This is a genomic window from Pseudoalteromonas ostreae (assembly GCF_018069805.1).
In the GTDB taxonomy this organism is placed as follows: Bacteria; Pseudomonadota; Gammaproteobacteria; order Enterobacterales; family Alteromonadaceae; genus Pseudoalteromonas; species Pseudoalteromonas ostreae.
The window spans coordinates 1-57,671 of record NZ_JAGPYN010000002.1 but is presented as its reverse complement, the minus strand read 5'-3'; the positions used below and the strand labels follow the sequence as shown (position 1 = coordinate 57,671).

Here is a 57,671-nt window from a genome sequence, read left to right as displayed (position 1 = left end):
CATGGCCATTAATGCCATATAGCCACCGTAACTGTGACCATAAATACCAATGCGTTGTGGGTCAACATAATCAAGAGTGCGTAAAAACTCGACGCCTTTGATTTGATCAGCCACTTCAACCACACCTAAATGTTTGTAAATGGCATCTTCAAACTTTTTACCACGATTATACGAACCACGGTTATCTAATTGGAACACTACATAACCTTGCTGTGCCATATATTGGAAATATAAGTTTTTGCTGCGCCAACTATTGGTTACGCGTTGTGCGTGTGGGCCGCCATAGACATTGACAAGAACAGGGTGTTTTTTACCATCATTTACCGTTGCAGGTTTAAATAAACGATAGTGCATCACTTGACCATCATCAGCAGCCAAAGTGCCATATTCAGGCTCAGCTAGATCAGTAAGATAAGGGGTTAGAGGATGGTTTTCATCAAGTTTATTTTGCTCTAACCAAGTAACAAATTCACCGTTTACTTTACGCAGTGCCGCTGAGTTTGGTTTGTTGACTGATGAACTGTTATCAATAAAAGTTTTACTGTCTTTTGCCATTACCACATTGTGATAAGCACCTTGCTCAGTGATACGTTTAATATCGCCCTTTTTAAACAGTGGAACACTGTATAGCTGGCTTTCTAAAGGCGTGTCTTTGCGTCCGGCAAAGTAGACAATGCCTTTTTTCTCATCAATACCTTTTAAGCTATCAACCACCCAATCACCATCGGTGATCTGACGCACTAACTTCCCATTGGTACGATATAGATATAAATGCTTAAAGCCATTGCGCTCAGAAGCCCACACAAAATGTTTTTTGTCTTTCAAAAACTGTAGATCAAAATGTAAGTTTATCCAGCTATCACTAGTTTCTGTTAAGGCAACTTTTTGCTCAGTTGTTTCGCTGTTATAAAAGCGCAATTCTAAGTTGTGCTGTGAGCGGTTTTGCCACTGATATGATAGGGTTTTGTCATCTTCTAACCATTTTGCACGGGTAATGTAAATGTCTTCGTCTTTACCTAAATCTACCCAATCAGTTTTTTGATTGTCGAGCTTAACCACAGCAAGTTGAATTTTTACATTATTAGTGCCAGTAAATGGGTAGCGTTGGTTAAACAGTTTCACTTCATCAGCGTAAATTTCATTGCGGATAGCTTCTTTAACTGGGCTTTCGTCAATGCGAGTGAAGGCTATTTTTGATTCATCACCAGACCACCAGTAACCTGTCATTCGGCCCATTTCTTCTTGCGCGACAAACTCCGCCATGGCGTTTTTGATCACACCGCCGCCATCTTTACTCAGCTGAACTTCTTTACCTGATTTAAGATTTAGCGCATAAAGATTTTGTTCACGGACAAACGAGACAAAGTTTCCTTTTGGTGAAAAGCGTGCGTCGGTTTCAAACGCCTCAGTATCGGTCAGTTTACGGCTTATCCCTGCTCCTAGCTCGTAATAATAGAGGTCACCATTAAGTGGAAATAACAAGGCGTTACCGTCTTTAGACCATTTGTATTCTAAAATACCTTTACCAAAAATACGTTGGCGTTCACGGCGTGCTTTTTCTTCATCTGAGAGGTTTTCAGGGCCTGAAAAAAGTTTCGCAGAATCGACTAAAATACGATTTTTGTTATCTTTTAAATTATACTCCCACAAATCATAACGGTTGTAATCGTCGCTTTTACCTTGCAGGTAGGTAACTCGGCTGCCGTCTGGTGAAAACTGAAGCTGTACAGGTGCTTTACCCGCTAAACTTGGATCATCAAAAATACGTTCTAAAGTAAGAGGCTTAGCTTGTACTGTGATGGCTGTTGCCACCAAAGGTAGCACCCATGAGAGGTATTTAATTTTTTTTAACACGTGTTTACCTTCGCTCGAATAAAAACTGCAACGATGGTAAAGCCAAGCGTGGGCAACTGCAACTAAATGCTATAAAGTAGCGAAAATGTAATGCACTTAATTTGTAAGGAATAAAAATGACCGTTGAATTCTCTTTAGCCCCAGAACTTGCACGTGATTGTATTGAACTGGCCGATTGGCCATTATGCAAAGTGTTACTTATGAATGATAGTCAATACCCGTGGTTTATTTTAGTACCTCGTAAAGCGAATTTAAAAGAGAGTATTGATCTAAGCGAGCCAGAACAGATATTGCTAATGCAAGAGTCAGCGAAGTTAAGTAGGCTACTCAAAGAGGTATTTAATCCAGATAAACTTAATGTCGCAGCGCTTGGTAACATGGTTCCACAATTACACATTCACCATATTGTCCGCTATAAAAGTGATGTCGCGTGGCCTGCGCCAGTATGGGGCCAGTATCCCGTAGTGCCTTACAGTGAAGATCAATTGGCACGTTTAAAAGCACATTTTTAATACTGTTCATTATATTTTATATTCAGTATATAGGGTTGCAAACTAACAAATGAAAGCTTTTGTATTGTTTATCTTGTTAAGTGTATTTTCGCATCACAGTGCTGCAAAAACACTTTACTTTGTGGGCACCACCTTTCCGTCGGTACTTGAAAAAAATGAACAAGGTCAAATAGAAGGCTTAGGCGCCGACATCGCTGGTGAAATTTGCCTGCGCTTAGGTTGCCACATTAAAATTGATATTTTACCATTTAAACGTGCGCTAAAAATGGTTGAACTTGGTAAGGCAGATGCATTTATAGGCCCTTATAAATCGACAATTAGAGAGCAATATATGGTTTATAGTGAAGCTGCTTTCTATCAAGACCCGCTGGTTTTTTATGTCAAAAATAGTAATGAATTTCAGTGGCATAATAACTTAGAGACATTAAAGAAGTTATCGGTAGGGTTAACCCGAGGTTGGAACTATGGTGATGATTTTGAGCAATATAAAAGTCAGTTAGAAATTTCTGAAGTGGGTACTGTTGAAGCTAGTTTTTTGCAGTTAATTCATGACCGTGTTGATATTATAGTGACTCATCCAAGAGCCGCGCAGCCCGTTATTAAGCAGTTGAAATTAGTCAATCAAGTTAGACTGTTACAGCCACCATTAATTGTTAATGAGGGCTATTTTGGTTTTTCAAAAAAACGCAATTTAAATGAGTTTATTACCTCATTCAATAAAGAACTAAATAATATGATTGCTAATGGTGAAGTAAAAAAAATGAGTGAAAAATATGGTTTAGCATTCCCGTAATAGTAATATTGAATTAAAAAAGGCGTTTTAGGTGAGCCCCTAAAACGCCTTTTTAGTATTAATTATATTATTTTAAACCTAACTCTTTCTTACCTTGTTTAAAGGTGACATCTACAGGAATATTTGCTTGGCTTAGTTTTTCTAAATCTTTAGCAAGTTCCACTTTGATATCACCATGTGTGGCAATCAGTTGATCGACTTTCTCATAATCACCATCACCTTGTAAGGTTAAGATTAAACCAGATAACTTGGCCATTGCTTGGCCCATTTTTTCCATATTTACGCTGTAAAGGCCTTGCTCATTTTTAGAGAATGCGCCTTCTTCTGCGAAAAAGTTAAAGCGGATCATATTTGCTTTACCATGGGCACTTGATGCGCCAAAACGCACTGAGCGGAAAATACCGGCCATAAAAGTGATGTAGTAATCTTCAAGTGTTCCTTCAGTGATCTCACCTTTTTTGAGTAACTGCTCAACCATGTACAAGCCTAAGATATCGGCTTTGCCTTCTTCTAAAGCACTGGCATGCTCTTGTAAAGACTGACGAACCGTACCTTTACCTGTGATAGTATTTTTGATCCCTAAACCATGAGCGACTTCGTGGAACATGGTATTGGCAAAAAATGCATCGAAAGTAATGTGTTTACGCTGCTCAGGAACAATTAATTGCTCAGCGATTGGCACCAATATTTTATCAAACTTAGCGCGCATAGCATTTTTCAGTTGTAAACGGCGAGTGCCTTTTTCGAGTTGCACTTGTTCGTCATTTGGTAAGTTAATAGCAATGGTTTTACTACCTGCATTAGAATGACCTGCATAATAAACAACATCATATGCATTTAAGTCCGCATCAGAACCTGGTACTTCTTGTTTGTATTTGGCATCTACAGGGAGACCTTTTTGTAGCTCTGGTAAAAATGCAGCAAATTTTGCAAGACGCTCTGACCAGGCTAAATCTTTCACTAATACATATGATTCAAAGGCTGCGCGAGAGCCGAACAATTGATCTTCATAGGTTTCGATTGGCCCAATAACGATATCGATCGGGTTGTTCTTCATGTCCATCCAAGCAAAGTCTGATGCTTGATAATCATCGTTTTGTAGTGCATCTGCACGTAAGTTCAGGTAACTAGCAAACTCTTTATCATCGGCAAGCTTGCTTGCTTCACGTAATAAGTTAGCTGCTTTTTCAAGCGATTGAGCATATTCAACCGAATAGGCAACGCTATACAGCTTGCCTTTTTCATCACGTTTAATTACTGAATACAGGCCATTTTTATCTGCTACATCAGCTTTGTTTAGCTCTTCTTTCGTAAGTTCGGCTGGATAAAATTGAGCCCCAGCTGTTTTATCTTCATAGCCTGATAAAAATACTTGATCGCCATTTAATCTATCCCATGGCCCATAGTTAATATCTGCAAATTTTTGTACTTTAGGATCATTGATTTTGGCTAAAAATGTCGTTTTATCTTCACCAAATGCTTGGCGCCAGAATAGATCATCCATAATTTTAGACGCATCAATAAGTTTGGCTATTAACCCTTTTTGGTTGTCGCTTAAATGTGATAAATCAGTGGTTAAACTAAAGTCAGTATAGATATCAAGACGATTAGTATCAGCGTTAATAAGTTGTGGGCCACTATCTTGTAGTTGTTTTGTAAGGGCTGTAGCGTCAGTTGATGCTTTAGGTGAGCTGGCTTGATCTGAACATGCACTAAGAAAAACGGCACCGGTAAGAATAAGTGCTTGGCTGATTTTATTGAGAGTCATTATATTGCCTGTTAAAAAGTAAGTTTAATTATAAGTACCCTTGATAGGGTTTTTCGCTTCCTTGTTATGCCTGCATTAAAGCAAATATTATGCGTAAATAGCAAGTTTCCTATGTTGTGATGGCCTTAGCGAAAGGATATAAATTGTAGTCAAAAAATAAACTAATATAATTTCTGTAATTTTCTTAACTTTAGCGGTAACTTAGACAATACTGTATTTATAAAAAATAAACATTCCATGGTTTGGATATATTAACAAATCAATACAAAAGGATGGCACATTTATGTCAACAGAAAACGCACTACTGACCATTTTGGTTGATCGTATTAATAATGACACGTTAGTTTTACCAACCTTGCCCGAGGTTGCGGTTCGTGTACGTCAAGCTGCCGATAATCCAGATGTAAACTTAGCGAAAATGGCTGATGTGATCTCTCATGATCCGGCATTAGCAGCACGGATGATAAAAGTCGCAAATAGTGCTTTTATGGGGCGAACAGTTAAAGTTTCTAATATAAATCAAGCGGTAACGCGCATTGGTCTGCGTCAAATCAAAAATATCGCAACAGCAATGGCGATGGAACAACTATTTGTTTCAAATAATGAGCTGATCAAAGGTTATATGGATAAGGCATGGCAGAAGACCTTAAAAGTAGCATGTCACTCAATTACTGTGATGGAGTTTTTCCTTAAGAAAAACAAGCAGACCTCATTGAATCGTGACACCATTACACTCGCATCATTGGTTTATAACATTGGTGTATTACCTATTTTGACTGAAGCAGAACGTCACCCTGAAGTGTTTGCCAATCCAAGCTTTTTAGCGCATGCGATCCAAAAGCTTAGCGGTAAAGTAGGGGGGGCTATCATGCGCGCTTGGGAGTTTACCGATGAATTTATTGAAGTAGCGGAAAGCTGGGCCAATCCTAACTATCGTCCGGAACATATTAGCTATGTTGATTTCATCCGTATTGGCGCGATTATGGAAGGTATTTTACAAGTCTCAGATAAGTCTGCGGCATTACAAACTTATATTGATAAGGGTGTGATCCCATCACTAGATATTTTCTCAAGTGATGAATACAACGATATGCTAGATGATGTGAAATCAGTATTTAATTAAGCTAAGTCGTTAGTTAAAAAAAGCGCCAATAGGGCGCTTTTTTAGTATTTAAAACTCAGTCAGGATTTAGGCTAAATCTTCAATGTCACCCAAACCAGCCGTGAGCTCTTCTAGCATTAGCTTAATTTCTTCAGAAGCGAGAATAAAGTCAGCATCAAGTTTGACTAACATGTCTTCTTTAGGGATGTCGGCATTTTCTTCTTTTAATGTTTCAGAGTAGCTTAAGCGCTTAATAGAGCCATCATTTTGCAGCATGAACTTCAGGCGCTCTTGCCAATCTAGTGCAAGTTTCGTTACGCGTTTACCGCTTTCAAGGTGCGATTTAACTTCATCACAGGCTAAATCATGGCCTTTAAGCTTAACTTGAGCTCCGCTATCATCTGCTTCTTCAAGCTCTGCGTCAGAGCCTATAGCAAAGCCTTCAGGTGTACTGAAGTTAGTTAACCAGTCTGTTAAAAACACATCTAAGTCATAGTTTGCAAATGCAGGAACTACCGGCAATGTACCCAATGATTTGCGAAGTAGTGCCAGTAACTCTTCTGCTTTATTAAAACTACCACTGTTAACGACTACCCAGCCATTTTCTTGGTCAATGAAGGCAAACTGTAAACTCGACTTTTTAAAGGCTTGCGGTAATAAGCTATGGAGGATATTTTCTTTGAGCTCGTCTTTTTCTTTTTTCTTAACAGGGCGATTTTCTTCGGCTTCGATAAGTTCTATTTTTTCAGCAACCATATCGTTGATAACGGATGCAGGAAGTACTTTTTCTTCACGTTTAGCACAAACCAAAATACTCTTTTGAGAGAAATGAGAAAAGGTATCACCATGTTTACCAAAGGCTTTGCTCCAGCCAAATGTACTTAAATCTTGACTACCGCAAGGGCGAAATAAATCTTGCTCTAAGGCTTTCTCAAAATCTTCTTGGGTGTACGACACGTCTTGCTTAAAGCGGTAACAAATAAGGTTACTAAACCACATAGGGAGATTGATCCATTCGGTAAATTTGCCCAATCATAACAATAAAAAGCTGATGCGCAAATGACTGATTGGCCAAACGATTAGCAATTAAGCAAGTGTTTGGCAAACAGTATCGCGCGCTAGCTATTAAATATAGACAAAGGTTTTGGCATGTCTTTAGGGAAACTAATATGATAGTGCAAGCCGTTCCCTGGTGAGCTTGTTGCATCGATTTCGCCGCTTAAGGTTTGCTTGACCAAATTGAAAGTGATATGGGTACCCAGACCACTGCCGCCTTGATCGCGTTTAGTGGTAAAAAATGGGTCAAACAGTTTTTCAAGTTGCTGTTCGGTAACGCCATTACCATTATCTTTAAAGTCGATAATCACTTGGTCATCTTCATCTTTAATCGCAATGTCTATAATTCCATTGCTGACACCATCGAACCCGTGGATCAATGAATTCATAATCAAGTTGGTAAATACTTGACTGATAGCACCGGCAGGTAGATTTAAGGTTAAGTCTACTGGACAATCTAAATTAATATGATGACTGGTATTTTTTATCTTTGGGTGTAATGAGCGAATGATTTCACCAAGGTATTCTTTTAAGTTGATAGTGCGCACCGCTTCACTAGCTTGATCAACCGCAATTTGTTTAAAGCTGGCAACTAGCTCTGAGGCACGGTCTAGGTTAGTAGTTAATAAGCTGGTACTTTGTTTGGCATCATTGATAAACTCTTCAAGTGCTTTAGGCGAGAGTGTTTTTTCTTTGTAAGCGTTTTCAATTTGTATTAAACGCTCTTGCAAAAAGGAGGTGGCAGTAACCCCAATACCGACTGGGGTATTGATATCGTGGGTAATACCGGCAACTAAACCACCCAAAGCGGCCATTTTTTCTGAGCTGACCAAACGTTCTTGCGCCATATTGAGCTCGTCAACATAGCGTTGCATTTCGGTTTGTTTAGTCAGTAGTTCTTGTTCAGTATGGCGACGCAAATCCACTTCTTCGGTGAGCGTTAGTTTTTGTTTTTCCAACTCGTATTTTTGTTGCTGCAAGTCCATCATGGCTTGACTTAAATTTGATGTTTTACGTGCCACTTCTTGCTCAAGTTGCAAGTTTTGCTGATCGAGTTTTTCGTTACTGATTATTAATGCTCTTTGGGTTTGTTCAAGTTCTTCACGGTATTGCACAACTTTATTTATTAGCTTATTAAATGACTCCTCCATTACTTTTAATTCGTTGTGCTCAGTTGTTTCAATTTCGATATGTTGACCTTCGAGGTCATCTAATTGAAGCTCTTCAATTTGCTCTGTTAGTTGTGCTAGAGGTTCAGTGAGTAGTTTTCTAAATGCCATTAAGAATAAGATGATTAAAAATGTAGTTTTGATCATCGCATTACCAATTAAAAAATAAATGGAGATCATAATGCGACTAAATACCACTTCTCGGCTCGAAAATAGCGTGACATCACCTACTTGGGTGGCGCGGCCAGAAAATTCAAAGATCAATGGAAAGGTATAACCGAATAAGCCAGATGGAGTATCTTCGATAATGGCTTCTTCTTGTACTAATTGTTGGCTGTATAGCTCGCGAATATCGAGAGAGCGACCTAGTTGTGAGATAATTTCGCCGCTATCATCACGTACAATGATGCCTTCAATCATTGGAATTGCTAATAAGCCTTCTGCTGTGGTGATGGTTTGTTTGGTGTTTAGCTCCCAAATAGCACGGGTTAAACTACGGCTAAATGTTTTTTGTAAAGTCGTCAGTTCGTCACGTATATAATCTTTCGTGTTTACATATTCTGCAATAACTTGCCCGCACGTGACTACAAAAGTTAATAAAAAGTAGACGGATAACACGCTGGTAAGTAGCTTTTTTGATAGGCTTTTTTGTAGCATAGGTGGCCTATAGCTCCTTTATTTTTTTCATAAAGCTTAATTAATACCCTAGCAACGAGTACACTCAGTACTAAAGTTAGCTAATAAATGTTTAAAAATAAATAAAATAATCTTATTTACTAGTACAAATATTATTAATTTTTCTTTTTTAGCAAAAACTTAAGCTTATCGCTGTTAATGTTTTGTGCTGGTTATCTCGGCCGATACTCAACTTGAAATGAAACAAGGTGTCGCTAAGTTAGGATCTATAGCCTTCGTTGATAATCTGATAGATAAAACGAGATTAAATGAAATGCTGCATAAATTTGGCATTCATTAGATTTCTTTATAATCAAAAGGCATAATTTATCTTTTTATTTGGGGTTGACAGAATAGCCCTGTTTAAGGCAGTCTAAGGGCCATGAAAACAAATAATCACGTATTGACCATTATTATTACAACCACCATTCTTACTGGATAGTGGCATAGGTCGGTGCAACAAATTTAAAGGCCTGTGTTCACAACGAACACAGGCCTTTTTTCGTTTTATGGGATGAGGAAACATAAAAAATGCGAGTATTAAAATTTGGTGGGTCGTCACTTGCTGACTTTGCCTGCTTACAACAGGTAGCGCAGTTAGTTAAAGCACAATTAAAAGACGAAATGTTATTGGTGCTATCAGCCCCTGGCGGCATGACTGATTCATTGGTTACACTGGCAAGTGCTGCTGAACAAGGACTTGATTATGATACACAGTGGCACGCATTAATTGAGCGCTGTCAAAGCTTAAAAGCAGCCGTTGAAGCTGAATATGGTAGTGTTCAAAACTGGCCTGATTTAAACGAACTGCAAAATAAGCTAGCGGGTGTCAAACTCATCCAATGTTGTCCAGATCAAGTGCGTGCTTATGTTATTAGTTTTGGTGAGCGCATCAGTGTATCACTGATGCAGTGTTTATTAAGCTCACATAACGCCCACTACCTCGAAGCAACTGATTGCATTGCATCAACTAATGGTCATATTGATGCCGAAGCTGATCTAGTGATGAGTAAAATTCGTTTTCAAACGGCTTTAAAAGCTAATCCTGCGACTATTTATATTATGCCTGGCTTTACAGCTAGCAACGAGCAAGGCCAGCTAACTACACTGGGACGTAATGGCTCAGATTATTCAGCCGCAATTGCCGCAGCGTGTTTAGAAGCGCAAGTATGTCAAATTTGGACTGACGTTGATGGTGTTTACAGTGCTGATCCGCGTTATATCAAAAAAGCCACTAAGGTTGATTTTTTATCATATAAAGAAGCAATGGAGCTTTCTTACTTTGGCGCTAAAGTTCTCCATCCTAAAACAATTCTACCGTGCGCTAAAGCTGGCGTGCCGTGTGAAATTAAAAATACCCATAATCCGGATGCACAAGGATCACTGATCAGTAATGATAATGTGTCATCGGAGCCGGTAAAAGCGTTATCTAGTTTACAAAATCTTGCGATGCTAACGGTTTCAGGGCCAGGTATGAAAGGCAAAGTAGGCATGGCATCAAAAGTTTTTAATGCTCTTGCTCACGATAATGTTTCGATTGTACTGATCACTCAATCGTCATGTGAATTTAGTATCAGCTTCTGTGTCCATGAATCAGATTTGCCATTGGCTCTTGAGGCATTGCAAACTGCGTTTGAACTTGAGTCACAGGCGGGACTAATTGAACCTGTGCAAGTGCAGCGTAATTTAGCAATCGTTACTTTAGTGGGTGATAATATGCGCGCTCATAAAGGCTTAGCTGCTAAATTTTTCGCATCACTCGCTCAAGCACAAGTTAACATTGTTGCTATTGCTCAGGATTCAACTGAAAGTGCAATTTCAGCAGTGATTGACGGCGAGCTGTGTAATGATGCTGTAAAAGTGTGTCACGAAAACTTCTTCACTCATATCCCATCAATTGATGTATTTTTATTAGGCTGTGGTTTAGTTGGCCAAGAACTTATTAAGCAGTTAGAGCGTCAGCAAGCATGGCTTGAAAAACGTAATATCAAACTAAACTTGTATGGTGTTGCTAATTCACGTCAATTGCATCTTGATAGAGAAGGAATTGCGTTTGACGATTGGCAGCAAAAGTTGGCTGCATCAGAGCAACCGTTTGACCTCAAACAGGTTGAACAATTTGTTAGGCAAAATCATTTAATCAATCCAGTACTGGTTGATTGTACGTCTTCAGATGCTTTAGCGGCTCAGTATGTAGGCTTTTTGAATGCTGGTTTCCACGTTGTGGCTGCAAATAAAAAAGCCAATACAAGTTCATATGCTTATTACCAAGATTTAATTACAGCAACGCAAAAAAATAACCGTAAGTTTTTATACGAAACAAATGTCGGTGCAGGCCTTCCGGTTATCGATAACTTACAGTCACTGTTTGGTGCTGGTGATGAGTTAATTGAATTTAGCGGAATTTTATCCGGTTCATTGTCATATATGTTTGGCGCATTGCAAGATGGTTTATCACTGTCTGAGGCAACCATTAAAGCAAAAGAGAGTGGTTTTACTGAGCCAGATCCACGTGATGATTTATCGGGCACTGATGTCGCGCGTAAGTTATTAATTATTGCCCGAGAAGCCGGTATGAAATTAGAGTTGAGCGATATCGAAGTTGAATCAGTGCTTCCTTCGGGTTTTGCCCAAGGTGATAACGTTGACGAATTTATGGCTAAATTGCCAAGTTTAGATGCCGCCTTTAACGACCGCATTCAAAGCGCGGCTAGCGAAGGGAAAGTGTTGCGTTATGTGGGGACGATTAAAGCTGGTCACTGTAAAGTTGGCATTGAAGCGGTAGATGCAACACATGCGCTGTCAGTTATTCGTGATGGTGAAAATGCTTTAGCAATATTGAGTGCATACTATCAACCACGTCCATTTGTTATTCGTGGTTATGGTGCGGGCTCAGCAGTGACTGCGGCCGGTGTGTTTGCTGACATCTTAAAAACGTTATCGCGCTAGGAGAGTATAATGATTGAAGTATATGCTCCAGCCTCGATAGGTAATTTTGCTGTTGGTTTTGATGCGTTAGGTGCTGCGCTTGCCCCTATTGATGGCACGTTATTAGGTGATGTCGTTACGGTAACTGCTAGTAAGAGCGACGAGTTTATATGCTCAGGCGATTACGCTCATAAACTTCCCAGCGATGCCAGTGAAAATTTAGCGTATCAGTGTTTAGTGCATTTTCGTGAACATGTTGCACCCACAATGGCGAGCGTTAAACTGGAATTAAAAAAGAACTTACCAATTGGCTCTGGTCTTGGTTCAAGTGCTTGCTCTGTGGTAGCAGCCTTTGCTGCGCTAAATCTGTTTGCAGGTACAGAGCTGAGCCAAATGCAGTTAATCGAGCTAATGGCTGACTTTGAAGCAATTGCTAGTGGAGGTCGCCATTATGACAATATCACTCCCTGTTACTTGGGGGGATTACAGCTTACTGGTGATTTAATTCCAAATAAATCAATTGCCTTACCGGTTGATGAAAGTTGGTACTATGTGGCGGCGTTTCCTGGTTTCTCACTGAATACCGCTAAAGCGCGTTCAGTATTACCAAAACAGCTAAGTATGCATGCGAGCGTTGAGTTTGCGCAGCGTTTATCAGCGTTTAGTGCCCTATTGTTAACTAACCGATTTGATGAAGCACTCGCTATTATGAGTGATGAAATAGCGGAGCCGCATCGCGCATCACTGATTAATGGCTTTAGTGAAGCTAAAGCGACGTTGCCAGAGTTTGGTGCTGAGATTGTCAGTATCTCAGGTGCTGGCCCTACATTATTTACCGTGTGCAAAACACTTACTGCGGCGCAGCAATGCGCACAATGGCTTGAACAAAACTATATTAATGAGCAAGGCTTCTGCCACATTTGTAAACTCGATAACGCCGGCACGCGTCAGCTATAAGAATTTAAGGAACTAATAATGCAACTACATAATTTAAAAGATGATTCTCAAAAAGTGTCGTTTGTTGAAGCGGTTAAAACAGGTTTAGGACGTAATCAAGGTGTATTTTTCCCTGAATCACTCGTGCCTTTAGCTGATGTTGATAGTTTACTCGATATGGACTTTGTTACTCGCAGCAGTAAGATTTTATCGCATCTGATTGGTGATGAATTACCTGCTGATACGGTTACGCAAATGGTGCAAAATGCCTTTAACTTCCCCGTTAAATTGGTTGAAGTTGAAAAGAATATTTATTGTTTAGAGTTGTTTCATGGTCCAACGCTTGCGTTTAAAGACTTTGGCGGCCGCTTTATGGCTGAGTGCTTAGCACAATTTAGCCAAGGTGAAAAAACCACAATACTCACCGCAACCTCAGGGGACACTGGCGCAGCTGTTGCACATGCATTTTATAACAAGTCGAATATTGATGTGGTTATCCTGTATCCAAAAGGTAAAATCTCATTAGCACAGCAAAAATTGTTTACTACTTTGGGTGATAATATCCATTGCTACGCTGTAGATGGTAGCTTTGATGATTGCCAAGCGATGGTTAAAAGTGCCTTTCTAGATGATGAAGTTAAATCTCGCTTAGGTTTAAACTCAGCTAACTCTATTAATATCAGTCGCCTTGTTGCACAAGTCTGTTATTACTTTGAAGCAATAGCACAATTACCAAAAGAGCAGCGGGCCACTGCGCATATATCAGTTCCCAGTGGTAATTTTGGTAATGTATGTGCGGCAATGATCGGTGCAGTAATTGGTTTACCTGTGGGCAAATTGAGCGCTACAACTAATCAAAATGACACTGTACCGCGCTTTATCCTTGATAAAAACTGGGCGCCTAATGCCACAATAGAGTCTTTGTCTAATGCCATGGATGTGAGTAAACCTAATAATTGGCCTCGTGTGCAAACCATGCTTGATAACAAATGGTTTAGTTATGATGATTTTTATTCAACTAGTGTTGATGAAAATGATACCCAAGCAGTGATGAAAAAAATTCATCAAACAGGCTATGTCACTGAACCACATACTGCGATTGCATATCAGGGCCTAAAATCTGACTTAGTAACTGATTCTGCGGGTATTTTTCTGGCAACAGCGCATCCGGCTAAGTTTAAAGAAAGTGTTGAAGAGATTTTAAATATTGAACTTGAAATGCCAAAACCATTAGCTGATGCATTAGCTAAACCATGCTTAGCCGAGGATATCGCAGATGATTACGATATCCTGCGTGAAATATTATTAGCTAAACTAGGTTAGTTTTTACCCGCTGAGTCAAACTAAAAATCAACGGCATATGTGAAAACAATGCCGTTTTTTCTTGTTTAAAATTGTATTTAATAGCAGTAACGTAAAATTAAACGATTGAACGTGAACGACGGTTTAGTACCCGCAAACAAAAAATTAAAATGGCTATAAGACAGATCATAACCCCTGCAAGCATAACTAATTCATTCGCCATCCAATGGGTTAAGAGTAATCCGCACATAAATAGAATAAATGGTTTAAGTTCATAATAATAAAAGTATTTATTAACTTTTATGCGATTTACTTTATGATCCTTACGCCGTGAATTGGAGCGTAATTGCCACATGTTGGCACCATTGAAGAATAAAAAAATACCAATGGTTGTTGGTAAAACCGTGTTGGAGAGTAAAACGCAAAGTCCGCCAATAACGACATAAAAATAAGGAATTGATTCGTAGATAGGTATAACTAGCATAATAAATTATATGATCATCCATGATTACATTGGAATCATAATAGTGTAAACAAGCGTGAATGCAATAACTTGAAGTATAAATAATGCAAATGTTATTTACTTTTATTCATTAATATTTATTATGCTTCAATAAAAAAATATCATTACAAAAACACTGTGAATTAAATTCAATCCCTGTTTAAATATGTTCATCTTTACACCATAGGCAAATTGACGTTTTCAGCGTATAATTCAGCCTTCAAAAATACCCATACACGTTGCCCTAGGAGCCCCCATGTTAGAACGTAGCATGAATATTTCGGATTTCGATCCAGAGTTATTTGAAGCAATCACTAAAGAGACTGCTCGCCAAGAAGAACACATCGAGCTTATCGCATCTGAGAACTACTGTAGCCCACGCGTACTAGAAGCGCAGGGTTCACAGCTAACAAACAAATATGCTGAAGGTTATCCGGGCAAACGTTACTACGGTGGTTGTGAGCACGTTGACGTGGTTGAACAACTAGCGATTGACCGTGCCAATGAATTGTTTGGTTCAGATTATGCAAACGTTCAGCCTCACGCAGGTTCACAAGCAAATGCTGCTGTGTTCTTAGCTTTATTAGATGCTGGCGATACAGTGTTAGGTATGAGCTTAGCTCATGGTGGTCACTTAACGCATGGTTCACATGTAAGCTTCTCTGGTAAGCTTTATAACGCAATCCAATACGGACTTGACGAAGCGACTGGCGAAATTGATTACGCACAAGTTGAAACGCTTGCACTTGAGCACAAACCAAAAATGATCATCGGTGGTTTCTCTGCATACTCAGGTATTGTTGATTGGGCTAAACTCCGTGAAATCGCTGACAAAGTAGGCGCTTACCTGTTTATTGATATGGCTCACGTTGCAGGTCTTATTGCTGCTGGCATCTACCCAAGCCCAGTACCTCATGCGCACGTTGTTACTACAACGACTCATAAAACATTAGCAGGCCCTCGTGGCGGTTTGATTATTTCTGCTTGTGGCGACGAAGCTATCTATAAAAAGCTTAACAGCGCAGTATTCCCAGGTGGCCAAGGTGGTCCTTTATGCCACATTATTGCTGCCAAAGCAGTGGCATTTAAAGAAGCATTGCAACCTGAGTTTAAAGTATACCAAACACAAGTTGTGAAAAATGCCCAAGCTATGGTTGCAGTAATGCAAGAGCGCGGCTATAAAATCGTTTCTGATAAAACAGAAAATCACTTGTTCTTACTTGATCTAATTGATAAAGACATCACTGGTAAAGACGCAGATGCGGCTTTAGGTAATGCTAATATCACGGTAAATAAAAACTCAGTACCAAATGACCCTCGCTCACCGTTTGTAACGTCTGGTTTACGTATTGGTTCACCGGCAATTACTCGTCGTGGTTTTAAAGAAGCAGAGTCTAAAGAGCTTGCTGGTTGGATCTGTGACGTACTAGACAACATCAACGATGAGTCAGTACAAGCACAAGTAAAAGAGAAAGTTAAAGCAATCTGTAAAAAATTACCTGTTTACGCTTAATTGAGTTACAAACAGTAATTTAGATCACAATAGCTTAGTTTTTTGCTATTATAAAGGCCGCCTAAAAGCGGCCTTTTTTGTTTTTAACGGAAGCTGATACCTATGCATTGTCCATTTTGCACCGCAAAAGATACCAAAGTGATTGACTCGCGTTTAGTGGGAGGTGGCCACCAGGTAAGGCGACGCCGTGAATGCAATGAATGTCATGAACGCTTTACTACCTTTGAAGGCGCAGAACTTGTAATGCCTCGGGTGATCAAACAAGACGGTAGCCGTGAACCTTTCAATGAAGATAAACTCCTTAATGGTCTGCACCGCGCATTAGAAAAACGCCCTGTCAGTACCGAGCAAGTTGATGAAGTGGTTAATATTATTAAATCGCAATTACGTGCCACTGGCGAGCGTGAGATTTCCAGTCACCTGATTGGCGAGTGTATTATGGAAGCGCTGAAAAACCTCGATAAAGTCGCTTACGTCAGATTTGCATCGGTATACCGTTCATTCGAAGATATTCGCGAATTTGGTGAAGAAATTGCCCGTTTAGGAGAGTGATATGAACCAATATCAGTTTAGCGAACAAGACTTCTCTTATATGACCCGAGCGATTGAGCTTGCCAAACAAGGACGCTTTACTACCACCCCAAACCCAAATGTTGGCTGTGTATTAGTAAAAAATGACGTGATTGTGGGCGAGGGGTTTCATCAAATAGCTGGCCAAGGCCATGCCGAAGTGAATGCATTAGCGATGGCGGGCAGTCAAGCCTTTGGCGCAACTGCTTATGTCACGCTTGAACCTTGTAGCCATTTTGGTCGTACACCGCCGTGTGCCGAAGGTTTAAAAGCTGCTGGCGTGGTAAAAGTAATTGCTGCTATGGTTGATCCAAACCCGCAGGTGGGCGGAAAAGGTTTAGCTATTTTAGCGGACGCGGGCATTGAGGTTGCGTCAGGTTTGTTAGAACAACAAGCAAGGCTGTTAAACCGTGGCTTTTTAAAGCGCATGGAGCAAGGTATGCCATTTATTACCTGCAAAATGGCCGCAAGCCTTGATGGTAAAACGGCACTTAAAAACGGTCAAAGTAAGTGGATAACTGGCCCTAAGGCTCGCCAAGATGTGCAACTACAGCGCGCACAAAGCTGCGCTATTTTAAGCGGCGCGGACACAGTATTAGTTGATAATGCAAAACTCAATGTTCGTGTTGATGAGCTACCAGAGCCGTTACCAACACAATTACCTGTACGCCAACCTGTACGTATTATTATTGATTCACAAAATCGTTTAACACCTGAGCTAGCATTATTTAGCATTACCAGTGAAGTAATTATTCTTACCACTGAACTTGATAAATCACAGCAATGGCCTCATTACGTAAGCCATATTGTTGTACCAGAAAAAAATAATAAAGTTGATTTAGTGGCTGCCATGAAACTATTAGCGCAGCAACAGTTTAATCATATTTGGTTAGAGGCGGGGGCAACCTTAGCGGGCCAAATGACTGAATGTAATTTAATTGATGAATATATTGTTTATCTGGCGCCGAAGTTGTTAGGGAATGACGGCAAATGCTTACTAAACTTTACAGAGCTGACAAGTATGCAGGACGTTGTTAATTTATCAATTAATGAGTGTGTGTGTATCGGTGACGATATTCGTATCACGGCGACACCACGCAAAGCCTCATCTAAACCAAATAATTAAAGAGTAACCACTATGTTTACTGGGATCATCGAAGCGACGGGCACTATTAGCGAGTTACATCAAAAGCAAGGCGATTTAGCTATCCGCATTAAAAGTAATAACCTTGATATGGCCGATGTAAATTTAGGCGATAGCATTGCAACTAACGGGGTTTGCTTAACGGTTGTGGCCAAGCACAGTGATGGCTTTAGCGCTGATTTATCAAATGAGACGATCAGTTTAACGGGATTTGCTCACTATAAACAAGGGCAAACAGTAAACCTTGAAAAAGCCATGCAGCCAGTATCTCGTTTAGGTGGTCACTTAGTTTCAGGGCATGTCGATGGCATCGCTACTATTACCGCAATTACGCCTAATGCGCGTGCCGTTGAGTACTGGTTAAGCACCGATGCACAACTTATGAAATATATTCCTTATAAAGGCTCGGTATGCATTGATGGTATTAGCCTAACAGTAAATGCAGTAGCAGATAATAAATTTAAACTGACAATTGTGCCGCACACTAGTGAGCAAACAACTATTGCTGATTTTAAAGTAGGCACGCAAGTGAACTTAGAAGTAGATCAAATCGCGCGTTATTTAGAGCGTTTGATCAAAGGGACAGAGCAGCCAGCTAGTTCAGATATTTCGATGAGTTTACTCGCCCAAGCCGGTTTTATTAAATAAACGCACTCCACAACTTACACGAGCAGATTATGAATTTACACAGCGCACAAGAAATTATTGATGACATTAAAGCCGGTAAAATGGTTATTTTAATGGATGATGAAGATAGGGAAAATGAAGGCGATTTAATTATCGCAGCCGAGCACATTAGTGCAGAAGCGATCAATTTTATGGCCACTCATGGTCGAGGCTTAATTTGCCTAACCATGACTCAAGAGCGCTGTGAGCAACTTGATTTACCATTAATGGTAAAAAACAATGGTGCGGCATTTTCAACTAACTTTACGATGTCCATTGAAGCATCGAAAGGTGTGACTACGGGGATTTCGGCCGCAGATCGCGCTCGCACTGTGCAAGCTGCGATAGCCAAAGGTGCAGTACCAAGTGATATCGTTCAGCCTGGGCATATATTTCCTATCATGGCACAACCAGGTGGCGTATTAACGCGTGCCGGTCACACTGAAGCTGGTTGTGATTTAGCCCGCTTAGCCGGTTTAGAGCCTTCATCAGTCATTGTGGAAATTCTGAATGCCGATGGCACCATGGCGCGCCGTCCTGATTTAGAAGTATTTGCTGAGCAACATAATATCAAAATTGGTACAATTGCTGATTTAATTGAATACCGTAATATGAACGAAACCACCATTGAGCAAGTGGCAAAGTGTAAGTTGCCAACCGTACATGGTGAGTTTGATTTAGTTACTTATAAAGATACCATCGACGGCCAGCTGCATTATGCGCTGTTAAATGGTGAGGTTAAAACGAATGAGCCAACCTTAGTACGGGTTCATTTAAAAAGTACCTTTAATGATATTTTGTTATCTGATCGTAATGCCGATAGAAGCTGGGGCTTGTCAGATGCGATGGCTTATATTGCAAAGCATCAAGGTGTGTTAGTTATTCTTGGTAAGCAAGAATGCACCGAAGAACTAGAAGCGACAGTCAAAGCGTTTGCGGCAGAAGATGCAGGTGAGACGGTAGCGCATCGTAAATTCCAAGGTACTTCACGTACAGTGGGCGTAGGATCACAAATTTTAGCTGACTTGGGCATTGAAAAAATGCGTTTGATGAGCTTGCCTAAAAAGTACCATGCGTTATCGGGCTTTCACCTAGAAGTGATTGACTACGTTGAGCCGCAATAAGCACAACGCTTAAACTAGGCTATTTTTTTATTTATATGGTATGATGCGCAGCAATTTTTGCGCAATCGCAACCGCTTGAACTTATTTTTTAGGGTTATCGAATGAAAATTATTGAAGGTAATAAATACGCTCCTGGCAAAAAATTCGCTATTGTTATTTCTCGTTTTAATGACTTTATAGGTAGCAGCCTTTTAGCGGGTGCTGTTGATGAATTGAAACGTACTGGTGGTGTATCTGATGATGATATTACTGTAGTTTATGTACCTGGTGCGGTCGAGTTACCTTTAGCGGCAAAACGCGTTGCAGCAAAAAAAGAGTATGATGCAATCATCGCTTTAGGCGTAGTGATCAGAGGTGGTACACCACATTTTGATCTTGTCGCGGGCGAATCAAATAAAGGCTTAGCGCAAGTGTCGCTTGAGTACGATATCCCAGTTGCATTTGGCGTATTAACCACAGAAAGCATTGAGCAAGCGATTGAACGCGCGGGCACTAAAATGGGCAACAAAGGCGGCGAAGCTGCTTTGGGCGCACTTGAAATGGTTAATGTGTTAGATAAAATTTAAGTTTAAGGAATTTTTGTGAAACCAGCAGCAAGACGTAAAGCACGTATCTTAGCACTTCAAGCCGTTTATTCTTGGCAATTAAGCGGCAATGCAATTGCCGATATAGAACAACAAATGTTGATCGAAAATGATGTGACTAAAATTGATGTTGAATACTTTAAAGATCTTTCACGTGGTGTTGCTATAAATCATAAGCAACTAGACGAAGCCGTATCGCCACACTTAACTCGTCCATTTGATGAGCTAGATATGGTTGAAAAAGCGATTTTACGTTTAAGCAGCTATGAGCTGAAATTCCGTGAAGATGTACCTTATAAAGTTGCTATCAACGAAGGTATTGAGCTTGCTAAAATATTTGGCGCTGAAGACAGCCATAAATTTGTTAATGGTGTACTTGATAAAGCGGTAAAGCATTTACGTAAGTAATGCGACCGTAAAAGGAGAGCCGGCATAGGCCGGCTTTTTTGTGTATGAAGGAATTTGAATTAATAAATCGCTATTTTAAAGGTCGTGGCATAACCCGTCGCGATGTTAATTTAGGGATTGGCGACGATTGTGCATTGGTTACTGTTCCCGAAAATTGTCAGTTAGCGATTACCACCGATACATTGGTCGCAGGCGTACACTTTTTTGATGACATTGAACCGCGTGCATTAGGGCATCGTGCTCTTGCTGTAAACTTAAGTGATTTAGCTGCTATGGGGGCTGAGCCTACGTGGGTTTCGGTTGCCTTAACGTTGCCAAATATTGATGTTGAGTGGCTAGAAGAATTCACCGAAGGCATGCATGAAATCGCAGAATATTTTAATGTGCAAATTATTGGTGGCGATACCACGCAAGGGCCGTTAACTATCACTATTTGTGCGAAAGGTACGGTGCCTGCAGGTAAAGCTCTGCGCCGTAGCGGTGCGAAAGTAGGTGACTGGGTTTATGTCACTGGGCCGCTTGGCGATGCCGGACTTGCGATTGAAGCACGTAAGCAAGATATTAAGATTGATCCAGAGCACTTAAGGTACGTTAATCAACGATTTGATTACCCAACTCCGCGTGTTGCTGCGGGGCAAGTATTACGCGGTTTAGCATCATCAGCGATTGATATATCAGATGGTCTATTGGCAGATCTTGGGCATATTCTAGCTCTGTCGCAAGTTAGCGCGTGTATTGATGTGAATAAAATACCAACCTCGGATGCATTGCGTGCTACTTTAGAACGAGATCAACAACTGCCGTTTATCCTTAATTATGGCGATGACTATGAGTTGTTATTTACGGTAACTGATAGCCATAAAAATATGCTGGAAATGAAATTGCGCCAGTATGGTGTTGATGCAGCCTGCATTGGACAAATAAAAAGTGGTGAAGGCGAAGTTGAGCTGATGCTCGATGGCGAAAAATTAGCATATGATGATGCTGGTTTTGAACACTTCACCAAGGAGTCGGTTTGAATAAACCTGCATTATTTAATTTAAAGCGCCCTCATCAATTTTTTGGTTTGGGCTTTGGTCTAGGGTTAGCGCCTAAAGCACCGGGTACGTTTGGTACTTTAGCTGCGCTACCGTTTATTTTTACCACTATGTATTTTCCGCTATGGTTACAAATTGTTTTTGCGGTGGTTATTAGTATTTTTGGGATCTGGGCATGTGGTAAAACCGCAGATGATCTAGGCGTACATGATCATCCCGCGATTGTATGGGATGAAGTTGCCGGATTTTACATTACTATGATCGGAGCGGCATTAAGTTGGCAGTCTCTGTTAGTGGGTTTTTTATTATTTCGTTTTTTTGATATCGCTAAGCCAGGTCCTATTCGCTTTCTTGATAAGCGGGTTCATGGTGGTGTAGGTATTATGGCGGATGATGTTTTAGCTGGTATATTTTCATTAATTTGTGTTCAGGCATTGTTTAAAATGGGCTATTTACCCTTTTAACCTTAGTTTTGCAACGAGGTATTGACGTTATGATGCGGTTTTTATTGGTTATTATTATGCTGTTCTGCAGTATGCCAAGCAAGGCGTCAATTACCGACTATGTTGTAAAACAATGGAATATGCAAAATGGCTTACCATCGCAGTCACTTAAAAGTGTCGTGCAAGATAAGCAAGGTTATATGTGGCTGGGCACTCAGTTTGGCCTTAGTCGCTTTGATGGCAATACATTCACTAATTACAACACCTTAAATAGTCATTTTTTACCTAGTAACGGCATTAATAAATTACTAGTCGATAGCGAAGGCTATTTATGGATTGGTACTAAAGATGGTATTGTGGTCATCGATCCCACCACTATGGCAGCGCAAGAGTTTAGTGTAAAAGGCCCTGTACGCGATGTTATCGAAGATGCGAAAGGCAGTATTTGGATAGCAGCGAATGGCCTGTACTTTGTATCTCGCAATCAGATCAATGTCAGCGCAGTGCATGACTTACTAGTCCCTGTAATGAGTGCCAGTTCAGTAAAGCAGATTGTTGGTACTGTCAGTCAGCTGGCATTATCGCCAGAAGGGATCTGGCTGGTGAATGAACGATACTTGCTACGGTTAACTAATTCCTCCTCTGATTTTGCAAAATTACGCTTAGAACTAACTGCTAAGGTATCTATACCTGAGCGTTTAGCACAAACGATTATTCACGATTTAGCATGGTTGGAAGGCAACTTATATTTAGCGTCAGAGCTCGGTGCTTACTTTTTAGATTTAGATGACGAGTTAAGGCCCTTTCCACTGCCCAATGCGAATAACTCAGCGGTTTATAAATTTATGAGTGACTCAAATGGAGCACTGTGGATTTCGACCTATGGGCGCTTACTGTTTCGAGACAACTCCGGCGATTGGCAATGGGTTGAACCGAGCCAACTTGACCAAAGTATTTGGTTTGCTGATTTATATCGCGATAATGATAATAATATTTGGCTTGCGAGTTTTAGTGAAGGATTATGGCTTGCGCACGAAGGCCGAATAGAACGTCACTCAGCTATATCACAAATGACCGAAGCGGTTATGGCCATTAGCCAAGCGCCCGATGGGCGATTGTGGGTCGCTAACCGCAGTGGTGTAGGCTACTTTGATTTAGATAAAAACTTTATCAATCAAATCCCAAGTAATCAATACGGACGTGCAGCCGTGCATGATTTACAGTTTGATGGCTCACGTTTATATATCGCCACTGGACGTGGTGTGTATATTTATGAAAACAATACCTTGTTCACTGTCCCTGGACGCGCCTTAAAAGATAACCCAGTGTTTGCGATCAGTCGCTCCAGCAAAGGAGGCTTCTGGCTTGGTACTGGCCGGGGTATGTACCGGCTTAGCTACGGTGGTTTAACCCCATTCGCTTATAACGCATTTTTAGGCAGTAAGTTTATTACTTATGTTGTTGATGAGGCTAATTTTGGTTTAATTGGTACAAGTAAAGGCGCTTACTACTTTACTGATCGTGGTATTGAAAAAATTGGCGATCAAACCAGCCTTGAAAGTGCTTATGTTACTAGCATCTTAAACATTGATGGGGTCGGTATTTTAATCGGCTCATTAAATGATGGTTTATTTTATCGAAGCACACAAGGACATTGGCGTCAGTTAGATGCCACCAATGGCTTACCTTATGGTTCTATTTTTAGTTTACGTTATGATGAAAAGCTCAAACGTATTTGGGTTAGTACCATGAAAGGTGTCTACCGAATGCCGGTTGAGCAGTTTACTAACGATATTGAAAGCTTAAAAGTGGAGCAAGTTATTTCGTCATACGATCGCCAACTTGACGGTAAGGCCAGTCAATGTTGTACCGGCCTTGGCCATGACGCTGTGGCGGAGTTAGGTAATTCAATGTGGTATCCGAGCCTGCAAGGTGTGGTGGAGATCCCGAAAGATATTGAGCTATTTGGCGTTAAACGATTGCAACCAAAGGTTGAGAGTTTAAATACCGAGATACGTAAACTTGCAACAGCTGCATTAGGGCGTAACCCGGAATTAGAAATCGATGAGCGTGATATCACCCTAAAATACACCGCGATAGATTATTATGCGCCGACCAGTATTGAGTTTCGCTATCGTTTAACTGGTTTAGATAACGATTGGCGTTATGCTAATACTCGCCGTGAAGCTATATATACCAATTTACCGCCTGGTGCATTTTTGTTTCAACTTGAAGCTAAACGACAAGGTGAGGGCTGGCAGAAGGCGCAACGTACGGAATATTCATTTGTGGTGCCAAGACGGTTTGATGAAACAATTTATTTTAGACTGCTTATCACCAGTAGTTTTATTTTATTATTTTATTTGGTGTTTTGGGTATTTAGAAAGCAAGAACGCCGTAAGCAAACCGCGCTTGAAAGTCTGATCACTGAACGTACAGGTGAGTTGCGCCACGCTAATGATAAGCTAAACCAAGTCAACTCACAGCTAAAGCTTATGAGCCACTCAGATGAACTTACAGGGCTTCGAAGCCGTCGATTCTTATTTGATCAACTACCAAAAGATATTGAGCACTTTCAGCGTAACTCGCAATCATTACAAGCGCAGGGAAAATCCTTGGTGTTGTTAATTATTAATTTTGATAATTTTAGCCGCATTAATGATGCTTATGGACCGATTGGTGGTGATAGTTGTTTGCAACAAATGGCTGCGTTGCTTAACTCTCGTACGCAAGGATCTGATTATGTTGCCCGTTGGAGTGGTGATGAGTTCTTGTTACTGCTACGTGACTTTAAACGCACTGCAATCGATAGTTATGTTGCACAGCTGTGTAAAGCCATCGCTGATCACACATTTAAGTTGCCCAGTGGTGACAGTATAAATTTGACAGCATCGATTGGCTTTTCATTTTACCCATTACCATTATTAGGTGGTCAGGTTATTGGTTGGGAAACCTCTGTCAACTTGGCGGATATCGCGCTACATCAAGTTAAAAAGCGCGGTGGCGATGGTGTTGCAAATATCACCTTTGATGAACAGTTAGATGCCTTTGAATTTGAGCAAACCAATAATGTTGAGCAACAACTGAGTGTATTACAAACTAATGGTTTAGCAGATATCATAGTGTGGATGCGCTAATTAAAATATCCTAACGTATAACGTTAAGGCGTTGGGAGGCCAACTAAAGGCTATTAAGTTTATGTCCTTAATAGTTAGTGGTTTAACAGATCGTAGCGAACACATGGAACTTCAAAGAAGTACACCTCATGTTTTTAGGATAGTGTAGCATTTTGTGTAGATACTTAAATATTGACATAAAGTGTTCTCAGAGCCTTCTATAACAGAGATGAAAGCAATTATTCAAAAGAGAGTTACAGTTCAAAGTAGGTGCTCAGTGTTAAGCTTTTTTATTGCTTAAAAACAAACCCAACATCACGGTTGGGTTTGTTTATTTTGGTATGCATATTTTAAATTAATAATTTAAAAATAGTATTCCAGCGTTACAGAGCCATAATCTTCATTTCTAATACCATAAAGTGGCATAGTCGGATTATCGGTTGTAAAGAGTCGTACGTCTAAAGTGAGCTTCCATGATTCACCCAAACGGCGGCTACCTTCTATAAACGCACTCTTTGAACTCGATTCGGTTAAGTCTTGTGTATAGCCAATTAATAACTGTGAACTTTGTACGTCATTGAACGCCAATCGTGCACCCACGAAAATATCATTTTGTAAAGGTGATAGTGAGCGTTCATTTCGTGAATTGCGGTTATACTCCATAAGTAAGCCAAGGTCGGTGATGTCTACGAAGCCAACCATGGTGTATTCAAACCCAGCGGTAAATGCACCAAAGTTGCCAATCGAATCGTCGCGGGCGATGGCTTCTATTTTCCATAGCCAATCACCGATCGTAGCTTGAGCATCGACGCCAAATTGTTGCATTTGATCGTATAAAGGAATGCCCGACAGTTGGTGAAGATTATTTTCTAGCGGTTGGTACACCATGTGTGGATCACGATTGGTGCCTTTAAACCAACTGAGACCAAAATCAAAAATATCGATTGAGTTGTTGTATCTCAAAGCATAATCAAAATGATCCTTTTTATCATTATCCTCATAAAGCGGATTGTGTGTATCAATGACTATTTGACCAGTAAGCCGCCCATCTATGCCGGGAAACGTTCTGTCACGAAAGCCAGGTAGTACAAATGCACTCAGTACACCCCAATCTCTTAAAATAGTGCCTTGTAACATGGGCTGACCTAGCTTTTCTTCTCCATCAATAGATTCGACTAGGTCAGTTTGATTGATAATATCAACCAAGTGATTGGATTCGGTCACACCCCAAAATATTTTGCCAATACCAGCGCGAAACTCCCAGCTATCACCGACATGGAGCCATAATGCTTCTCGAATATCTAGGTGGGTGCGCTCGTCGTCTAACTCGTCATAACGTGCAAACAGCTTGAAAGTGAAGCTGTTACGTCTCTCTTCATCGCTCCAGTAGAGTTCAGGCTCTGCGAGTAAAGAGGTTTGAAGCTTTTCATCGTGTGTGAAAAACCGGCTTTGTGCACCTACTTTGCCAGCAATATCGACAGCTTGAGCAAGGCAGGGTAGTGCAAATAGCGAGCATAGTAAGGTTTTTTTTAACGTATTCATATTAATTATGTCACATCCTTGAAGTCGTTTAGGTGTTAGCCTTTCACGCAGTGAAAAATATTGGTAGCGAATCCAAAGCGTGTCATGGTTAGTTTGCACTCTTTCGCTTGGTTTATTTTTTACGTGAAATAAAACGCAGCGGAATCTTTGCACCTTTTCTATCTAGAGTCAATTACCCTAATTTTTATAAAGGGCTATGAGAGTGGCTGGGTACTTATTCAACATTAAATGTAAGGAGATACAGTTTTTTATACGTGTATTGTGAGTTCACAATAGCCTAACGCGCATCCAAAAATGCTAACTAATGGTGCTGTTTTCTGCTCATTTTATTCATATAAATGCAATTTTATTTAGTTATAAACGCAGGGCAAGTTCATTTTATTTAGAGTTTAAGTAAGGCGCTGTTGTGCTTTAAAAGCTGGCGTGATTGGTCTAATTTAGTGAGTAAGTTATCAAATATGACACGGCAGATTGTCTGCTTAACACATGTGGAAAATGCAATTAACTCAACTTTTATTTTGCCTATCACTTTGAATCTATAATGAATTTGCGAGTTCGACTTTAGTATGATTTATCGTCTGTAGATGTGTTTGTCGTATTTACAATCAATAGGCGAGTAATGTAATATTTAAAAGTAACTAATAATTTAAGGAAAAGTTACGTGGATATTAACAATAAATATGAGACGGTGAATACTCATAACCTTGTTCGGATGGAACACTCTGTACTACTGATTGTTATGGCTGGGGTCGCAGCTCTTAACTACGAAAGTATAAATTGGTATTTATTTAACGCACTATTTTGGGGAATTGATCTCTTTGGATTTTACCCCGGGATGGTTTACTACAAGTATATTAACAAGAATGTACCCAAAATATTCTACGTCATTTACAACACATCACACAGTTATTTGACTTGGACCGTTTTCTCTGTTGCTTGGGTTTATTTTTACGGTTTTGATTACGTTTTATTGGCTCCATGGATGCATTTAATGGCTGATAGAGGATTGTTTGGAAATACGCTTCGCCCTTTCCATGTTGCATTCAACGTAGAGAAAAATGAGCACTTTAAAAAATTCGAAAATACACTGTATAAGTAGCTTTTTAATTACTTATGTAGCTGTATTTTAACTTTAAAATCGCAAGGTAAATTCTAAATGGAGTGGAGTGCAATGCGTGAATTTATATTAAAGAGTGGGGTCCGTCGACCCTTTGTAACACTGCTAGCAAGCTTGTTGTTTATCATTGCTACAAGTTGGGGAGCGGGCTATTTAACTTTTAAAAGTGATAGCCGGGTCTTCTTTGAAGAAAGTAACCCTCAATTACAAGCATTTGACCGAATGGAAGCCGTATATTCCCAAAGCGATAATGTCGCGTTTTTGATAGTGCCAAAGAGCGGGGATGTATTTACCAAAGAGAACCTTTCTTTAATTTACGATCTAACAGAGCAAGCTTGGCAAACGCCTTATTCAAGCCGTGTTGATTCTATTACCAACTATCAGCACACTTTTGCAACGGGTGATGATCTCATTGTTGAAGATTTGGTACTTGACCCTGAGGTACTTGACACGCAAAGAATGGAAGAAATTCGCGCTATCGCTGTCAATGAACCTTTACTTGCTAAACGCCTGATCTCTACTGAAGGCCATGTCAGCCTAGTGAATGTCACGGTACAAATGCCTGGTACTAACGCTGAGCAAGAGTTGACGGATGTGAGCACTTTTGTTCGCCAGATCCGCGATAATTTACTTGAAAAGTATCCCAATACAGAAATCCATTTAACTGGTCTTGTAATGATGGATGTGGCTTTTGCTGAAGCGGCGCTTGCAGACAACAACACTTTAATGCCGCTTATGTTTTTGGTTGTTATGGTCGCGATTGGTCTTTTACTTCGTACTATCACGGGAACTATTTCTACTTTATTAATCGCCATTGTTGCGATTGTGGTTACTTTGGGTGTGACTGGGTGGTTGGGGATTTATTTAACACCGCCCTCAGCAGCTGCACCAATTATGATTTTAACTGTGGTGGTGGCAGATTGTGTTCACATTTTAACGAACATGTTTCATGAAATGAGAAAAGGGTTTGATAAGCGACAGGCGATTTATAACAGCTTAGAACATAACTTAAAGGCTATTTTTATTACCAGTGCTACGACAGCCCTTGGCTTTTTGAGTATGAATTTCTCAGATGTCCCCCCGTTTCAAGACCTAGGTAATATGGTGGCATTTGGGGTGATGATGGCCTTTTTGTTTTCAGTGACATTGTTCCCAGCTCTGCTTGCTATTTTACCAATCAAGCCATTTAAACAAGATGTCAAAGAGCACTCAGGTTTAATGGCTGGTGTCAGTAATTTTGTGGTTAAGAACTATCGTATTTTGTTACCCAGTACATTGTTTGCAATGTTGATTATATTGTTTTTGATCCCGCGTAATGAGTTAAACGATAGATACGTGGAGTTTTTTGACGAGTCGGTTCCATTTAGAATGGCAACTGAATTAATGGGCAAGGAGCTAAGTGGTGTTGATACAATCGAGTTTTCTATTGAAACAGGCACTGCTAATGGTATCAATGACCCTAAAGTAATCGCAGCAATAGAGCACTTCAGTGAATGGCTACGTACCCTGCCTGAAGTTGATCATGTAAATACGCTCAGTGATATTTTTAAACGGCTTAACAAAAATATGCATGGGGATGACCCTGCTTGGTATAAATTACCAGAGGGTAAGGAGCTGGCAGCACAATATTTATTATTATATGAAATGTCTTTACCGGTTGGTCTGGATCTTAATAACCAAATTAATGTAGACAAGTCAAGTACTCGAGTTGTGGCAACGCTGGAAAATATGCCTACCTATGAGTTATTGGAATTAGAGGAACTGACGACAGCATGGTTTGCGACAAACTATCCTGAGTTGAAGTTAGAGGCTGCCAGTATTTCACTGATGTTTGCACATGTTAGTAAAAAGAACATTAATAGCATGCTCTTAGGTTCTGTACTGGCGCTTTTGTTGATTTCACCTATCTTAGGAATGGTGATGGGGTCGGTAAAATATGGTGTCATTAGTTTACTGCCAAATCTTCTTCCAGCCGGGGTTGCATTTGGTATTTGGGCACTGTTATCAGCGGAGGTTGGGCTTGGCTTATCGGTTGTTATTGGTATGACGTTGGGTATCGTGGTCGATGATACGGTGCACTTTATGAGTAAATACTTAACAGCGCGACGAGAGAAAAACATGTCACCGGAAGAAGCGGTGCATTATAGCTTTCAGAGTGTAGGGCCTGCATTGTGGTTTACTACGGTCGTTTTAGTTGCAGGTTTCTTGATTATGGCTTTATCGACATATCGTGTAAACGCAGACATGGGGGTGATGACCGCAATCACCATTGTGATTGCCTTGCTTGTTGATTTCTTATTATTGCCATCATTATTGATTGCAGCAGACAAAATAAGAAAAGATCCACAACCTGTTGAAGAAAATAGCGGCATAGTTACGCAAAATTAAGGAGAACACACATGTTTAAATCTATGTTATCTAAATTATTAGTCGTGGTATTACTCATCAGTGGTCAAGCTTACAGCGCGCAAAGTAATGATGTAGCTGCCCAAGAAAAAGGCTTGCGTATTGCGAAAAAAGCCAAAAAATTGGATAGTGGTTGGGGTGACTCTCAATCAGAAGTGGAAATGATTTTGCGCAATAAGCATGACCAAGAAAGCCGTCGAGCGATTCGTAGCAAAAGTTTAGAGTTGAAAGATGAAGGTGATAAAAGCTTGATTATTTTTGATGAACCGCTTGATGTAAAAGGCACTGCTTTCTTAAATTTTTCTAATCCAATTGAGCCTGACGATCAGTGGCTCTACTTACCGGCGTTAAAACGCATCAAGCGTATTTCATCACGTAATAAGTCAGGCCCTTTTATGGGCAGTGAATTTTCATACGAAGATATGTCTTCGTTTGAAGTTGAGAAATACACATATAAGTATTTACGCGATGAAACAGCTGAAGGTCGTGAGTGCTTTGTCTTAGAATATTATCCAGTAGATAAATACTCGGGCTATCCACGTCAAGTTGTTTGGTTAGATAAAGAAATGTATCAACCAATTAAAACTGAATACTACGACCGTAAAGACAGTTTATTGAAAACATTAAAGGTAACAGATTACAAGCGGTATCAGGGGAAGTTCTGGCGTCCAGATAAGTTGGAAATGACAAACCATTTAAATGGCAAAAGTACCGTGTTGTTAATGGCAAACTACCGCTTTAGCACAGGGTTAGATGAGCGAGACTTCAGTCAAAATACCTTGAAACGTTTACGATAGATAGTTAACTTTTTTACTATTAAAGGCGCCCGATCATTGGGCGCCTTTTTTATTGGAACGGCAGAATATAATGGTTTCTGTGCAACTTCTAATTTGGCCCTAGAGGAAAGCGTGCATAAATTACTTTGTTGAAGTTATTTCACCTATGGATATGAGTATAAAGCTTAAACAGGTTGATGATACTAATGCCTATAAAGCGGGGGTTTATATGGTTCTGATACCGTACTGTCATGATGTGAACGGGTACTTAAATGTGTTGCATTGACAAAAATAAATGCTCTTGAATGGTCAGATGTAGCGTAAAAGATATTAAAAGTAATATTTTTGTTAAGTTTTAGTTGCTGATTGTGTTGACATATTTATTTTACTAGTTAGAATGGGTGAAATTAAATAAAAGAAAGAATAATCTCTATAAGTTATTGTATGTTAAGTGCAATTTTTCTTGTTGTTGGTTGTTTTAGCCGACGTGCTATCTCATGGTTTGAAGCAAGGGATAGCGGTGTCACGGTCAAATAAGTTCAATTTTAATTACAAGTGTAAACAAAGTTGTTTTTTTGTTGCTTTTATTGCCGTAAAGGTTAAGTGTAAAAGATAAAGTAGAGCGGTATTGTGATTATTGTAAATGGACAACAAAAAAGCGAGATTAGTGTAAAAGATCGGGGTCTATTCTATGGTGATGGAATCTTCGAAACGATTAAAGTTAAAGGGGCAATGCCAAAGCTGTGGACCATGCACTTAGATAGGCTTGTGCATAGTTGTCATGCGTTAAAAATCGCAGTGCCCAATTTAAAGCATTTGCAAGATGATGTAGATAAAGTAATTAAAGAAACAGGTCCAAATGTAGTACTAAAAATTATTGTTACCCGTGGTATTGGTAATAGGGGCTACACATATACAGGCAATGAGCAGCCAACAGTCATCGTGATGTCGGGCCCCGAATATGTTACGAGTGAACGTGACTACCTAAATGGTGTGAAAGCAATTTTTTGTAGAACTCGGCTATCTCACAATACGAACTTGGCGGGTCTAAAACATCTCAATCGATTAGAGCAAGTAATCGCTAGGGCTGAGTGGCAAGATCCACAAATTCGAGAAGGGATTTTGTTGGATAATGACGAACTAGTCATCGAAGGCACTATGTCTAACATATTTATTGAGAAAGACGGTGTGCTTTATACACCAAAGCTTGATAAATCGGGGGTCAGTGGCGTGGCGAGGCGGAAGGTGATAGAAATACAAGAGGCAGCGAAAGCCCCTGTTTGTGTTAAAAATATCACTAAAAATGAGCTGCTTTGTGCTGATTCTGTTGCCATCAGTAACTCGTTAATGGGAGTAATGCCTTTGTCACAAATAGGCGATAAAGTATTTACCGTTAGTCCATTGATAAAAGAAATTGTTAGCAGGAATCTTCATGATTGCAACTGACAAAGTTAAAATTGACCGTATTACAACTATAAATTAAATACGAAGTAAAAGGTCAGCTAGATCATATTTATTTTACAAGATGAATACAAAAGGATAGGTATTTATACGTTTATGGAAAGCGCAAAACCAGCTTTTCTAACTAATTCCCTCCCTAATGCATTCTCTATTTATGTTTAACCATAAACTATCATTGTTGATATTTTGGAGCGAAAATGTCTTATCATGGCAATTTATCATCGATAAAAAGGATGCTTGCACAAAAAGGGGATAGACTTAGTGTCTCAAATCTAATTGATGTAGCGAGTGAACTACACGGCGACAAGAGTATATTCTTTCAGATGTCTGAAAGCTCAGCTGATACTAGTCGAGGGCTATCAGCGCAATGCTTGAGAAAAAGAGCGAATACCTACAGCAATATTCTAAAAAATAAATACCGCATAAATCGCCATGACAGAGTGGGGATCTTGTTAGATAACAGCATGGAATACCACATATGGTTTTTGGCAATAGTTCGAGCTGGCGGTATTGCTGTGCCCATGAATGGTGGCTTTGATAAGGTTGAATTAGACGAATACCTGACTCAAACCGGTGTCAACATACTTGTCACTGAATCAGCAATATGGGGTGAGAATTACCCTGCTCAGCAGGTAGAGCATTACATCAGTTTAGACGATAAAAACCTTGATGAACGTGGGTGTTATGTTGAGGATGCTGCACAAGAACAGCCTGATGAATTTGAGTGTATTAAGCTTAGTCCAGACGACGTGATACTCATCCCCCATACATCGGGTACTACTGGTATTCCTAAACCCGTCACGCACACAGACTCAACATTAGTGGCTGTTTTACTGTCAAATTCTAAAGCTATTTTTACATCAAAAGATGAGCAAGTAATGCTCGTTATGCCATGTAATCATTGGATTTCACACTGTGCTTTTTTAGTTACCCTAGTTTCATGTGATACCACTCGATGGCTAGTTAAAGATTTCTCTGCAAAGTTTGTTTTAGAGAATATTGATAAGTACAAGACTAACAATTTTATCGCTTTTGCAGGTAATTACGCAAAGATGTACAACGAAGGATTAGATAATTACCACCTTGATACGATAAAAATGTGGGTATCTGTTGCGGATGTAAGTTATGAAGTTCACCAACGTGAATTTGTACAAAAAGGTGCGTTGTTAAGAGTATTCGGCAAAGTAGTGATGAAATCTTTGTTTATTGACTTACTCGGCTCATCAGAAACAGGTGTACCAGCATTGATGAGAAGCATTTCTTCATACAGTAATCGCTTTGGTCGTTACCTTGGTCGCCCAGTGAACAATAGTTTAAAAGTTAACGTCGTTGATGAATATGGGAATGAGGTGCCTGTGAATCAGCCTGGGCGACTAGTGGTAAGCGGTCCAACCATGTTCAAAGGTTATTGGAACAATAGCGAGAAAGAGTTAGGTGTATTCCACAATGATTGGTGGTGGACAGGTGATGTGGTTTATAAAGATCGCCGAGGTCGCTTTTATCATATGGATAGAGGTGTGAATCTTATTGAGACTAGCAACGGGCCAATTTCTACCTTAGCCATGGAAGAGCAGGTGATTAAAGCTGATGGTGTTTTAAATGCTTGCGTATTAGGTATTCACCTAAATGGTGATGATAATCCAAGTGTGGCGTGTGTAATCCAATCAGACGCTAAAGAAGAAGATTACGAGTCTATTGTATCGACAATAAAGCAGTTTGATTTGGCTAAAGAGGTCAAACATTTTGTATTTACTTTAAATGAATTCCCGCGAGGATTAACAGGAAAAGTATTAAAAAGAAGCTTAAAAAGTAGTATTAGTGAGCACTTTGATCAAAATAAAAATGAAGACATTAAAAAGATCCGTGTGGTGTGATAGCACTGATCTAGCTCATATTTAGCGTAAGGGAATAACATGAAGCTAACTCATCTAAATATAAATTACTTGCTTTGGGGGAAGTTAATGAACTCCCACTCAGCAGAAATCATCCAGATCACTGGAGAAATAGATTTCGAACGTTTACAAGAAGCGATTGCAATAGCTGTAGATAAGCAGCCAATTTTAAAGTGTTGTATAAAACCACGGTTGTTTGGTTATGACTGGGAGCCACTCGTGGAAGGTACACCCATATCAGTTGAACGCTGTGATTATAGTGCTCTTTCAGAGCTTGAAATTAAAGATAAAATTGCAACTCACACCTGGTGCCGCAGAGCTGACTTTACTAAAGAGCGTTTAGTGCGGTTTTACCTCATTTACACCGGTGATGACAAATACTATCTGCAAAGCGTATCGCATCATGCATCAGCTGATGCACAATCTGGTTTTATCTTATTCAAAGATATTGCAAAAATCTACACTGGTTTAACGTATTCTCATGTTGTAGATAGAAGCGAATATAGTGTAAAACGGCGTGATGTAGGTCGCGTTTATCTTGATAAATTACCCTTTACAGAAAGGGTAAAAATATTTTGTCGAGGCATTAAAGCATTCCTCTCTAGACCTGGGTTTCAAGTGACAGGGTTAAACTTGCCAGACCCGAAAGAGGAAGCTACTCGGTCAATATACTCAGATGCTTTGCCAGATGACATGTTGGGTAAGTTAAAGAAAGCTGCAAAGCATTACAATACCTCCGTACACGTTCTATTTGTTTTGGCTATGATCAAATACCAACACAAATTTAATCATGACTGCGAACGTTTGGGGTTTCAGTTGTTAGATGTACTAACGATGCGTCAGTTTTCTGATGAAGATGTGTCGATGTCATATGACGCATTTAGTATCAATCATTTCAAAGACTTTAATACGAATAAACCTGAAATCGAGATCATCAAAGATATTACTGATTATATTACGGGCCTTAAAGACGGAAAAATCTTTGAAGACTGGTATCAACAGAAGCTTTGGGTGGGTGCGTTTTTAATTTTGCCCCCATTTTTGCGTGCCAAATATGTTCGTTCGGTGTTAGACGATAAGCTCAGAGGCAATATGTTGATCTCTAATTTAGGTGTTTTCAACTTTGACTCCTATGAGTTTGGTAACTCAGAAGTAACAGATTTTTTTAGCTTCCCCAACGTTGGTGGTCCACTGAGGCTTGGCTTCTTTTTCTGTACTTTTAGAGGCCGATTAAAGCTGACTCTTGTATACGATTCAAGGTGTTTCACAGAACCTATGAAGGAGGTTGTCGTAGAACCATTTACTGAAATACTCAATGAAATTTGCAGCGTTGTTGAACAACCAAAAACGTCAACGAGTTTGTCAAAAGAAGCGTTGTTAGAAGAGGAAGTGTAACCCTAATTGGGTGACTTGTTTTCTCATAATAATTAGTGGGTGTGCGTGGGGCGTTAACGCGAGCCGAGCACACAAGGATTGATTTACTCATTTAAAACTTAATATAGGAAAAAAAACTTATGCCGTACTTATTTCTAGGTCTAGCAATTTTGTCTGAAGTGATTGGAACTTCAGCACTTAAAATGTCTGAAGAATTTACCAAGATAGGTCCATCTATTGTCGTTGTTTTAGGCTATGGTGCTGCTTTTTACTTTTTATCTATTGCCCTTTCTTCGATTCAGGTAGGTATTGCTTATGGTATATGGGCTGGTCTTGGTATCGTATTGATCACTCTTATTGGCGCAGTGTTCTTTAAAGAGATCCCTGACCTTCCAGCTATACTGGGTTTGTTGATGATCATCACTGGAGTGATGGTTATTCACTTCTTCTCTAAAACAGCTTCTCACTAGAGCCAACTACAAACCTACAAAGGCGCATACCGAACAATTAGATTCGGTATGTCATAAAAAATTTACTTTATCGGACGCAAATCTCGAGGGTTACTTGTGCCATGACGAGTGCCTCAAGGGTCTATAAACATTTATTTGTAAGGAGAAATTATGTTTTTAAATAGGGAAAAAGTAACAACTGAACAATTAGTTCCAGAACTCGCCGCAGTATTAAAACAAAAACCGATGGCAGAGCGTGAAGCGAGTGATGGTCGTGAATTATTTCAAATCTTAAAAAACCAAGCGAACCCAGGCTTGATGGTGGGTAAAAACTTAGGTGGTTTGGGAGCGGATTTGGTGTCTGCGGTACGAATACATCGTTATGTTGGCAGCTTAAGTCCGTCGCTCGCTATTATGATGACGATGCACAACCATACAACCTACGCATTAAATAGAGCGATGGATTCATCACTGGCTATTACAGAAATGACGCTTACCAATGTTGCTAACGACAGACTGGTATTTTGCTCTGGGTTTGCAGAGGCGTGCCCTGGTGCCAATATTTTGAGTTCATCGGTAAGCGCCCAATTAAATTCAAGTGGCGACAAGTTTGTGATTACGGGTAGCAAAAAACCTTGCACTATGACTGATTTTGCTGATCTGGCATTGGTTGGTATTGCAAACCCAAATGGCTCAGGTCAAGAGTCTCGGGGCTTACTCATCGTTGATAACATGAATGCAGCGAAGATTGAAAAAGTACCTTTTTGGCCTTCTTCAATCTTAACGGCGACAAGTAGTAATGAACTTGCATTTCGAGGCTTAGAAGTTAGCAAAGACAACGTTGCATTAATGGGAATGGGTGCTGAGCCAGACAAAACAAAGCAAGCGATAGAAATTACCGAGTTGGTTGGTTTAAGTAGTTTCCAAGTTATGGTTGCAGCCTCTTACCTTGGTGTTGCATCTCGCTTAGCTGCACTTTGCTTTGAAGCAAAACATACAAATTCAACAGATATGAGCCAAATAGCCATTGAGCTTGAAACCGCAGCCCTTGCACTAGAAGGTATCGCAGCACAAATTGACTCCCAAGTACCCAGTGAAGAGTTAGTTGCCACAGCAATAGTAGTGCGCACTATGGTGTCTCAGTGCATTGAGCGTGCAAATAACCTTGCAGTTATGAGCTTGGGAGGCATGAAATATTTGAGTAATGAAGATGTTAGATATCTTTTGCAAGTAGCTAATTGTCTGAATTTCCACCCATTATCTCGTGGTGAACGTATTGACTTTATTCGCCATGTTTTATGCCATAGTCACTTATAGTTGACTGGATAGATATTCAGTAACGAGCGTTACTAGTCGAAGGCAAGCAGGCACTACTTAAAGGGTCTGTGTATGTATCAAACCGTCATTTTACATTATAGGCATGGAGGAAAAATAGTGTCATTAATTAACAGTTATCGAAAATTTCTAACGGGCAAACTTGAACTGGATATATCAATTGCCACGTGTGAATATAATAAAATCTATACCAAAGATGGGCGAGTGGTCCGTGACTATTTATCACAATACGGTGCATTGCCTTTTGGCCATAATCCAGAGTTTTGTGTTAAAGCTGTAGCAGAACACCTGCAGAATAAATCGCCCGTCTTTACCCAACCAATTTTTCAAGAAGAAACCGAGCTGTTTGCTCAAGAGCTTGTTGATGCGCTGGGTGGATGGGCTAAGCATGTCACGTTTGCTAACAGTGGTGCTGAAACGGTAGAAGTTGGTTTTAAATTAGCGCGAATTAAAACTGGTAGAAAGAAGATTTTATCAGTAGAGCGTTCATTTCACGGTAAAACATACTCCGCTTTGCTAGCAACAAATTCTCGTCGCCATAATATTGACCATTTACGTAATTCAGATGATTCATTTTTTAAATTAGCACTGAATGATTTTGATGCGTTAGAAAAAGAACTTGAAACTCAAGAGTATGCAGCGTTCATCGTCGAACCAATTCAAGGCGAAGGGGGGATGAATGTTGCAGACCCTTTATGGCTTGAACGTGCAAGAAAGCTTTGCTCCAAGACTCGTACAGTACTTATTTTTGATGAAATACAAACGGGTTTAGGGCGTACCGGCTATATGTGTGCTGCGATGGAACTAGGCATTACACCAGATATTTTATTATTAGCAAAATCGCTCAGTGGCGGTTTGATCCCAACAGGTGCTGCTATTTACTCTAACTGGGTTGCAACTCCAGAATTTGATCGAAAGCACAGTTCCACATTCGCTAACAATGGATTAGCAACTGCAGTTGGTCGTGCGGTGATCAAAGAACTACAAAAAGATGATGGGGCTGCACTTACCCACGTAAGAGAAATATCGAGTTTAGTGGATGAAGAGTGTGAGCGATTAGCTAAGCAATACCCAGGTATTTTTAGCTGTCGTGGTGCCGGTTTAATGAGAGCGCTGCAATTTAAGGATAACCAAGCCGAGACAAACTATTTTGTCACTTATATGCAGAACAGTGGTTCACTGGCGTGGTTATTCTGTAGTTATTTATTGAATGAGCACAACATGATGGTGATGCCATTGCTATCTGACAAGTGCTCAATTCGCTTTGAGCCACCACTTAATATTAGTGAACAGGACATTAAAGACTTCTTTTTAGCGGTGCAAAACGTATGCGATGTTGTGCAAAACAGTCGCTACGATATCTTATTTGCGGGCTTAATTGAAAAGCCACTATCTGACTTACCAAGTGTTGAGCAATATTATCCTGCAGCGAGAGCTGGCCAAACAGTACCAACCCACTATACAGGGACAGGTAAAAAACGCGGCAAAAAGTTTGCCTTCTTTATGCACTTTACGGTGGTTGAAGACTGTATCCGCATGATGCCTAAGAGTATGCACGTTCACTATAGTGAAAAAGAAATCCGCGAACTAGCTGAATTAATCATGGAAGTAGGGGCTGTGGATTATGCGCCAGAGGTTGCGCTTGAGTTTACCGTAAGTAATGAGCATACCTATGCTGATGGCTTGATGATAATGAGTCCGATCCAAGCGCGAGACATGATGAACTTATCGACTGCAGAAAAAGTAAACTTAATGAAGGAGTTCGTCGCTGTGGCAAAACGTGAGGACGTGGAGTTCTTCGGCTTGGGCGCATATACATCGGTAATAACACGTGGCGGTGAGCAAAACCTGAACGATATTGAAGGTTTATCTTTCACCACGGGCAATAGCTTAACGGCATTGGCAACCACGGAAACGGTCATTGAAGCTGCAAATTATCATTTAATTGGTTCAGTGATCAGTGTAATTGGTGCGCGTGGTGCAGTAGGTAAACTCATGGTAAGTGAGTTATCACATTGGTGCGATAATATTATTCTAATGGGACGCCCTGGAACTGAAAAGCGTCTACTCGTCGAGTTGGTGCCAATCCTATGTCAATTAGCGTTTAGTGCAGAGCAAAGTGCGCAGCCAGGTTCTGTCATCGATAATATTCAGGGCTATATCGACTCATGTATGCCGGAGCTCTCTAGCTACATAGGCGCGCTAAATGAAGTACCAGAGCAAGTAGTAACACAGGTTTGTGAATTGTTGTTAGCCGACGATTTAATTGTATCTATGGGATTGGGTACAAGCGATTGTTATCAATCTACATTGGAACAATCAGATTTTGTCGTATCAGCAACAAGTGAAGGTAAAGCTTTCTTAAGCACTGAGTTCTTAAAAGAAGGTGCGATTGCAGTTGATACCGCGCGTCCATTTGACTTCATTGTGACACCGGAACAAAAAGCCGAGGTGCTTGAGGGAGGGTTAGTTATTCAGCCTCAAGCCTTACGTTATGGCGACGTCAATATGGTTGGCTTACCACCGGGAATTAACCTTGCTTGTTTATCTGAAACGATTGCACTGGCAATGGAGGGCTGTGAAGGGGAATTTAGTTTTGGAAAATCAATAGCTTATTCACAAGCGCGTTTTGTGTTAGATATTGCAAGAAATCAGGGTTTTAAGCCGTTAGGTTACTCCTCCACGCCTTCTGGTAATGATTACACTGACGGCATTGAGTCAGCGGTTAGTGAGGATAAAGCGGCAGCGCTTGTCTAAAAAGCGCCTTATTTCTTATTTTAATAAATAACCTTCCTTTTTCAGGTTGTGTTTTAGGTTTAAGGAAAGACTGTGAAAATTTTGATTGTAGACAACTACGATAGTTTTACATTTAATCTCTATCAGTACATTAGTGAAGTCTTTGGTGTTTTACCGACAGTGGTAAAAAATCGAGATGAAACTGTTGATGTTGAAGAGTTTGATGCAATAGTCATCTCACCAGGTCCTGGTACACCGTATCGAGAAAGTGATACAGGGATCTGTGAAAGAATAATAAAAACAACTGATAAGCCGTTACTAGGCATCTGTTTAGGGCACCAGTCAATTGTCGCTTATATGGGCGGAAGTGTTGAGATTTCAGGGGTTCCCTACCATGGTAGAACAAGTGATATTGTACATGGTGGTAGTGGTATTTTTTCAAATTTACCAAACCCTCTGGAGATCGTGCGCTATCACTCTTTGATCGCACATCAACCATTGCCTGAGGAGCTGATAGCAACGGCCTTTACAAAAGATGGCATGATTATGGGTGTTGAGCACCGCACCCGACCTATGTGGGGGGTGCAATTTCACCCTGAATCTGTCTATACCAACTGCGGCAGGCAGATAATTGAAAACTTTAAAATGTTGGTTGATCGTTATTATATTGAGTGCAAAAAACCCGCTTTGCTTGCTGAGAAATCAGTGTTAGCAAATGAGGGAATAGGCCAAGTGCAGAAAACAGATTGGCATTGCTATTTTGAAACACTTGATGTTGATGTGAAAGCGGTTGATGTGTTTAGAACATTTTATACAAAGTCGAAGTACAGCTTTTGGTTAGATTCCAGTTCGATTAATAACGCTGAAGCACGTTTTTCATTTATGGGGGATGCCAGTGGTGCGGAGTCATTCTGGTTTGCTTATGATGTTGAAACAAAAAAAATCACTTTAGATACCCATGGGGAAAAAACCGAATTAACAAAGTGCTACCAAGACTTTGTGGCCGAGTCTTTAGCGGCCACTGTGATTGGCGCGGAAGATTTACCATTTGATTTTTGTGGTGGCTTGGTGGGTTTTCAAGGTTATGAGTTGAAGTCTGAAACGGAGTCTGTAGATAGTAAATATAGCTCAAAACACCCCGATGCTTCTGGAGTATTTGTGGATCGCTTTATTGCTTTTGATCACAAAACGGGACTTGTTTATGTTGTCGCTATTGAAAAAGATAGTGTGGTAGATAAAGCAGAGAGCGATGCACTTACTTGGTTGAAAACAACGTGTAACACCATCAAAAAGATTGAAAAAGAAGGTGTTAATACCGTTGCCAGCTCTCATGCTTTGTTGGATAAGTATAATAAATCACAGCAAAATGTTGTGTTTACTTTGGAAGACGGTGAAAAGGAATATATTGAAAAAATAGCGCATTGTAAGGAATACATCTTACAAGGTGAAAGTTATGAGATCTGCTTAACTAACCGAATACGTTCAACGCTAAATGTAGAGCCTTTTGCGCTTTACAATGTGTTAAGGCAAGTAAATCCAGCGCCCAGATCGGCCTATTTACATTGTCCTGAGTTTTCTGTTCTTTGTTCATCGCCTGAAAAGTTTGTGAGTGTTGGCAGAAATGCAGTGGTTGAAGCCAAACCTATAAAAGGCACCCGCAAACGTGGTGCGACCGAGCGAGAGGACGCAGCGTTAATACAGGATTTGGCAGAAAGCGAAAAGGATCATGCAGAAAATCTCATGATCGTCGACTTGTTGCGCAATGACTTAAACCGTGTGTGTGAAGCCGGTTCTGTTTGGGTTCCTAAAGCGATGCAAATAGAAAGTTACGCTTCCGTTCATCAGTTAGTATCAACAGTTCGTGGCAGGTTAAAAGATCAAGAAACACTTGCCAGCTTGTTTGGCGCAGTCTTTCCCCCAGGATCAATGACCGGAGCGCCTAAAACTAGAACACTTGAGATCATCGATCACCTTGAGTCGTCAGCTCGAGGTATTTATTCAGGTTCAATTGGTTATATGTCTCTCAATGGTGCCTCAGAATTAAATGTTGCGATTCGTACCTTAGTCGCAAGTGGTAACTCTATAGAGATTGGGGTTGGTGGGGCGATCACTTGGTTATCGGACCCTGAAGAAGAGTTTGAAGAAATTTTGATTAAGGGGCGCGCCTTGATGAGGGCGATCACTAAGTATGCAACTGGGGACGAAAATCGCTATCAAGTAATAGGCATTACGTCTAATGATATCGCGGATGGGTCATTGGGAGGGATAAATACACAAAGTGATAAAGAGCGACTTTGTGCTGAGGAAGAAGGGTTAGAAGCATGAATAAACATCATATAGTGTTTGGTGAATTAAATTATGCGACGGCGCGTTTAATTTTAACCTTAGTAACGGACCAATTAAGTGAGCGTATATCTATCATCATTCGACAGAGTTCGAATGAAGTGGCTTGTAAAAATGTCGTTTTTAAATGTTTAAACGAAATAGCCACCAAGAATAATGTTTTGCTCAGTACAACCGAGCTAGACAAGCTGACAGTGTATAACCACGACTGTAATGCTGGAATAAATGACGCGTTAGACGAAATAGAGCTGCAACTGACCTCGCTGGGTATTTATCATCATGAAAAAGTTCGTTGGGAAGTTGAAACACAAGTTAAAGGCAGCGCTAGTACACCGAGTTACGCAAAAATATTGAAGTACTTGCCAAGTGATGTAGATCAGCAACGTGTACAGCAAATTGATATTGCAAATATTTCAGGTCCAATTGGCCACTATCAAGACGAGCTTGATACACCTCTAAACCGTTTTATTTTCAGCTTATTAGAATATTCGGAAGAGGTAAAAGGGCGCACTGTAAAGGTGTATATTCCTAAAGATATTGAATTGGAGTTTTTGCCTTTTGAATGTTATCAGGATGAAATTTTGGGCAATGAGGTGTGTGTCAAAATAGCCAAAGATACCGTGAACGTATCTGCGCAAAAGCTGGTGTCTAAGATAGCAAATGTGCTGGCGCTAGACCTAGAGTTCGTAAATGACGCGCTCGAACAAGATGTGGATCTTATTGAATTTTTTGAGCGAGAAGAGCTTACGTTATCAACACGTAAAGACACACATAAAGATGAGGATAATACGCACTCATTTTTAAGTTCGCTTTGTATGCAAGCTAGTGGGGCGAAGACGTGGAAAGAAGATATTACCGTTGATGCTATTTTGTTTGCTCATGAAAAGAAGCATACAGAATCACTTAACTTTGCTGATAAGCTCTTAGAAATAGCTCGTACAATTAGACAAGATAAAGTAGCGATTCATCATGCGCTTGGTGATATGAAATATGGCGACTTTGAACACTCAATAAAAAATGCTGTTTCAAACGTCGTCAATCTTGATATTAAGCCAGGTACACGCGTTGGAGTCATTTCTAATGACAGTCCCTACTTCACTATTGCTGTGTTGTCTTTGATGTACTCGGGGTGTACAGCCATTATTATTAACCCATTATTAAAAGCAGAAACAATTGCCCAAGCGGTTAGGTCTGCACAGGTTGATATCGTATTTGGTGATGATGATTTTTTTGAATTAACCGGTGAGAGTGAGTACTTGCCAACAAATTTGATTTCTCTATTCGCAAATATTAGAGAAGTCGCACCAATTTGCGATGGTGCTGATGATAAAGGAGTAACACATTGGGCTCCAGCCCGAACGCGTCCATTTGATTATGCTATTGGCATGTTTTCGTCTGGTACTACTGGCTGTCCAAAACTCATCTTACATCGTCATCAAGACTTTGTTGTTGCAGCTGAGCGCTATGCCGCGCAAGTACTTAATATCAATAGTAGTGACCGCGCATTATCGGTCTCTAGAATGAGTTTTGCGTTTGGTTTGCATAACTGTTTTAACGCTTTATACAATAGCGCAACGGCGATTTTGTCACCACCTATGTTGTCCATTGATGAGATAGTTGAATCTATAAAGCTTTATAAGCCAACAATTTTTTATGCGGTGCCAACCGTATATCAATTCTTACTGACACATGAAAACATCAGTGCCAATGATTTTATTACAGTGCGTTGCTTTGTCTCTGCAGGTGATCGAATGCCTACAGAATTAAATCGAAAGTGGCAGGCAAAATTCAATGCTGTGATCCTAGATAGTTTGGGCTCTACTGAAGCATTTAGTACGTATCTCACCAACATTCCCGGTTCCAATAGAACGCTTGGGGACACAGGAAAAATTGTCCCAGGCTTTGATGCAAAGATTTTAAACGAACGGGGAATTATTTGCTCACATGGTGAGATTGGAACTTTATGGTTGAAAGGACCCACTTTACCGAGTCGGTATGAAAACAATGATGCTGAAACGGAGGCTCGGTTCAAAGATGGCTGGTATTGTACAAACGACATGTTCAAATGTGATAAGGATGCTTATTTCCGTTACATAGGTCGGGCAGATGACGTAATTAAAGTGTCAGGTCAATGGGTCTCGCCACAAGATATTGAAGATGTACTTTTAGGCCATCCTGATGTTATTGAGATAGCGGTTGTAGTAGTGGGTGATCATAAGACCACGACTAGGCCAAAAGCGTTTGTTGTGACAAAGCGACAGGACCATGAACAACTGACGAAAGAGTTAAAGGAATATGCGAAACAAAATCTTGAAAGATGGAAATATCCTCATTTATTTCAATACGCAAATAGTTTACCTAAAACGGTTACGGGGAAGCTACAGCGTTATCGGCTCAGAGGCGTTGTAAGCGAATCGGTATTGTAGTTTAAACCGGTCACTGCGGCGGCTCTTACATACCAAAAGGCAGTCGTAAAAAAGTTTTAAGTAAGTGTTTACTTACTTGAATGTATGTTAACGCTTCTTTTAAAGGATAGAAGCAAGTAAAAACGAGTGACGGAGACAATAAAATGACACAGAGTATAAACAAGCTTGAAACAAGCATTAAAGCGCTAGCAACAAGGCTAAATGGGCACTCATTTTTGGAAAGGTGCAGAGACGGTTCAATTTCACTGGATGAGTTAAAAGCATTTTTACTTCAGCAGGGTTTATACAGTGCTTACTTTACACGTTACCTTTGTGCCATGATGGCAAATTTGCCATCAAATGACCAAGTAATGGAATTGGCGGAAAACTTATTCGAAGAGCTGGGTTTAGAGCAAGGTAGCCCAACTCCTCATCACATTATTTATCGCAATATGTTAGAAAGCTTTGGTATTGAGCTTGATTCAACCAAAATTAAGCATGAAACACAGGCTTTAATTGATTGTATGTTTACACACTGTCGAGAGTTAAACCCCGCATTTGGGCTCGGTGCATTATGCATCGGTGCTGAAGCGATTGTACCCGATCTATATTCGAGCTTGGTCGCGGGATTTAGACATCATGATGTACCTGATGAACAAATACATTTTTTACTTTTGCATATTGAATGTGATGATGGACATGCAGAAACATTAAATGACATTATGTTAGAAATAGCAGGTTCAAACGAATTCCAACTCGACAATATGATTAAAGCAGGTGAACAAATAATTGAAGCACGTTTGGCCTTTTTTGACGCGATTGAAAATAAAATACCCCACGCAGTTAAATTAGAAAGTGCGAGTATAGCGTTCACTTAACAATATGGATGTAAGAATGAGCACCACATTAACAATGGATAAACAATCTATCATGGCCAAAAGTCGTGAAGAGATTGCTCAAAAACTACCTGAAGGCAAATGGAGTGAGAAACAAAAAGTGGCACTTACATGCCGAATACTTTTTGCACAGGGACATGACTCAGGTTTGGCGGGCCAGATAACCGCTTGTGATAAGCACTCTGGTGAATACTTCACTCAACCATTTGGCTATGGTTTTGATGAAATAACGACAGATAACTTGCTAAAAGTAAACAAAGACTTGGAAGTAATAGAAGGGGATGGAATGCCAAACCCTGCAAATCGGTTTCATTCTTGGATTTACAAAGCAAGACCTGATGTAGGGTGTATTATTCACACTCATCCGCCGCATGTTTCTGCATTATCTATGTTGGAGCGGCCATTAAAAATTTCGCATATGGATACATGTATGCTTTATGACGATGTCGCTTTTCTTGCTAAGTGGCCGGGAGTGCCAGTGGGTAATGAAGAAGGTGAAATTATCTCGAGTATTTTAGGTAATAAGCGAGCAGCACTGTTGTGTCATCATGGTTTGGTTGTAGCTGGTCGCACAATCGAAGAGGCTTGTATGTTAGCCATTCAATGTGAACGAGCTGCCAAGCTGCAGTTATTAGCAGAAGCTGCAGGCGAGATAAAAGAAATCAACCCAGCACTCGCCAAAGAAGCGCATGATTGGATTTTGCAGGATAAACGCTCAAAAGCAGGCTTTGCATACTACGCTCGGCGGACACAAAAAGAGTACGACTTTACAGTATAAAAGCGTGAACGCTTTGATCACGAGTTAACCTCAGTGAATAAACGTGGCAGAGAAATAATTGGATGTAAAAAAATTGAAGTTTTTAATGTTATGATTATTTATAATAAAAAAAGGAGCGAGGCTCCTTTTTCATTATTTAACCGGACTTTATCGAGTGACTTACTCGCTATATCGCTTAGTTAGCAATAAAACTATTTATACTATTGAAAATACCTTGTGAACCTAAGCCCATTTCATCGTGCATTTGTTCTTGCGTGCCATGCTTGATGAACTCATCAGGAATACCTAAATTAAGGATGCTTACTGTTGCTTTTATAGCTGCTAAATATTCATTAACAGCAGAGCCTGCACCACCAACAATCGCGTTATCTTCAAGTGTTACAATCACCTCATGATCAGCTAATAAGCTGTCGATTAGTGTGCTATCGAGCGGCTTTACAAAACGCATATCGATAAGAGTAGCGTTTAGCTCATGAGCTGCTAGTTGAGCATTATCAAGTAATGTACCAAAGGATAAAATTGCGATTTTAGTGCCTTGCTGAATAACGCGGCCTTTACCAATCTCAAGTTCCACCATTTGCTTGTTGATTTCAGTTGTGCCAGCACTCCCACGAGGATAACGAACTGCAACAGGGCTGTTACAACGATAACCTGTGTACAGCATTTGGCGACATTCATTAGTATCACTCGGTGCCATGATAACCATATTGGGGATGCAACGGATAAAGCTTAAATCGTATGCGCCTTGGTGAGTCTCGCCATCAGCACCAACGATACCTGCACGGTCAATTGCAAATAACACGGGTAAGTTTTGCAGAGCAACATCGTGAATAAGCTGATCATAGGCACGTTGTAAAAAGCTTGAATAAATAGCGACAACGGGTTTTAAGCCTTCGCAGGCAAAACCAGCGGCTAAAGTAACGGCGTGTTGCTCAGCAATAGCAACATCAAAATATTGCTCAGGGTATTCTTTTGAAAAACGCACCATGCCTGAGCCTTCACGCATAGCAGGGGTGATTGCCATAAGCTTTGCATCTTGACTTGCCATATCACACAACCAATCGCCAAATACTTTAGAGAAAGTCGCAGCGCCAGGTTTTGATTTTGGTAGGCTCGAAATTGTAGGGTCGAACTTTGGTACGCCGTGATAGCCTATAGGATCTGCTTCTGCAGGTTTATAACCTTTACCTTTTTGGGTTTTGATATGCAGCAACTGCGGCCCTTTTAGGTTACGCATGTTGCGCAGTGTATCAACCAACATGTTTACATCATGACCGTCAATTGGGCCGATGTAATTTAGGCCTAACTCTTCAAAAAAAGTGCCAGGGATAACCATGCCTTTTAAGTGCTCTTCCATGCGACTGGCTAATTCTTTTACTGGTGGAACGCCAGATAACAGCTTTTTACTACCTTCACGAATGTTAGTATAAAAACTGCCTGATAAGATGCGAGCGAAATGATTAGTTAATGCACCGACATTTTCAGAAATCGACATTTCGTTATCGTTTAATATGATCAACATATCAGATTTAACATCGCCTAAGTGATTCATTGCTTCAAATGCCATACCCGCAGTAATTGCACCATCACCTATAACCGCTACTGTTTTTCGCCCTTTGCCTTCTTTTTGCGCCGCAATTGACATACCTAAAGCTGCAGAAATCGAGGTGCTTGAATGGCCAACACTAAAAGTGTCGTAGTGGCTTTCTTCACGAAATGGAAACGGGTGTAAACCGTCTTTCTGGCGGATCGTGTGCATTTGATCACGACGCCCTGTGAGAATTTTATGTGGGTATGCTTGATGACCTACATCCCATACTAAGCGATCTTCAGGGGTGTTATATACATAATGAAGCGCCACAGTAAGCTCAACTGTCCCTAAACCTGATGCTAAGTGGCCACTACTTTGCGAGACTGAGTTTAGTAAGTAATCACGTAACTCATTACTAAAAGCAGGTAATTTGTTTTGCGCTAAATCACGCAACTGGGCTGGTTCGTCAACCAAACCTAATAATGGATACTTGCTACTATCAAGTGTCATGATTTTTAATACATCCTTCGCTAACCAGAGGTCATTATAGCGTAATATTACTCTGATTCTTTAGTTATTTTGTACATCATTACTTGCTCAAGCTAGAGCCTAGAATTAATAATCGCGTTCAACAATGTATTTTGCCAAGTTTTCTAGCTCTGAAGTGTCAGCATCTATTGTTGCTAACGCATCGAGTGCGTATTTTAGTAATGATTGTGCTTTGTTTTTTGCACCTTTAAGCCCAAGTAGAGCTGGGTAGGTCGCTTTATTTGCTGCAACATCGGAGCCTTGCGGTTTGCCTAATACTTGGGTATCACCTTCTATATCAAGGATATCGTCTTGCACCTGAAAAGCCAGCCCAATTGCATCACCAAACTGTTTTAATTGTAATAATGTTTGTTGATTTGTATCAGCTGCGCATAATGCACCTAAAGTAATTGCACAATTTAACAAAGCACCAGTTTTTAATTTATGGATACGTTCGAGCTCAGCTAAATTGACTAATTTGTCAGTCGCAGCAATATCCAGTGCTTGACCACCGACCATACCTTCAATACCAGATGCTTTGGCAAGTGCTGCAATCATTTTTAACTGTTGCTGTGCAGGAACGTGAAATGAATGGTTAGCAATTAAATCAAACGCTAATGTTTGCAGCGCATCACCAGCTAAAATAGCATGAGCTTCGCCATAGACAATATGGCAAGTCGGTCTACCACGTCGCAGGTCGTCGTCATCCATCGCGGGTAGATCATCATGAACTAACGAATAACTATGAATACATTCAATAGCAGCAGCCAACACGTCTAAATCTTGTTTATTTGCGCCAAGCATTTTTCCCGTGGCATACACTAAAAATGGCCGTAATCGTTTACCGCCATTTAAAACGCTGTAGTGGGTGGCTTGTTTGATGCTTTGCTCGGTATCGAGCGGTTGATCAAAATACCGATTGAGAGTGGCTTCAACATCTTGTTGAGCACATTTTATTTGCTCTGTTATTAACACCCGTTATTCCAAATCATTATCAAAGTTAGTAAGTGGTGACTGACTATCACTTCCCAATAAAATCGCTACTTTTTGTTCAGCTTGTTGTAACTTACTTGAAGATGCGCCGGCTAAAGCAATGCCGCGTTCAAACTGTTTCAACGATTGCTCAAGGGAAAGCTCTCCCTGCTCCATTTCTGTGACGATTAAGGATAATTCATCAAGCGCTTGCTCGAAGCTTAGGTTTTCTGGTTTTTTCGTCGCCATACTGATTTAACTTAGATGATAGAAATGTGAGGCCAATTTTAGGGGGAATGCTAAACTAGGTCAAAGGGTGATGCATTTTTTTTGAATAATTAATTGTTTTCTTGCCATTTTTAATTATTTATACCTTAACTTAAACTTTGCAGGTTATTAATGGTAGCTTAAAATACCAAATAGGATTGAAAACTTTCATTTCATTTTTTTCATTAAATGGTTTAAGTAATTCAATAGATTGCCGATAAGCTGTTAATAATAAAAATTTGTTGCTGGTAGCAGCAAAGCATCGATTCCTCTGGAGGGGTAAGTGGATTTAGCAACCATTATAGGTATTCTCGGAGCTATTGGTCTTATTGCTATGTCAATGGTACTAAGTAGTGGCGGCGAAGTGGCTATGTTTTATAACACGCCATCGGTGGTTATTGTTTTCGGTGGTTCGATTTTTATTGTGTTATCAAACTATACGATGAGTCAATTCCTCGGTATCGGTAAAGTCGCGGCTAAAGCCTTCATGTTCAAAATAGAGTCACCTGAAGAGCTTATCGAAAAAGCAGTTGAACTTGCAGACTCTGCCCGTAAAGGCGGATTTTTAGCACTAGAAGAAGCTGAAATACCCAATGCGTTTATGCGTAAAGGGGTTGATATGCTTGTTGATGGTCATGACGCTGATGTTGTTCGTGCCACCTTGCAAAAAGATATTTCTCTTACCTCTACTCGTCATGAATCGGGGGCCGGTTTGTTTAAAGCGCTTGCCGATATTGCACCTGCTATGGGTATGATTGGTACTTTGATTGGTCTAGTTGCGATGTTGTCGAATATGGATGACCCTAAAGCGATTGGTCCTGCGATGGCGGTAGCACTGTTAACAACGTTATACGGTGCATTTTTAGCTAATGTGGTTGCGATACCTATTCAAGTTAAATTAGAGCTACGTAAAGACGAAGAAGCAATGAATCAGCGGCTAATTTTAGATGCGGTATTAGGTATACAAGATGGCCAAAATCCAAAAGTCATCGAAGGTATTTTGAAAAACTACCTCGCTGAATCAAAACGAAAAGTGGATACTGAGGAGTAAGCATGTCAGATCAAGAGTGCAAGTGTCCACCACCCGGGTTACCAGCATGGATGGGTACCTTCGCGGATTTGATGTCATTATTGATGTGCTTCTTTGTACTTTTACTCGCGTTTTCAGAAATGGATGTACTTAAATTTAAACAAATCGCAGGCTCAATGAAGTTTGCCTTTGGTGTACAAAATAAAATAGAAGTAAAAGATATCCCTAAAGGAACATCTGTTATCGCGATGGAGTTCACCCCAGGTAAACCTGAACCTACCCCAATCGAAACCATTCAACAGCAAACTGTCGAAATGACTCAGCAAATGCTTGAGTTTCAGGCCGGTGATGAAAGCTCTGCTGGCGGTCGTCAAGAGCAACGGGGTAATAAGCGTGGTGGTGAGTCACAAAGTACGGCGCAACAACAAGCATCAGAACAATCTATTTCTGCAGCTGATCAAGAGCAGGTTAATGAGTTAGTTAAAAAGATAGCCCAGCAATTGGAACAACAAATCATGGATGGTGCTGTTGAGTTGGAATCATTAGGTCAGCAAATAATTATTCGTATTCGTGAAAATGGTTCATTTCCATCTGGCAGTGCATTTTTACAGCCTAAATTCAAACCAATTATTCGCGATATAGCCACGCTTTTAAAAGATGTGCCAGGGGAAATTACGGTGTCTGGTCATACTGATGATTTTCAAGTATCCAACGAGCTGTATACCAATAACTGGGATTTATCATCGAAGCGTGCAGTTGCGGTTGCAACTGAAATGCAAAAAGCGCAAGGCTTTGATAAAACCAGAATGGTTGTTGTCGGTCATGCCGAAACTCGACCACTTGTTCCAAATGATTCTGATGCGGATAGACGACGTAATCGCCGCGTGGAAATTTCAATCATGCAAGGTAAGGCTAAAGAGTCAGATCCGATTGATGTTCGTTAAGATGCTTGGCAAAGTACCTAATTTAGCTTAAAGTAGTTTTTAACAAGTGTAACGGAGTGTCTGATGAAAAACGTTGATAAATATAGCTATATGCCGGGCAATTGTTCTGGTGGCGATGATGATAAAAAACCAGACGACCAAGCTCAAGATTGGTGGAAGCTTTTCTTCTAAGCAATAATAACCCTTAATCACAGGATATCAATTATGAAAAAATTAGATAAATTTAGCTGCATGCCTGGTAATGGTAACGGACAGGATGAAGATAAAAAACCAGATTAAGTAATTCTATGCCTACATGGTTTAATAGTAGTATGCAAATACTCGAAAATAGTTGGGTGTTATTTTTATTCCCAGCTATTTTTGTATTTTACTTACGTAAGGATTGGTTGGCATTACGCTTTGTCTTGATTACAGCAGTTTTCTTCTTGTATGGCGCTGTGATTTATTCAAGCCTTAGAGAGTTAGATGACCCTTATATTTGGCGTTATGTAGTTTGGGCTTTTAATGATATTGCTTGGATGGCTTTGATTGCTCACTGGGCTATTAAAGATAAAGTGTATCTTTGGCAAAGTGTGATCGGTCAATTGGTTTTAATTAGTGCGCCTATCTTACAATTATTTAGATTGGTAGATCGCCACCTTTGGGATTTATCGTATAGCACTATGCTATATAAAACGTTATTACCGTTAATCAATATTGGCACTGTCGTAGTGTGCTACCTTCCTCTGTTGTATTTATTTATGCGAAAAAATCGTAGTCTAAAGAGCTAATCATTAACTATTTGTAGATTAAATTACGTGTGCTAAACTACTGTGTAAATAACCAGTTGTTGATAGTGCCCTATGAAACTTTATATAGCCGAGAAGCCATCTTTAGGTCGTGCCATTGCCGATGCGCTACCAAAGCCTCATAAAAAACATGATGGCTATATTGAAGTGGCTAATGGCGATTGTGTTTCTTGGTGTATAGGTCACTTGCTCGAGCAAGCAGAGCCTGATGATTATAATGAGCAATATAAAAAATGGCGCTTTGATGACTTACCGATTATCCCACAGCAATGGCAGTTAAAAGCAAAATCTAAAACTCGTAAGCAACTTACGGTCCTTAAAAAGTTAATTAAACAAGCTGATCAACTTGTTCATGCTGGTGATCCAGACCGAGAAGGGCAATTACTTGTTGATGAGGTGATTGAGCAAGTTAAACTTAGCCAAGCCAAAAAACAGCAAATTCAACGTTTATTGATCAGTGATTTGAATGTTAGCGCGGTTAAAAAGTCGCTGCAAAACGTTCGCTCAAACCGTGAATTTATTCCACTTAGTGTATCTGCTTTGGCGCGTTCGCGAGCTGATTGGCTGTTTGGTATGAATTTAACGCGCGCCTATACGCTTGCAGGTCAAAAAGCAGGGTTTGGTAATGTATTATCAGTAGGGCGTGTACAAACACCAATATTAGGATTGGTGGTTCAGCGTGATAACGAGATTGCTAATTTTGTGCCAAAACCTTTTTATGAAGTATTAGCCCATTTAAGTACCGAAAATAAAGAGCCGTTTACAGCAAAGTGGCAACCAAGCAAAGCGTGTGAACCTTATCAAGATGAAGAGGGGCGAGTGCTCCATCGAGGCCTTGCTGAGAATGTTGCGTCGCGAATTTCTAATCAATCAGGTGAAGTTACGGCGCTTGAAAAAAAGCAGAAAAAGCAACAAGCACCTTTGCCGTATAATTTGTCAGCGTTACAAATTGATGCTGCGAAAGCTTTTTCAATGCCTGCACAAAAGGTATTGGATATTTGTCAAAATTTATATGAGCGTCACAAGCTAATTACCTATCCACGTTCAGACAATCGTTACTTACCCAAAGATCATCACCAAGAAGCAGCCAGTATAATAAAGGCAATTGCTATCAATGGCGGGCAAAATGACACTCATTGCCAAGGCGCAGATGTGAGTAAACGCAGTAAGTGTTTTAACGACGCTAAGGTGGCTGCGCATCATGCCATTATTCCTACCGCTAAGCAGCAAAAGTCAGCAAGTTTGAGTGCTGAAGAAGGTAAAGTGTATGGTCTTATTAGCCGTCATTATCTGATCCAGTTTTACCCAGACTACACTTATAATGAAACAAAGGCTGAAATAACAATTAATGGTGGTATTTTTAAAGCCAACGCAAAACAAGATGTAAGTTTAGGCTTTAAAGCGTTAATGGGAAAAACCGCATTAAAAGATGAGCAGATATTGCCGCCATTAATTAAAGGGCAACAGTTGCAGTGTGAACGCGGTGAAGTAATTGATAAAATGACCAGCCCGCCAGCTCATTTCAATGATGCAACGCTGCTTAGTGCAATGACAGGTATTAGTCGGTACGTTAAAGATCCAGAAATCAAAAAAATACTCAAAGAAACAGACGGCTTAGGAACCGAAGCAACCAGAGCGGGTATTTTAGAGTTATTATTTAGAAGACAATTTTTAAGACGTCAAGGTAAACTCATTTTAGCAACCGATACAGGTAGAGCATTGATCAGTGCGTTACCGCATGGTTTAGCTAGCCCAGACCTAACCGCAAAATGGGAAGCATCGTTGGGCGACATAGCAGAACAACAAATGAGTTATCAACAATTTTTAAATCCTTTATTAGTGGATTTAGCGGCTTTTGTGGAACTTGCCAAAAATTGTGATAGCAACGTATTTGCACAATTACCAAAAACGCCGCAAAAGCGGCGTTTTACAAGAAAAACTAAACCAAAAACAAAATCGGCTTAGTCATCCATTGCTAAGATTATTGATTAAACAAAGCCACCGCAGCGTTACTCATCGCAGTGATACCTGTGGGGATTGCAACTTTATAGTCAGGTGCAAATTTACTTGAATGTAGTGAAGGTAAAGTTGCCCCTGATGTTTGTGCCGCTTGATATTTAGCTTGCTCTACACCACCTAACCAAAATAAGGTGATAGGGATGTTTTTATCTGTGCGGCCATATAAACCAAAATCTTCCCCTGCCATAACCGCTTCGGTTTCAAGCACATTACTTTGTCCAATCGCCGAGCTAATCGCATTACGTACAATATTAGTTTGTGCAGGGTCGTTATATGTAGATGGGATTGACTCATCTTCATGTACATAAACCGCAGGTATTAAGCTTTCATCCAATCCTGCACTTAATGCAATGCCTTTAGTTATACGTTTTATAGCTGCAATTTGTTGCTCGCGAATTTTAGGATTATAACTTCTAAGTGTCAGCTGTAGCTTTACTTCATTCGAAATTACATTATGTTTAGCTCCACCGTGAATTGAACCCACTGTAATTACTGAGGGTTCAAGAGGTGATAATTCGCGACTGGTAATTGTTTGCAGTGCCAACACTATTCGTGATGCGATAACAACAGGGTCAATAGTCATATGTGGGTAAGCACCATGACCACCTTTACCTTTAACCGTAATATCTACTGAATCCACACTGGCCATGGTGTACTCATTTTTCATACTGACTTGTCCTGCGGGAACACTCGCACTAACATGCAAAGCGATAACGTGATCAGGAGTCGGATATTTACTAAATAAACCTTCTTTGAGCATCGCTTTTGCACCGCCTCCCACCTCTTCAGCAGGTTGTGCCACCATCATTAAGGTTCCTTGCCATGCATCTTTATGTAGCATTAATTGTTGCGCAGTACCAATAAATGAACTCATATGAATATCATGACCACATCCGTGCATCACACCAACGTTTGCTCCTTCATTATTTATAACAGTGACTGTTGAAGCATATGATTTACCAGTTTGTTCTATGATTGGTAAGCCGTCTGTATCAGTACGGATCATTATTGTCGGGCCATCACCATTTTTATATAAGCCCACTACACCAAAGCCACCCACATTGTCACTCACCTCATAGCCAAGCGCACGTAATTTGGTGGCAAGCTTTTTTCCCGTTTCTTGCTCATGGTATGAAAGTTCTGGGGATTGGTGTAAATCTAAGTAAAACTTTTCAATGGCAGGCATCGTTTTATCTAACTTCAGCTCCAAGGTTGTTGAGCTTGCTAATGGACTAAGCAGTATAAGGGCAGCGTATAGACTATGAAATTTCATAAAAGACCTTTTTGATTTATGGCTTGTAATTATTATGTTTGCCTCCATATAAAACCCTAAATAGTCTGATATGGCAATCAATAGCAATGAATAATATGGTAAATGTTAATTCGCAAAATCTTCAACAAGTGCTGGGTGAAACATCACAACAAAAACTAGTCCTGTTAAGTTTCTTTTCAGCACAAAGTCCAGAGTGTCAATCTCAAGCTGCTATTTTACAGACAATAGCCAAAGATTATGGTGACTATATATTAGTTGCCACATTAGATTGTGATTTAGAGCAAGCACTCGCAGCACAACTAGCACAGCAAGTTGGACTACAAACATTACCAACCTTAGTGCTATTAAAAGACTCAGCGCCTGTTGATGTGTTAGCCGGTGCACAAGCTGAAACTCAAATCAGAGAAGCGTTAAGTAAACATTTACCGCAGCCTCATGAAATGTTGTTAGAACAAGCCAAGCAAGCACTGATCGCTCAGGATTTAAATCAAGCGTTTAATTTTGCCAAGCAGGCTTACGAATTAGACAATACAAATGCGCGTATAAAATTAGTATTGGCAGATATATGCATTCAAATTCATAAACTGGATGACGCGCAAGCTTTGTTAGCTTCAGTAAATGAAAATGAGCAAGATGCATACTTTACCAATATTCAAGCAAAGTGCGCACAAGCACTGCAAGCACAAGAATCGCCAGAGCTAAAAGCATTACAAGCGAAAGTTGAAAAGTATCCTAACGATCTTGAGTTAAAAGTTGAACTAAGTGCAGCATACGACCAAGCAGGCAAAAAAGAGCAAGCGTTAGAGTTACTATTTACAGTGTTGAAAAAAGATTTGAATTTTGCCGATGCCAAGGTAAGTTATTTAGCTATTATTGCCTCTTTACCGGATGGTGATAGTTTAGCGGCAAAATATAGAAGAAAGCTTTACAGTATCCTCTATTAACACGTTTTTATTTTGTTTTATGGAAAGCGCCGAAGTTAATGGCGCTTTTTTATGCCAAAACTTGCGAAATATCGATAATAGATAATACTGAAGATCCTTTCAGGGAAAAGTCGTTGTTATTTTGTACAGTTGACCAAGGGTTTTAGTGTGTTTAGCGTGTAAATTGAACGAACAGTACTTTATTTCAAGTTTTCTTTAAAAAACGCTTGCGTAAAATTCGCCGCGCCCTATAATTCGACCCCACTGAGACGGCAGACAGCAACGCTTAGCGAGGCAAGAGTCACTTAGTTAGTCGAGTAAAACTTAATTTTAAATTTTTAATAAAGTTTAAAATTAAGTGTTGACAAAAAAATAGGAAAGTGTAAGATGCGAAGCCCTAGCGAGATAAAGTTTAACGCTTTAATCGCAACGTTCTTTAACAATATAAAGCAATCATCTGTGTGGGCACTCGTACAGATTGAGTTCTAACAGCAGATTCTAGTTCGCTAGATGACGCAAAAAATTTAGAGTCTCAATTGAAACTGAGTGACCATATGTTATTAAAAGATTCAGCCTTGAGCTGTTTTGATTTTACTTTTTCAAAAGTGAAAATAATAACGCACAGTCAATTCGTTTTTGGCAACAAAAACAAATAATTCAGAATTCATTGAGCATGTCCTTAGG

At 40.1% G+C, this 57,671-nt stretch carries 43 protein-coding genes and 1 pseudogene (1 of these 44 running past the window's edge); 35 read left to right on the top strand and 9 right to left on the bottom strand.

All coding sequences use genetic code 11. The annotated features are described in order from the left end of the window. On the bottom strand, window positions 1-1,854 hold the 5' portion of the coding sequence (locus J7338_RS01475) for a S9 family peptidase (RefSeq protein ID WP_210794968.1). 372 nt of this gene lie to the left of the window's left edge; 1,854 of the gene's 2,226 nt are visible here — the first part of the coding sequence; it begins with the start codon at window positions 1,852-1,854; its stop codon lies off the left edge, out of view. A gap of 116 nt (window positions 1,855-1,970) precedes the next feature. On the opposite strand from J7338_RS01475, the gene J7338_RS01470 reads away from it, so the two are divergent. Together J7338_RS01470 and J7338_RS01465 are read left to right on the top strand one after the other, a co-directional pair. Next, the gene (locus J7338_RS01470; RefSeq protein WP_210794966.1) at window positions 1,971-2,366 is read left to right on the top strand and encodes an HIT domain-containing protein; all 396 of its coding nucleotides are present in this window, start codon (window positions 1,971-1,973) and stop codon (window positions 2,364-2,366) included. Window positions 2,367-2,415: 49 nt separating this feature from the next. Next, window positions 2,416-3,159, top strand: a complete 744-nt coding sequence (locus tag J7338_RS01465) for a substrate-binding periplasmic protein (RefSeq protein ID WP_210794964.1) — start codon at window positions 2,416-2,418, stop codon at window positions 3,157-3,159. A 67-nt stretch (window positions 3,160-3,226) separates the two neighbouring features. Here J7338_RS01465 and J7338_RS01460 read toward each other — a convergent pair whose 3' ends face one another. Beyond that, complete coding sequence (locus J7338_RS01460; protein ID WP_210794962.1) at window positions 3,227-4,927, bottom strand: dipeptidyl-peptidase 3 family protein; 1,701 nt, start codon at window positions 4,925-4,927, stop codon at window positions 3,227-3,229. A 283-nt stretch (window positions 4,928-5,210) separates the two neighbouring features. Here J7338_RS01460 and J7338_RS01455 point away from each other — a divergent pair, with 283 nt between their 5' ends. Continuing rightward, window positions 5,211-6,050: an HDOD domain-containing protein gene (locus tag J7338_RS01455; protein WP_210794959.1), complete on the top strand. Its 840-nt coding sequence runs from the start codon at window positions 5,211-5,213 to the stop codon at window positions 6,048-6,050. Between the two features lie 66 nt (window positions 6,051-6,116). Here J7338_RS01455 and rdgC read toward each other — a convergent pair whose 3' ends face one another. Together rdgC and J7338_RS01445 are read right to left on the bottom strand one after the other, a co-directional pair. After that, entirely contained in the window at window positions 6,117-7,028 is a 912-nt protein-coding gene (gene rdgC / locus J7338_RS01450; RefSeq protein ID WP_210794957.1) for a recombination-associated protein RdgC, read from the bottom strand. Between the two features lie 119 nt (window positions 7,029-7,147). Then, on the bottom strand, window positions 7,148-8,911 hold the full coding sequence (locus J7338_RS01445; protein ID WP_210794955.1) for a sensor histidine kinase: 1,764 nt from the start codon (window positions 8,909-8,911) through the stop codon (window positions 7,148-7,150). A 178-nt stretch (window positions 8,912-9,089) separates the two neighbouring features. Here J7338_RS01445 and J7338_RS20710 point away from each other — a divergent pair. The 14 genes and pseudogenes from J7338_RS20710 to J7338_RS01380 all read left to right on the top strand — a co-directional run. Continuing rightward, window positions 9,090-9,230: pseudogene (locus J7338_RS20710) on the top strand (response regulator); the annotation flags it as partial. Between the two features lie 230 nt (window positions 9,231-9,460). Next, entirely contained in the window at window positions 9,461-11,878 is a 2,418-nt protein-coding gene (gene thrA / locus J7338_RS01440; RefSeq protein WP_210794952.1) for a bifunctional aspartate kinase/homoserine dehydrogenase I, read from the top strand. A 9-nt stretch (window positions 11,879-11,887) separates the two neighbouring features. Further along, entirely contained in the window at window positions 11,888-12,814 is a 927-nt protein-coding gene (thrB, locus tag J7338_RS01435; protein ID WP_210794950.1) for a homoserine kinase, read from the top strand. Between the two features lie 18 nt (window positions 12,815-12,832). Next, window positions 12,833-14,116 (top strand): threonine synthase, encoded by a 1,284-nt coding sequence (thrC, locus tag J7338_RS01430; RefSeq protein WP_210794947.1) that lies wholly within the window; start codon window positions 12,833-12,835, stop codon window positions 14,114-14,116. 737 nt (window positions 14,117-14,853) lie between these two features. After that, window positions 14,854-16,110, top strand: a complete 1,257-nt coding sequence (gene glyA / locus J7338_RS01425) for a serine hydroxymethyltransferase (RefSeq protein WP_210794944.1) — start codon at window positions 14,854-14,856, stop codon at window positions 16,108-16,110. Window positions 16,111-16,212: 102 nt separating this feature from the next. Next, window positions 16,213-16,662: a transcriptional regulator NrdR gene (nrdR, locus tag J7338_RS01420; RefSeq protein WP_210794942.1), complete on the top strand. Its 450-nt coding sequence runs from the start codon at window positions 16,213-16,215 to the stop codon at window positions 16,660-16,662. A 1-nt stretch (window position 16,663) separates the two neighbouring features. Beyond that, window positions 16,664-17,806, top strand: a complete 1,143-nt coding sequence (gene ribD / locus J7338_RS01415; RefSeq protein WP_210794939.1) for a bifunctional diaminohydroxyphosphoribosylaminopyrimidine deaminase/5-amino-6-(5-phosphoribosylamino)uracil reductase RibD — start codon at window positions 16,664-16,666, stop codon at window positions 17,804-17,806. A 12-nt stretch (window positions 17,807-17,818) separates the two neighbouring features. Continuing rightward, the gene (locus tag J7338_RS01410; RefSeq protein WP_210794936.1) at window positions 17,819-18,472 is read left to right on the top strand and encodes a riboflavin synthase; all 654 of its coding nucleotides are present in this window, start codon (window positions 17,819-17,821) and stop codon (window positions 18,470-18,472) included. Between the two features lie 29 nt (window positions 18,473-18,501). After that, complete coding sequence (ribBA, locus tag J7338_RS01405) at window positions 18,502-19,614, top strand: bifunctional 3,4-dihydroxy-2-butanone-4-phosphate synthase/GTP cyclohydrolase II (protein ID WP_210794933.1); 1,113 nt, start codon at window positions 18,502-18,504, stop codon at window positions 19,612-19,614. A 101-nt stretch (window positions 19,615-19,715) separates the two neighbouring features. Continuing rightward, complete coding sequence (ribH, locus tag J7338_RS01400) at window positions 19,716-20,180, top strand: 6,7-dimethyl-8-ribityllumazine synthase (RefSeq protein WP_016708079.1); 465 nt, start codon at window positions 19,716-19,718, stop codon at window positions 20,178-20,180. A 15-nt stretch (window positions 20,181-20,195) separates the two neighbouring features. Then, entirely contained in the window at window positions 20,196-20,606 is a 411-nt protein-coding gene (gene nusB / locus J7338_RS01395) for a transcription antitermination factor NusB (RefSeq protein ID WP_210794930.1), read from the top strand. Between the two features lie 44 nt (window positions 20,607-20,650). Then, entirely contained in the window at window positions 20,651-21,625 is a 975-nt protein-coding gene (gene thiL / locus J7338_RS01390; protein ID WP_210794928.1) for a thiamine-phosphate kinase, read from the top strand. Beyond that, complete coding sequence (locus tag J7338_RS01385) at window positions 21,622-22,107, top strand: phosphatidylglycerophosphatase A family protein (protein ID WP_210794926.1); 486 nt, start codon at window positions 21,622-21,624, stop codon at window positions 22,105-22,107. The genes thiL and J7338_RS01385 overlap by 4 nt, the downstream gene beginning before the upstream one ends. Window positions 22,108-22,136: 29 nt before the next feature. After that, entirely contained in the window at window positions 22,137-25,223 is a 3,087-nt protein-coding gene (locus J7338_RS01380; RefSeq protein WP_210794924.1) for a ligand-binding sensor domain-containing diguanylate cyclase, read from the top strand. Window positions 25,224-25,565: 342 nt separating this feature from the next. On the opposite strand, the gene J7338_RS01375 is transcribed toward J7338_RS01380, so the two are convergent. Continuing rightward, complete coding sequence (locus tag J7338_RS01375; RefSeq protein ID WP_210794922.1) at window positions 25,566-26,744, bottom strand: hypothetical protein; 1,179 nt, start codon at window positions 26,742-26,744, stop codon at window positions 25,566-25,568. A 661-nt stretch (window positions 26,745-27,405) separates the two neighbouring features. On the opposite strand from J7338_RS01375, the gene J7338_RS01370 reads away from it, so the two are divergent. The 13 genes from J7338_RS01370 (at window position 27,406) to J7338_RS01310 (ending at window position 46,712) form a co-directional block, all read left to right on the top strand. Further along, window positions 27,406-27,843, top strand: a complete 438-nt coding sequence (locus J7338_RS01370) for a hypothetical protein (protein ID WP_210794920.1) — start codon at window positions 27,406-27,408, stop codon at window positions 27,841-27,843. A gap of 72 nt (window positions 27,844-27,915) precedes the next feature. Continuing rightward, window positions 27,916-30,249 (top strand): efflux RND transporter permease subunit, encoded by a 2,334-nt coding sequence (locus tag J7338_RS01365; RefSeq protein ID WP_210794918.1) that lies wholly within the window; start codon window positions 27,916-27,918, stop codon window positions 30,247-30,249. Between the two features lie 11 nt (window positions 30,250-30,260). Next, window positions 30,261-31,064 carry an outer membrane lipoprotein-sorting protein gene (locus J7338_RS01360; RefSeq protein ID WP_210794916.1) on the top strand — a complete coding sequence of 268 codons (804 nt, stop codon included), beginning with the start codon at window positions 30,261-30,263 and terminating at the stop codon, window positions 31,062-31,064. Window positions 31,065-31,673: 609 nt separating this feature from the next. Further along, window positions 31,674-32,489 (top strand): aminodeoxychorismate lyase, encoded by an 816-nt coding sequence (gene pabC / locus J7338_RS01355; protein ID WP_210794914.1) that lies wholly within the window; start codon window positions 31,674-31,676, stop codon window positions 32,487-32,489. Between the two features lie 212 nt (window positions 32,490-32,701). Continuing rightward, window positions 32,702-34,378: a class I adenylate-forming enzyme family protein gene (locus J7338_RS01350; protein WP_210794912.1), complete on the top strand. Its 1,677-nt coding sequence runs from the start codon at window positions 32,702-32,704 to the stop codon at window positions 34,376-34,378. 39 nt (window positions 34,379-34,417) lie between these two features. After that, a complete protein-coding gene (locus tag J7338_RS01345) occupies window positions 34,418-35,791 on the top strand; it encodes a condensation domain-containing protein (RefSeq protein ID WP_210794910.1) in 1,374 nt (457 codons plus the stop codon). Window positions 35,792-35,910: 119 nt separating this feature from the next. Beyond that, complete coding sequence (locus J7338_RS01340) at window positions 35,911-36,240, top strand: DMT family transporter (protein WP_210794908.1); 330 nt, start codon at window positions 35,911-35,913, stop codon at window positions 36,238-36,240. A gap of 150 nt (window positions 36,241-36,390) precedes the next feature. Beyond that, window positions 36,391-37,536 (top strand): acyl-CoA dehydrogenase family protein, encoded by a 1,146-nt coding sequence (locus tag J7338_RS01335; RefSeq protein ID WP_210794907.1) that lies wholly within the window; start codon window positions 36,391-36,393, stop codon window positions 37,534-37,536. Window positions 37,537-37,653: 117 nt separating this feature from the next. After that, window positions 37,654-40,311 carry an aminotransferase class III-fold pyridoxal phosphate-dependent enzyme gene (locus tag J7338_RS01330; RefSeq protein ID WP_210794904.1) on the top strand — a complete coding sequence of 886 codons (2,658 nt, stop codon included), beginning with the start codon at window positions 37,654-37,656 and terminating at the stop codon, window positions 40,309-40,311. A 72-nt stretch (window positions 40,312-40,383) separates the two neighbouring features. Further along, window positions 40,384-42,615, top strand: coding sequence for an aminodeoxychorismate synthase component I (gene pabB, locus J7338_RS01325; RefSeq protein WP_210794902.1), 2,232 nt, complete (start codon window positions 40,384-40,386; stop codon window positions 42,613-42,615). Beyond that, window positions 42,612-45,059, top strand: coding sequence for an AMP-binding protein (locus tag J7338_RS01320; RefSeq protein ID WP_210794900.1), 2,448 nt, complete (start codon window positions 42,612-42,614; stop codon window positions 45,057-45,059). Before pabB ends, J7338_RS01320 begins: the two co-directional genes overlap by 4 nt. Window positions 45,060-45,202: 143 nt before the next feature. Further along, window positions 45,203-45,916 carry an iron-containing redox enzyme family protein gene (locus tag J7338_RS01315; RefSeq protein ID WP_210794898.1) on the top strand — a complete coding sequence of 238 codons (714 nt, stop codon included), beginning with the start codon at window positions 45,203-45,205 and terminating at the stop codon, window positions 45,914-45,916. Window positions 45,917-45,932: 16 nt separating this feature from the next. Then, window positions 45,933-46,712, top strand: coding sequence for an aldolase (locus J7338_RS01310; protein WP_210794896.1), 780 nt, complete (start codon window positions 45,933-45,935; stop codon window positions 46,710-46,712). Window positions 46,713-46,887: 175 nt separating this feature from the next. On the opposite strand, the gene dxs is transcribed toward J7338_RS01310, so the two are convergent. From dxs to J7338_RS01295, 3 genes are all read right to left on the bottom strand, one after another. Beyond that, complete coding sequence (dxs, locus tag J7338_RS01305; protein WP_210794894.1) at window positions 46,888-48,753, bottom strand: 1-deoxy-D-xylulose-5-phosphate synthase; 1,866 nt, start codon at window positions 48,751-48,753, stop codon at window positions 46,888-46,890. A 105-nt stretch (window positions 48,754-48,858) separates the two neighbouring features. Continuing rightward, complete coding sequence (ispA, locus tag J7338_RS01300; protein ID WP_210794892.1) at window positions 48,859-49,746, bottom strand: (2E,6E)-farnesyl diphosphate synthase; 888 nt, start codon at window positions 49,744-49,746, stop codon at window positions 48,859-48,861. A 3-nt stretch (window positions 49,747-49,749) separates the two neighbouring features. Then, a complete protein-coding gene (locus tag J7338_RS01295; protein WP_210794890.1) occupies window positions 49,750-49,992 on the bottom strand; it encodes an exodeoxyribonuclease VII small subunit in 243 nt (80 codons plus the stop codon). A 301-nt stretch (window positions 49,993-50,293) separates the two neighbouring features. Here J7338_RS01295 and pomA point away from each other — a divergent pair, with 301 nt between their 5' ends. The 4 genes from pomA (at window position 50,294) to J7338_RS01275 (ending at window position 54,737) form a co-directional block, all read left to right on the top strand. Next, window positions 50,294-51,061 carry a flagellar motor protein PomA gene (pomA, locus tag J7338_RS01290; protein WP_145241117.1) on the top strand — a complete coding sequence of 256 codons (768 nt, stop codon included), beginning with the start codon at window positions 50,294-50,296 and terminating at the stop codon, window positions 51,059-51,061. A gap of 2 nt (window positions 51,062-51,063) precedes the next feature. Beyond that, window positions 51,064-51,984, top strand: coding sequence for a flagellar motor protein MotB (locus tag J7338_RS01285; protein WP_210794888.1), 921 nt, complete (start codon window positions 51,064-51,066; stop codon window positions 51,982-51,984). 287 nt (window positions 51,985-52,271) lie between these two features. Continuing rightward, a complete protein-coding gene (locus J7338_RS01280) occupies window positions 52,272-52,754 on the top strand; it encodes a hypothetical protein (protein ID WP_210794886.1) in 483 nt (160 codons plus the stop codon). Between the two features lie 72 nt (window positions 52,755-52,826). Further along, complete coding sequence (locus tag J7338_RS01275; protein ID WP_210794884.1) at window positions 52,827-54,737, top strand: DNA topoisomerase III; 1,911 nt, start codon at window positions 52,827-52,829, stop codon at window positions 54,735-54,737. Between the two features lie 16 nt (window positions 54,738-54,753). Here the strand turns inward: J7338_RS01275 and J7338_RS01270 are convergent, their stop codons facing one another. Further along, window positions 54,754-56,064: a M20 metallopeptidase family protein gene (locus tag J7338_RS01270; RefSeq protein ID WP_210794882.1), complete on the bottom strand. Its 1,311-nt coding sequence runs from the start codon at window positions 56,062-56,064 to the stop codon at window positions 54,754-54,756. Between the two features lie 86 nt (window positions 56,065-56,150). On the opposite strand from J7338_RS01270, the gene J7338_RS01265 reads away from it, so the two are divergent. After that, window positions 56,151-57,008 (top strand): tetratricopeptide repeat protein, encoded by an 858-nt coding sequence (locus J7338_RS01265; RefSeq protein ID WP_210794880.1) that lies wholly within the window; start codon window positions 56,151-56,153, stop codon window positions 57,006-57,008. Window positions 57,009-57,671: the final 663 nt, after the last annotated feature.

Excerpts from the sequence above, each read along its gene's own strand:
- J7338_RS01470 (WP_210794966.1), top strand. The coding sequence starts at position 1,971 with ATGACCGTTGAATTCTCTTTAGCCCCAGAACTTGCACGTGATTGTATT.
- J7338_RS01465 (WP_210794964.1), top strand. The coding sequence starts at position 2,416 with ATGAAAGCTTTTGTATTGTTTATCTTGTTAAGTGTATTTTCGCATCAC.
- J7338_RS01460 (WP_210794962.1), bottom strand. The coding sequence starts at position 4,927 with ATGACTCTCAATAAAATCAGCCAAGCACTTATTCTTACCGGTGCCGTT.
- J7338_RS01455 (WP_210794959.1), top strand. The coding sequence starts at position 5,211 with ATGTCAACAGAAAACGCACTACTGACCATTTTGGTTGATCGTATTAAT.
- rdgC (WP_210794957.1), bottom strand. The coding sequence starts at position 7,028 with ATGTGGTTTAGTAACCTTATTTGTTACCGCTTTAAGCAAGACGTGTCG.
- J7338_RS01445 (WP_210794955.1), bottom strand. The coding sequence starts at position 8,911 with ATGCTACAAAAAAGCCTATCAAAAAAGCTACTTACCAGCGTGTTATCC.
- thrA (WP_210794952.1), top strand. The coding sequence starts at position 9,461 with ATGCGAGTATTAAAATTTGGTGGGTCGTCACTTGCTGACTTTGCCTGC.
- thrB (WP_210794950.1), top strand. The coding sequence starts at position 11,888 with ATGATTGAAGTATATGCTCCAGCCTCGATAGGTAATTTTGCTGTTGGT.
- thrC (WP_210794947.1), top strand. The coding sequence starts at position 12,833 with ATGCAACTACATAATTTAAAAGATGATTCTCAAAAAGTGTCGTTTGTT.
- glyA (WP_210794944.1), top strand. The coding sequence starts at position 14,854 with ATGTTAGAACGTAGCATGAATATTTCGGATTTCGATCCAGAGTTATTT.
- nrdR (WP_210794942.1), top strand. The coding sequence starts at position 16,213 with ATGCATTGTCCATTTTGCACCGCAAAAGATACCAAAGTGATTGACTCG.
- ribD (WP_210794939.1), top strand. The coding sequence starts at position 16,664 with ATGAACCAATATCAGTTTAGCGAACAAGACTTCTCTTATATGACCCGA.
- J7338_RS01410 (WP_210794936.1), top strand. The coding sequence starts at position 17,819 with ATGTTTACTGGGATCATCGAAGCGACGGGCACTATTAGCGAGTTACAT.
- ribBA (WP_210794933.1), top strand. The coding sequence starts at position 18,502 with ATGAATTTACACAGCGCACAAGAAATTATTGATGACATTAAAGCCGGT.
- ribH (WP_016708079.1), top strand. The coding sequence starts at position 19,716 with ATGAAAATTATTGAAGGTAATAAATACGCTCCTGGCAAAAAATTCGCT.
- thiL (WP_210794928.1), top strand. The coding sequence starts at position 20,651 with ATGAAGGAATTTGAATTAATAAATCGCTATTTTAAAGGTCGTGGCATA.
- J7338_RS01380 (WP_210794924.1), top strand. The coding sequence starts at position 22,137 with ATGATGCGGTTTTTATTGGTTATTATTATGCTGTTCTGCAGTATGCCA.
- J7338_RS01375 (WP_210794922.1), bottom strand. The coding sequence starts at position 26,744 with ATGAATACGTTAAAAAAAACCTTACTATGCTCGCTATTTGCACTACCC.
- J7338_RS01365 (WP_210794918.1), top strand. The coding sequence starts at position 27,916 with ATGCGTGAATTTATATTAAAGAGTGGGGTCCGTCGACCCTTTGTAACA.
- J7338_RS01360 (WP_210794916.1), top strand. The coding sequence starts at position 30,261 with ATGTTTAAATCTATGTTATCTAAATTATTAGTCGTGGTATTACTCATC.
- J7338_RS01350 (WP_210794912.1), top strand. The coding sequence starts at position 32,702 with ATGTCTTATCATGGCAATTTATCATCGATAAAAAGGATGCTTGCACAA.
- J7338_RS01345 (WP_210794910.1), top strand. The coding sequence starts at position 34,418 with ATGAAGCTAACTCATCTAAATATAAATTACTTGCTTTGGGGGAAGTTA.
- J7338_RS01340 (WP_210794908.1), top strand. The coding sequence starts at position 35,911 with ATGCCGTACTTATTTCTAGGTCTAGCAATTTTGTCTGAAGTGATTGGA.
- J7338_RS01335 (WP_210794907.1), top strand. The coding sequence starts at position 36,391 with ATGTTTTTAAATAGGGAAAAAGTAACAACTGAACAATTAGTTCCAGAA.
- J7338_RS01320 (WP_210794900.1), top strand. The coding sequence starts at position 42,612 with ATGAATAAACATCATATAGTGTTTGGTGAATTAAATTATGCGACGGCG.
- J7338_RS01315 (WP_210794898.1), top strand. The coding sequence starts at position 45,203 with ATGACACAGAGTATAAACAAGCTTGAAACAAGCATTAAAGCGCTAGCA.
- J7338_RS01310 (WP_210794896.1), top strand. The coding sequence starts at position 45,933 with ATGAGCACCACATTAACAATGGATAAACAATCTATCATGGCCAAAAGT.
- dxs (WP_210794894.1), bottom strand. The coding sequence starts at position 48,753 with ATGACACTTGATAGTAGCAAGTATCCATTATTAGGTTTGGTTGACGAA.
- J7338_RS01295 (WP_210794890.1), bottom strand. The coding sequence starts at position 49,992 with ATGGCGACGAAAAAACCAGAAAACCTAAGCTTCGAGCAAGCGCTTGAT.
- J7338_RS01285 (WP_210794888.1), top strand. The coding sequence starts at position 51,064 with ATGTCAGATCAAGAGTGCAAGTGTCCACCACCCGGGTTACCAGCATGG.
- J7338_RS01280 (WP_210794886.1), top strand. The coding sequence starts at position 52,272 with ATGCCTACATGGTTTAATAGTAGTATGCAAATACTCGAAAATAGTTGG.
- J7338_RS01275 (WP_210794884.1), top strand. The coding sequence starts at position 52,827 with ATGAAACTTTATATAGCCGAGAAGCCATCTTTAGGTCGTGCCATTGCC.
- J7338_RS01270 (WP_210794882.1), bottom strand. The coding sequence starts at position 56,064 with ATGAAATTTCATAGTCTATACGCTGCCCTTATACTGCTTAGTCCATTA.
- J7338_RS01265 (WP_210794880.1), top strand. The coding sequence starts at position 56,151 with ATGAATAATATGGTAAATGTTAATTCGCAAAATCTTCAACAAGTGCTG.